Annotated in this window: 53 protein-coding genes and 1 pseudogene (2 of these 54 only partly in view); 17 read left to right on the top strand and 37 right to left on the bottom strand. The window is 75.4% G+C overall.

Features of this window, described 5'->3' with window-relative positions:
- From BLP29_RS21760 to BLP29_RS07840, 6 genes are all read right to left on the bottom strand, one after another.
- A protein-coding gene (locus tag BLP29_RS21760) for a toxin glutamine deamidase domain-containing protein (protein WP_092802091.1) crosses the window boundary here: on the bottom strand, nucleotides 1-3,069 show its beginning. 3,282 nt of this gene lie to the left of the window's left edge; 3,069 of the gene's 6,351 nt are visible here — the first part of the coding sequence; it begins with the start codon at nucleotides 3,067-3,069; the stop codon falls past the left edge of the window.
- Between the two features lie 41 nt (nucleotides 3,070-3,110).
- Nucleotides 3,111-3,320 carry a hypothetical protein gene (locus BLP29_RS20625; protein ID WP_133379081.1) on the bottom strand — a complete coding sequence of 70 codons (210 nt, stop codon included), beginning with the start codon at nucleotides 3,318-3,320 and terminating at the stop codon, nucleotides 3,111-3,113.
- A gap of 393 nt (nucleotides 3,321-3,713) precedes the next feature.
- A complete protein-coding gene (locus BLP29_RS07860; protein ID WP_092802089.1) occupies nucleotides 3,714-4,106 on the bottom strand; it encodes a hypothetical protein in 393 nt (130 codons plus the stop codon).
- A 1,212-nt stretch (nucleotides 4,107-5,318) separates the two neighbouring features.
- Nucleotides 5,319-5,747, bottom strand: a complete 429-nt coding sequence (locus tag BLP29_RS07850; RefSeq protein WP_092802087.1) for a hypothetical protein — start codon at nucleotides 5,745-5,747, stop codon at nucleotides 5,319-5,321.
- Between the two features lie 102 nt (nucleotides 5,748-5,849).
- A complete protein-coding gene (locus BLP29_RS07845) occupies nucleotides 5,850-6,281 on the bottom strand; it encodes a hypothetical protein (protein WP_092802086.1) in 432 nt (143 codons plus the stop codon).
- A gap of 984 nt (nucleotides 6,282-7,265) precedes the next feature.
- The gene (locus tag BLP29_RS07840; protein ID WP_092802085.1) at nucleotides 7,266-7,487 is read right to left on the bottom strand and encodes a hypothetical protein; all 222 of its coding nucleotides are present in this window, start codon (nucleotides 7,485-7,487) and stop codon (nucleotides 7,266-7,268) included.
- Nucleotides 7,488-7,614: 127 nt separating this feature from the next.
- Here BLP29_RS07840 and BLP29_RS20620 point away from each other — a divergent pair, with 127 nt between their 5' ends.
- A complete protein-coding gene (locus BLP29_RS20620; protein WP_133379079.1) occupies nucleotides 7,615-7,971 on the top strand; it encodes a hypothetical protein in 357 nt (118 codons plus the stop codon).
- 91 nt (nucleotides 7,972-8,062) lie between these two features.
- Nucleotides 8,063-8,644 (top strand): hypothetical protein, encoded by a 582-nt coding sequence (locus BLP29_RS07835; RefSeq protein ID WP_133379077.1) that lies wholly within the window; start codon nucleotides 8,063-8,065, stop codon nucleotides 8,642-8,644.
- 1,439 nt (nucleotides 8,645-10,083) lie between these two features.
- Here the strand turns inward: BLP29_RS07835 and BLP29_RS21995 are convergent.
- From BLP29_RS21995 to BLP29_RS20960, 3 genes and pseudogenes are all read right to left on the bottom strand, one after another.
- Nucleotides 10,084-10,509 (bottom strand): annotated as a pseudogene (locus BLP29_RS21995) (WXG100-like domain-containing protein); the annotation flags it as partial.
- 86 nt (nucleotides 10,510-10,595) lie between these two features.
- Nucleotides 10,596-10,979, bottom strand: a complete 384-nt coding sequence (locus BLP29_RS07830) for a hypothetical protein (protein WP_092802083.1) — start codon at nucleotides 10,977-10,979, stop codon at nucleotides 10,596-10,598.
- A 1-nt stretch (nucleotide 10,980) separates the two neighbouring features.
- Entirely contained in the window at nucleotides 10,981-11,379 is a 399-nt protein-coding gene (locus tag BLP29_RS20960) for a YbaB/EbfC family nucleoid-associated protein (RefSeq protein ID WP_165839323.1), read from the bottom strand.
- Nucleotides 11,380-11,499: 120 nt separating this feature from the next.
- Between BLP29_RS20960 and BLP29_RS07825 the strand changes: the two genes are divergently transcribed.
- Nucleotides 11,500-12,810 (top strand): S8 family serine peptidase, encoded by a 1,311-nt coding sequence (locus BLP29_RS07825; RefSeq protein WP_165839322.1) that lies wholly within the window; start codon nucleotides 11,500-11,502, stop codon nucleotides 12,808-12,810.
- A gap of 70 nt (nucleotides 12,811-12,880) precedes the next feature.
- Here BLP29_RS07825 and BLP29_RS07820 read toward each other — a convergent pair whose 3' ends face one another.
- The 4 genes from BLP29_RS07820 to eccD form a co-directional block, all read right to left on the bottom strand.
- The gene (locus BLP29_RS07820) at nucleotides 12,881-13,177 is read right to left on the bottom strand and encodes a WXG100 family type VII secretion target (protein WP_092802081.1); all 297 of its coding nucleotides are present in this window, start codon (nucleotides 13,175-13,177) and stop codon (nucleotides 12,881-12,883) included.
- A 25-nt stretch (nucleotides 13,178-13,202) separates the two neighbouring features.
- Nucleotides 13,203-13,538 (bottom strand): WXG100 family type VII secretion target, encoded by a 336-nt coding sequence (locus BLP29_RS07815; protein WP_092802080.1) that lies wholly within the window; start codon nucleotides 13,536-13,538, stop codon nucleotides 13,203-13,205.
- 141 nt (nucleotides 13,539-13,679) lie between these two features.
- A complete protein-coding gene (gene eccB, locus BLP29_RS07810; RefSeq protein WP_092802079.1) occupies nucleotides 13,680-15,107 on the bottom strand; it encodes a type VII secretion protein EccB in 1,428 nt (475 codons plus the stop codon).
- A 12-nt stretch (nucleotides 15,108-15,119) separates the two neighbouring features.
- Complete coding sequence (eccD, locus tag BLP29_RS07805; RefSeq protein WP_207798372.1) at nucleotides 15,120-16,508, bottom strand: type VII secretion integral membrane protein EccD; 1,389 nt, start codon at nucleotides 16,506-16,508, stop codon at nucleotides 15,120-15,122.
- A 153-nt stretch (nucleotides 16,509-16,661) separates the two neighbouring features.
- On the opposite strand from eccD, the gene eccCa reads away from it, so the two are divergent.
- From eccCa to BLP29_RS07780, 5 genes are all read left to right on the top strand, one after another.
- Complete coding sequence (gene eccCa / locus BLP29_RS07800; protein WP_092802077.1) at nucleotides 16,662-20,621, top strand: type VII secretion protein EccCa; 3,960 nt, start codon at nucleotides 16,662-16,664, stop codon at nucleotides 20,619-20,621.
- 110 nt (nucleotides 20,622-20,731) lie between these two features.
- A complete protein-coding gene (locus BLP29_RS07795; protein WP_092802076.1) occupies nucleotides 20,732-21,433 on the top strand; it encodes a hypothetical protein in 702 nt (233 codons plus the stop codon).
- Nucleotides 21,434-21,448: 15 nt separating this feature from the next.
- On the top strand, nucleotides 21,449-23,353 hold the full coding sequence (locus BLP29_RS21755) for a WXG100 family type VII secretion target (RefSeq protein WP_092802075.1): 1,905 nt from the start codon (nucleotides 21,449-21,451) through the stop codon (nucleotides 23,351-23,353).
- Nucleotides 23,350-25,113, top strand: coding sequence for a type VII secretion protein EccE (locus tag BLP29_RS07785; protein ID WP_133379075.1), 1,764 nt, complete (start codon nucleotides 23,350-23,352; stop codon nucleotides 25,111-25,113). Before BLP29_RS21755 ends, BLP29_RS07785 begins: the two co-directional genes overlap by 4 nt.
- A complete protein-coding gene (locus BLP29_RS07780) occupies nucleotides 25,110-25,811 on the top strand; it encodes a hypothetical protein (RefSeq protein WP_092802073.1) in 702 nt (233 codons plus the stop codon). The genes BLP29_RS07785 and BLP29_RS07780 overlap by 4 nt, the downstream gene beginning before the upstream one ends.
- A gap of 2 nt (nucleotides 25,812-25,813) precedes the next feature.
- Here BLP29_RS07780 and BLP29_RS07775 read toward each other — a convergent pair whose 3' ends face one another.
- Nucleotides 25,814-26,206: a hypothetical protein gene (locus BLP29_RS07775; RefSeq protein WP_092802072.1), complete on the bottom strand. Its 393-nt coding sequence runs from the start codon at nucleotides 26,204-26,206 to the stop codon at nucleotides 25,814-25,816.
- Nucleotides 26,203-27,117, bottom strand: a complete 915-nt coding sequence (locus BLP29_RS20615; protein ID WP_165839321.1) for an SseB family protein — start codon at nucleotides 27,115-27,117, stop codon at nucleotides 26,203-26,205. Before BLP29_RS20615 ends, BLP29_RS07775 begins: the two co-directional genes overlap by 4 nt.
- A gap of 69 nt (nucleotides 27,118-27,186) precedes the next feature.
- Between BLP29_RS20615 and BLP29_RS07760 the strand changes: the two genes are divergently transcribed.
- A complete protein-coding gene (locus tag BLP29_RS07760) occupies nucleotides 27,187-28,866 on the top strand; it encodes a right-handed parallel beta-helix repeat-containing protein (RefSeq protein ID WP_092802070.1) in 1,680 nt (559 codons plus the stop codon).
- A gap of 1 nt (nucleotide 28,867) precedes the next feature.
- On the opposite strand, the gene BLP29_RS07755 is transcribed toward BLP29_RS07760, so the two are convergent.
- The 5 genes from BLP29_RS07755 to BLP29_RS07735 all read right to left on the bottom strand — a co-directional run bounded on the left by BLP29_RS07755 (nucleotide 28,868) and on the right by BLP29_RS07735 (nucleotide 33,978).
- Nucleotides 28,868-29,545, bottom strand: coding sequence for a GNAT family N-acetyltransferase (locus tag BLP29_RS07755; RefSeq protein ID WP_207798371.1), 678 nt, complete (start codon nucleotides 29,543-29,545; stop codon nucleotides 28,868-28,870).
- The gene (locus BLP29_RS07750) at nucleotides 29,542-30,486 is read right to left on the bottom strand and encodes a MinD/ParA family ATP-binding protein (protein ID WP_165839320.1); all 945 of its coding nucleotides are present in this window, start codon (nucleotides 30,484-30,486) and stop codon (nucleotides 29,542-29,544) included. Before BLP29_RS07750 ends, BLP29_RS07755 begins: the two co-directional genes overlap by 4 nt.
- A gap of 83 nt (nucleotides 30,487-30,569) precedes the next feature.
- Nucleotides 30,570-32,153 (bottom strand): GMC family oxidoreductase, encoded by a 1,584-nt coding sequence (locus BLP29_RS07745; RefSeq protein ID WP_092802068.1) that lies wholly within the window; start codon nucleotides 32,151-32,153, stop codon nucleotides 30,570-30,572.
- Nucleotides 32,150-32,671, bottom strand: coding sequence for a hypothetical protein (locus BLP29_RS07740; RefSeq protein WP_092802067.1), 522 nt, complete (start codon nucleotides 32,669-32,671; stop codon nucleotides 32,150-32,152). The genes BLP29_RS07745 and BLP29_RS07740 overlap by 4 nt, the downstream gene beginning before the upstream one ends.
- Complete coding sequence (locus BLP29_RS07735) at nucleotides 32,668-33,978, bottom strand: class I adenylate-forming enzyme family protein (protein WP_092802066.1); 1,311 nt, start codon at nucleotides 33,976-33,978, stop codon at nucleotides 32,668-32,670. The genes BLP29_RS07740 and BLP29_RS07735 overlap by 4 nt, the downstream gene beginning before the upstream one ends.
- A gap of 274 nt (nucleotides 33,979-34,252) precedes the next feature.
- On the opposite strand from BLP29_RS07735, the gene BLP29_RS07730 reads away from it, so the two are divergent.
- On the top strand, nucleotides 34,253-34,696 hold the full coding sequence (locus BLP29_RS07730; protein WP_092802065.1) for a hypothetical protein: 444 nt from the start codon (nucleotides 34,253-34,255) through the stop codon (nucleotides 34,694-34,696).
- Nucleotides 34,697-34,700: 4 nt separating this feature from the next.
- On the opposite strand, the gene BLP29_RS07725 is transcribed toward BLP29_RS07730, so the two are convergent.
- The gene (locus BLP29_RS07725; RefSeq protein WP_092802064.1) at nucleotides 34,701-35,570 is read right to left on the bottom strand and encodes an MBL fold metallo-hydrolase; all 870 of its coding nucleotides are present in this window, start codon (nucleotides 35,568-35,570) and stop codon (nucleotides 34,701-34,703) included.
- Nucleotides 35,571-35,621: 51 nt separating this feature from the next.
- Here BLP29_RS07725 and BLP29_RS07720 point away from each other — a divergent pair, with 51 nt between their 5' ends.
- Together BLP29_RS07720 and BLP29_RS07715 are read left to right on the top strand one after the other, a co-directional pair.
- Nucleotides 35,622-36,131: a hypothetical protein gene (locus BLP29_RS07720; RefSeq protein WP_092802063.1), complete on the top strand. Its 510-nt coding sequence runs from the start codon at nucleotides 35,622-35,624 to the stop codon at nucleotides 36,129-36,131.
- A 94-nt stretch (nucleotides 36,132-36,225) separates the two neighbouring features.
- On the top strand, nucleotides 36,226-36,768 hold the full coding sequence (locus BLP29_RS07715) for a hypothetical protein (protein WP_092802062.1): 543 nt from the start codon (nucleotides 36,226-36,228) through the stop codon (nucleotides 36,766-36,768).
- A 52-nt stretch (nucleotides 36,769-36,820) separates the two neighbouring features.
- On the opposite strand, the gene BLP29_RS07710 is transcribed toward BLP29_RS07715, so the two are convergent.
- The 5 genes from BLP29_RS07710 to BLP29_RS07690 form a co-directional block, all read right to left on the bottom strand.
- Nucleotides 36,821-38,134 (bottom strand): peptidoglycan DD-metalloendopeptidase family protein, encoded by a 1,314-nt coding sequence (locus BLP29_RS07710; RefSeq protein WP_092802061.1) that lies wholly within the window; start codon nucleotides 38,132-38,134, stop codon nucleotides 36,821-36,823.
- Between the two features lie 177 nt (nucleotides 38,135-38,311).
- Nucleotides 38,312-39,091, bottom strand: a complete 780-nt coding sequence (locus BLP29_RS07705) for an ATP-binding cassette domain-containing protein (RefSeq protein WP_207798370.1) — start codon at nucleotides 39,089-39,091, stop codon at nucleotides 38,312-38,314.
- Nucleotides 39,088-40,116 (bottom strand): ABC transporter permease, encoded by a 1,029-nt coding sequence (locus BLP29_RS07700; protein ID WP_092802060.1) that lies wholly within the window; start codon nucleotides 40,114-40,116, stop codon nucleotides 39,088-39,090. The genes BLP29_RS07705 and BLP29_RS07700 overlap by 4 nt, the downstream gene beginning before the upstream one ends.
- Nucleotides 40,113-41,084, bottom strand: coding sequence for a substrate-binding domain-containing protein (locus BLP29_RS07695; RefSeq protein ID WP_092802059.1), 972 nt, complete (start codon nucleotides 41,082-41,084; stop codon nucleotides 40,113-40,115). Before BLP29_RS07695 ends, BLP29_RS07700 begins: the two co-directional genes overlap by 4 nt.
- A gap of 60 nt (nucleotides 41,085-41,144) precedes the next feature.
- Nucleotides 41,145-42,002, bottom strand: coding sequence for a GntR family transcriptional regulator (locus BLP29_RS07690; protein ID WP_207798368.1), 858 nt, complete (start codon nucleotides 42,000-42,002; stop codon nucleotides 41,145-41,147).
- Between the two features lie 70 nt (nucleotides 42,003-42,072).
- On the opposite strand from BLP29_RS07690, the gene BLP29_RS07685 reads away from it, so the two are divergent.
- Nucleotides 42,073-43,143, top strand: coding sequence for a Leu/Phe/Val dehydrogenase (locus BLP29_RS07685; RefSeq protein ID WP_207798367.1), 1,071 nt, complete (start codon nucleotides 42,073-42,075; stop codon nucleotides 43,141-43,143).
- Between the two features lie 200 nt (nucleotides 43,144-43,343).
- Complete coding sequence (locus BLP29_RS07680; protein WP_092802057.1) at nucleotides 43,344-43,559, top strand: DUF3073 domain-containing protein; 216 nt, start codon at nucleotides 43,344-43,346, stop codon at nucleotides 43,557-43,559.
- A 90-nt stretch (nucleotides 43,560-43,649) separates the two neighbouring features.
- Here BLP29_RS07680 and purM read toward each other — a convergent pair whose 3' ends face one another.
- From purM to BLP29_RS07655, 5 genes are read right to left on the bottom strand one after another with little or no spacing between them, the layout of a single operon-like run.
- On the bottom strand, nucleotides 43,650-44,705 hold the full coding sequence (gene purM / locus BLP29_RS07675) for a phosphoribosylformylglycinamidine cyclo-ligase (RefSeq protein ID WP_092802056.1): 1,056 nt from the start codon (nucleotides 44,703-44,705) through the stop codon (nucleotides 43,650-43,652).
- Nucleotides 44,702-46,282, bottom strand: a complete 1,581-nt coding sequence (gene purF / locus BLP29_RS07670; protein WP_092803107.1) for an amidophosphoribosyltransferase — start codon at nucleotides 46,280-46,282, stop codon at nucleotides 44,702-44,704. Before purF ends, purM begins: the two co-directional genes overlap by 4 nt.
- Nucleotides 46,283-46,339: 57 nt before the next feature.
- Entirely contained in the window at nucleotides 46,340-47,068 is a 729-nt protein-coding gene (locus tag BLP29_RS07665) for a DUF72 domain-containing protein (RefSeq protein WP_092802055.1), read from the bottom strand.
- 1 nt (nucleotide 47,069) lies between these two features.
- A complete protein-coding gene (locus BLP29_RS07660; protein WP_092802054.1) occupies nucleotides 47,070-47,678 on the bottom strand; it encodes an MBL fold metallo-hydrolase in 609 nt (202 codons plus the stop codon).
- A complete protein-coding gene (locus BLP29_RS07655) occupies nucleotides 47,675-48,766 on the bottom strand; it encodes an S-(hydroxymethyl)mycothiol dehydrogenase (RefSeq protein ID WP_092802053.1) in 1,092 nt (363 codons plus the stop codon). Before BLP29_RS07655 ends, BLP29_RS07660 begins: the two co-directional genes overlap by 4 nt.
- A 182-nt stretch (nucleotides 48,767-48,948) precedes the next feature.
- On the opposite strand from BLP29_RS07655, the gene BLP29_RS07650 reads away from it, so the two are divergent.
- Nucleotides 48,949-50,349: an OFA family MFS transporter gene (locus BLP29_RS07650; RefSeq protein WP_092802052.1), complete on the top strand. Its 1,401-nt coding sequence runs from the start codon at nucleotides 48,949-48,951 to the stop codon at nucleotides 50,347-50,349.
- Nucleotides 50,346-50,495 (top strand): MFS transporter small subunit, encoded by a 150-nt coding sequence (locus BLP29_RS20955; RefSeq protein WP_165839319.1) that lies wholly within the window; start codon nucleotides 50,346-50,348, stop codon nucleotides 50,493-50,495. Before BLP29_RS07650 ends, BLP29_RS20955 begins: the two co-directional genes overlap by 4 nt.
- Nucleotides 50,496-50,551: 56 nt before the next feature.
- On the opposite strand, the gene BLP29_RS07645 is transcribed toward BLP29_RS20955, so the two are convergent.
- The 4 genes from BLP29_RS07645 to purS are packed head-to-tail and all read right to left on the bottom strand — an operon-like array spanning nucleotide 50,552 to nucleotide 54,131.
- A complete protein-coding gene (locus tag BLP29_RS07645) occupies nucleotides 50,552-50,950 on the bottom strand; it encodes a sterol carrier family protein (protein ID WP_092802051.1) in 399 nt (132 codons plus the stop codon).
- Nucleotides 50,950-53,220, bottom strand: coding sequence for a phosphoribosylformylglycinamidine synthase subunit PurL (gene purL / locus BLP29_RS07640; protein WP_092802050.1), 2,271 nt, complete (start codon nucleotides 53,218-53,220; stop codon nucleotides 50,950-50,952). The genes BLP29_RS07645 and purL overlap by 1 nt, the downstream gene beginning before the upstream one ends.
- Nucleotides 53,217-53,888: a phosphoribosylformylglycinamidine synthase subunit PurQ gene (purQ, locus tag BLP29_RS07635; protein WP_092802049.1), complete on the bottom strand. Its 672-nt coding sequence runs from the start codon at nucleotides 53,886-53,888 to the stop codon at nucleotides 53,217-53,219. Before purQ ends, purL begins: the two co-directional genes overlap by 4 nt.
- Nucleotides 53,889-53,891: 3 nt before the next feature.
- Nucleotides 53,892-54,131 (bottom strand): phosphoribosylformylglycinamidine synthase subunit PurS, encoded by a 240-nt coding sequence (gene purS, locus BLP29_RS07630; RefSeq protein ID WP_092802047.1) that lies wholly within the window; start codon nucleotides 54,129-54,131, stop codon nucleotides 53,892-53,894.
- A gap of 114 nt (nucleotides 54,132-54,245) precedes the next feature.
- Here purS and BLP29_RS07625 point away from each other — a divergent pair, with 114 nt between their 5' ends.
- Entirely contained in the window at nucleotides 54,246-54,920 is a 675-nt protein-coding gene (locus tag BLP29_RS07625) for a PilZ domain-containing protein (RefSeq protein ID WP_092802045.1), read from the top strand.
- A 6-nt stretch (nucleotides 54,921-54,926) separates the two neighbouring features.
- Here BLP29_RS07625 and BLP29_RS07620 read toward each other — a convergent pair whose 3' ends face one another.
- Together BLP29_RS07620 and purB are read right to left on the bottom strand one after the other, a co-directional pair.
- Nucleotides 54,927-55,784, bottom strand: coding sequence for a phosphoribosylaminoimidazolesuccinocarboxamide synthase (locus BLP29_RS07620; protein WP_092802042.1), 858 nt, complete (start codon nucleotides 55,782-55,784; stop codon nucleotides 54,927-54,929).
- Nucleotides 55,781-56,456: the 3' portion of an adenylosuccinate lyase gene (gene purB, locus BLP29_RS07615; protein WP_092802039.1), read on the bottom strand. 632 nt of this gene lie beyond the right edge of the window; 676 of the gene's 1,308 nt are visible here — the last part of the coding sequence; its start codon lies beyond the right edge, outside the window; its stop codon occupies nucleotides 55,781-55,783. The genes BLP29_RS07620 and purB overlap by 4 nt, the downstream gene beginning before the upstream one ends.

Raw genomic sequence — 56,456 nt, 5'->3', positions numbered from 1 at the left:
GGCGGCGTGGGCCGCGGACTGGTCGGCGCGCGCCCGGCGCAGGGCGTCCTCGACGGCGCGGTCGTGCACGGCGACCGCGTCGGGCGGCAGACCCCGACGGACGTCGTCGGCGGCCCGCAGCAGCTCGGCGAGGCGGGCCAGCCGGCGGTCGGCGAGGGCGGCGGCGATCTGCCCGGCGACCCCGGCGACCGCCGAGAGCACCCCACCCGTGATGCGCGCGGTGTCCCCGGTGACGGCGCCGACGCCGATCGCCGTCGCGCCCGACGTGAGCGCGGCGAGCACCCCACCGAACCCCACCTTGACCGCGGCCGTCCCCGCCGTGGGCAGGCCGCTGGGCAGCATCCGGGGGTCGGCGACCAGGCCGAGCACGGCGACGGCGCGTCGGGCGTCGACCGGCAACCGGGCGACCAGGTCGTCGAAGTCCGGCGAGCCCCCGGTGCGGTCGCCGTCGGCGTAGCGCCCCTCGGCCAGGCCGAGCAGCGGGAGCAGCTCGGCGGCGACCCGGGCGGCCCGTCGTCGCTGCAACGGGTCCGGCGAGGTCGCCTGCTCGGCCAGGCGGACGAGGTCCTCGGACCGTGCGGCTGCCTCGGGGCTCAGCCCTGCCGGGTCACCAGCTCCTCGTGCACGTCCGCCGCCCGCACCTGCCCGTTCGACGGGACCGGCGCGACCGTCCCCCGGCGCACCAGGTACGCCGAGTCGCCCCGCTGACGGGGTCGGGGCGCCACCCACCACGCGTCCCGGAACGGACGCACCTCCCAGCGCGTCGGGTCCTGCTGCGCGGGATCGGTCCCCAGCCACCGGAGCACCTCGGTCAGCGCCTCCTGCGGGGAGCCGTCCGTCGGTTGCTGCTGCTCGGTCAAGCTCTGCTCCCGTCCACGGGCCGCCCGGTTCACGGACGGCCGCCTCCACCTGCCACACCTGCCGCCGGTAGCCCGGTGGCCAGGCCGACGTCTCCCCCGACTGGCCGTCGACCCACTGCACCCCCTCGCCGGTGACGACCGCGTTGAACCAGTGACCACCGTCCGGGCCGAGGTCGGCGTCGTGCCAGTCCACCCCGATGATCGCGACCGTGCCCACCGGGCGGTCCCGCAGGTCGGCCTCCAGGGCCGACCAGGCCTCGGTGGTGAAGGCGTCGTGATCGGCATCCGGTGCCGCCGTCAGCCGCTGCAGGGGCTGGCTGCCGGTCCAGGACCACACCTCGTCGACCTCGCCGGGAGGCACGCGGCCGTCGCCCAGCGCCGGCCGGATGCCCATGCCCTGGAGGATGTCGGCGACGGCCCGCGCGCAGTCACCGCAGTTGTTGGCCCAGGCCTGCACGGCGGCGGACGCCGGCGCGAGGGTGCGCAGCAGCGGGTTGACCAGCGGCAGCCAGTTCGCCAGCCCCACCAGCGGGTCGGCCGGGACTGCGCGGGCCAACGCCTCGGCGACGTCGGGGCCGGGTGAGAGGTAGCGGTCGGGCTCGACCTCGTCGCGCGGGACACCGGTCTCGACCCCGCCCGGACCCGGCCCGGGGTTCAGCCCTGCGGCAGCGTCGTCCCCAGCTCGCGGGCCAGCTCCTCGGCCCGCGTCCGGTCCACCCGTCGCACCTGGCCGGCGTCCTCCGCCCACTCCCGGGTCAGCGCCCGGTCCACGATCTCCGGCGCGTTGTCCCAGGTCGCCGTCCGCCTGTTCCACAGCACGGTCGCCGACGGGTCCGGCGGGACCACGTAGAGGCTCGTCAGCTCGGGCGGGGTCCCGCGGCGGACCTCCCAGTAGGTCGGGGCGTCGGGCACCGTCGGGTTCCCCTTCGATCAGCGAGGCGAGGTGGTCGCCGAGCGTGTCGGCCGCATCGGGAGCAGCCTCCTCCAGGACCTGCGCGGGGGTCAGCTCCCCTGGCCGGCCAGCTGCTCCCAGGCCTGCTCCAGGCTCTCGCGCGCCAGGTGCACCGGGCGGACCCGACCGCCGCGCACCATGATCACCGGCGCGCCCCGCCGCGGGGTCGGCCGCGTCACCAGCCAGGCGTCCCGGAACGGGTGCGCCTCCCACGTCCCCTCGGTCGCCTGGTCGTCGGTCCCCGTCCAGGCCAGCGTCGCCGCGACCGCCTGCTCCGGGGTGCCCGGCACCGCCGACCCCGGCTGCGTCGTCCCCGGTACCTCGTCCTGCGGCAAGGTCCACTCCCTCCCAGGCGGCACCGGGCCGCCGAACCATCGCTTCGCCCCGCCAGATGCCGTGCGGGTAGGACGGCGGCCACCCGGTCGCCGTCCCGTCCTGGCCGTCGACCCAGAGCAGCCCCTGGCTCGTCACGACCGCGTTGAACCAGTGCCCGCCGGCGTGCCCGCGGGGCAGTCCGGGCACGTGCCAGTCGACGCCGACGACCGCCACGGTGCCCACCGGGGCACCGCGCAGCCGGCCCTCCAGGTCGGCCCAGACGTCGGCGGTGAACGCGCTCGTGTCGTCGGCGACCGGCGAGCCGTCGGTGGGCGGCACCGGCGCGGGCGCGACCGCCTGCGCGGTCGGCGCCCCGCCGGTCCAAGCCCACATCTCGGCGTACTCGCCCCGCTGCGGGTCGCCCCAGGCCGGGCGCATGGCCAGCCCCTGGACGGCGTCGGCCACACGGCGGGCGCACTCGCCGCAGTTGTTGGCCCACTGCTCGGCCTCCGCCGTCCCCAGCGGGTGGTCGGCCAGGTGCGGGTTGACCGCGCCGACCCAGCCGGCGACGTCGCCACCGGCCACCCGGTGGGCGTCGCGCAGGGCGTCGGCCTCCGCGGTCCCCGGGTCGGTGTAGCGGGCCGGGTCCACGGCCGGTCGCGGCACGCCGGTCTCGTCCTGGCCCGGCTGCCAGGTGGGGGTCGTCGGCAGCTCGGTGGCGACGGGAGCGCCGTTCGGGCCCGCCCCGACCTGGACGTAGGGCACCGTGCCGGTGCGCATGCCGTCGGCGAGGGCCTCGGCCAGGTCGGCCTGCGCGGGGTCGGCGGCGAGGGCCTCGGCCACCTGGCGGAGCGCGGCGTCGACGTCCACCGGTTCGCCCGGGCCGACGACGGCCAACCGTGGCCCGCACCGGACGACGTCGTGCCCGGCGACGGTCGCCACCGGCTCGGGGACCGCGCCCAGCGCCTCGGCGACCGCGGAGGTCAGGTCGGGGTGCGCACCTGCTCGAGGTCCGTCACCGCCGACAGCGGCACCGTCGTGTTGAACACGCCCCGGTCCACCTCCGTCAGTCCCAGGTCGCGGGCCGTCCGGCTGCTGCCCAGGTGCCGCAGCACCAGCTGGTCGCCCTCCTGCGCCATCACCTGGAACGGCTCGTCCTGCCACCGACAGGTCGTCCGCAGGGTCGTGCGCACGACGTCCGCCCTCGGCACCTCCAGGCCCCACCCGCCCGTCGCTCGTGGGGCGAAGCCCTCCGACGGGCCCGGGGACAGCAGCAGCACCGTCCGCCCCCCGGGCCTGACCGTTCCTCGATGGGTCAGCCCGCGGTGCTCCCAGTACGTCCCGTCCGGCAGCTGCTGTGCGGTCATTCTCGGTCTCCAGGTGAGAGGGGGACGGCGGGGCGGTCGGCCCCTCCACACCACGGAGGACCCGTCCGGCAAGGTCTGCGTCAGCTCGCCCCTCCGTGTCCTCCGTCCCGACCAGCTGTTCGTCCGCGACCGAACGCCACGCCACGTCCAGGTCGTGGTCAGCTCGGGAACCCGAACCTCCTTCGTCCGCGGGTCCATCACCGTGGACGGAGGCGTTCGTCAGGCCTCCCTGCGGACCTGCCGCTGGTCCCCCACCTCGGACTCCGGCACTGTCGTCGTGAAGACCCCCGGTGCGACGCGGGTCCAGCCCGAGCTCTCCGCCTCCTTCTCGTCGTGCCCCAGGTAGCCCAGCTGGATCTTGCCGTGCCCGCGGCCGAGCACCTGGACCGTCTGGTCCCGCCACGTGGCCAGGGTCACCTGACGCCAGATCTGCACCTCGGCCATCGGCACCTCCCGTTCGAAGCCCCAGCCCGGTCGCTGCGGGGTGAACCCCTCCTCCGGGTCCGGCGACAGCAGCAGGGCCGTCGTCCGCGACCGGACCCCGCCCGGGTAGGTCCGTCCGCGCCAGTCCAGGTACACCCCGTCCGGCAGCGGTGTGGTCGGGTCCGGCATGGGTCCCTCCTGCGGGGTCGGGGCTCTCGCCCGTGCGTGGTGGAGCGGCGTCGCCGGTGGCTGCCCAGACAGCACCTTCGCGGCTGGGGAACCATGCCCCCTCGTCCGGCCGCGCCGGGTTGCGGACGAAGACGCCGAGCAGCGTCTCGCCGCCCTGCGGGTCCAGGGCCCAGAGCTCGGCACCGGTGGACAGGGGCGCGAACTCGGTGGCCTCGAACTCCGGCACGGGGGTGCTCTGGTTCTGGGTGAACCCCGTGCCGGTGAAGGGGATGCGGTAGTCGACCGTGCCAGACAGGCGAGGCCCGTACGGGACGTGCAGTTCGGCGACGTCCGCGGGGGCGTAGCGCAGCACCGCGACGGAGCCGTCCCCGGGCAGGTACGGGGGTCGGCCCTCCCGGCCGACGTAGTCCTTGTCGTCGTAGTCGAGCGCGAGGGCCGAGCGGAGCGCGTCGGGGGTCGCGTACGCCACGACGTCGGCGGCCCGAGCTGTGAACCCCTTGGTGGCCTCGGGCGAGAAGATGCTCGCTGCCTCCCCTACCGGGGTGTTGGTCAGGTAGTTGCGCAGCGACTCCGGGGTGACCGCACGTTGCAGCAGGTCACCCGCCTCCAGTCGGACGGCCTGGCGCTCGGCATGGATGGCGGCCACCTCGTCGTCCGTGATCGGGACGTCCTTCCGGCTGCCCGCTGCGGCCGTGAACTGCTCGACGGTCATGCCGCCGGGCAGTCGGCCGGCCAGGCCCGCCGACCACGGTGGGCCCAGGTCGAGGCTGGTCCTGGCCAGGCGGGGGGTGTAGCTCGTCCCGTCGGCCATCTCGACTGCGCCGTCCGGACCGACGTTGCGCGGTGGCGGCCAGCCGCCGTCGGGCCGTCCTCCCGTCGGCTGCTCCGCGGCGGTCAGGCCGTCGCGGAGCGACTCCGGGTCGGCGGGGGGCTGCTCGGTCGGTCCGCCCAGATCTCCTTCTGGTGCGCCTGGTCCGGTTCGGCCCCCATCCACGTCAGCCCGAACCGGCCCGGCTGCTTCGCGTACGTCACCCGGAACGGCTCGCCCCGCCACCGGCACGTCGTCTCCAGCACGAACACCTGCGCCTCGGCCCGTGGGACCACCACCAGGTGCGACGGCGTCGTCGAGGGCCCCGCCGGGTACGTCGTCCCCCGCCACTCCGCGTAGATCCCGTCCGGCAGCTCGATCATCACCCCGGTCCCCCGTCTCCGTCAGTCCGGCGGGGTCCCGCCCAGCGTCGTCCGTTCCTGTCGGACCTCGCTCACCTCGGCCGGCGTGCCCTCCGCCCACCACCCGTCCCAGGGGTTGCCCTGCAGGCCCAGCCGGTCGGCCTCGTGCCGGTCCTCCTTCTGGTGCTGCAGCTCCAGCAGACCGTCCGGCAGCCATCGGGTCACCAGGAACCGGGCGCTCCGCCACGTGCAGGTCGTCGTCAGCTCGAACGCCCAGACCTCGCTCGTCGGCACCCGCAGGGTCCACAGCGCCGGGTTGGTCGTCGGCTGCCACTCCGGGCCCGCCGGGCTCGGGGCGCGCAGCTCCGTCGTCGCCGGGTCGTCCGCCAGGACGTTGCCCTGGTACGTCGTCCCCCGCCAGAGCACGTGGTGGCCGCTCACCGGACCGGTCGGCAGCAACTCCGGAGGCATCGCTGTTCCTCCCGGTCGGGCCGTCCTGCTCACCTGCCCCAGGTCGGTCACCTCCGATCCCGAGACCATCGCCTGCCAGCCGAGGCTCTCCAGCCCGTTCGCTCAGGTCTCCTCGTGGTGCGGCGGCGCCGTCGGACCGACCGCTCGCCGGTGCTGCACCAGGTCGGTCACCTCGCTCCGCGGGGCCGCGACCGTCCAGACCCCCCGTTCCCGCTCGCGAAGACCCAACCGGGTCACCTGGTCCGGTTCGGTGCCCATCCACGTCAGCCCGAACCGGCCCGGCTGCTTCGCGTACGTCACCTGGAACGGCTCGCCCCGCCACCGGCACGTCGTCTCCAGCACGAACACCTGCGCCTCGGCCCGCGGGACCTCCGCCCGGAACTCCCCGTCCGGCGTCGGCCGGAACACCGGGTCCTCCTGCGTCGGGGCGTACACCACGACCAGGTCCGACGACGTCGTCGAGGGCCCCGCCGGGTACGTCCTCCCCCGCCACGTCGCGTACTGGCCGTCCGGCAGGTCCGGTGGCTGGGTCAACGGTCGCTCCTTCGTCGAGGACTGCACGGGCCGCCAGCCCCGCGTCGGTGAGGACCCACCGGCCGGAGCGGGCGGAGAAGGTCGCGAGGAGGTCGGCTGGACCGTCCCGCCGGATGGACAGCAGCTGCGCGCCGTCGGGGACCTGCGTCGGGCGCAGCACCGTCTCGGGGATCCACCGGTCCGGCGAGGCGGTGAAACCGTTGCCGGTGAACGGGTCGTCGCTGCCCGGTGGCGGATCTGGCCGCCAGCCGCCGAACCGCTCCCCGTAGGGCGTCTCGAGGGCACCGGGGTCGCCGAGCGGGAAGCGGAGGACCGGCAGGGTCTCGGCGTCCCGGTCGTACACCGGCCGTCCATCGGCGCCGTCGAAGGTGAGTGCCAGGCCGTCGTACACGGCAGCCGGGGTGTCGAGGTCGGCGACATCGCCGAACCGGGCGCTGAAGCCGGCCATCGTGGTGGCGTCGTAGAGGACGTCCCCTGCATCGTCCAGGACGACGCCGTTGGTCAGGTAGAGCTCGAACGCCTCTGGCTGCAGAGCGCGCTGCATGGGCACCCCGGGTGGGAACTCGACCGAGTCCCGGAGCGACTGCAACCGTTCGACGTCCGCCTGGTCCAGCGCACCGACCTCGGTGCGCCGGAGGGCGTCGAGCTCGGCCAGCTCGGGCCCGGGGACGCCGGCCGCGAGCTCGGCGTGGAACGACCTGGGCGGCCCGCCTCGGCCGTCGGCTCCGGTCGCGTTCGCCACCCCCGCACCCGTCCCGGGATGAACTCCGGGTCCTCCTGGGTCTCGGTGAACACCAGCAGGGTCGTCCGGTCGCCCGTGTCCGACCCGCGGTACTTCCTCCCCCGCCGGTCCACGTAGGTCCCGTCCGGCAGGTCGGTCATCGCTCGCCTCCCCTCGGGTGGCGGGGTCGGTGCTGGGTCCCTCGGTGTCGTCGGGGGTCAGCTCTGGATCCGGCCCCGTTCCGTCGAGGGTGCCGGTCCCGGTCAGGTGGCGATCGACGCCCGTTCCGGCCAGGTCCCCGTCGTCCCCTGCCGGTGGCGGAGCCAGCCGCCCACCCATCCGGCGCGGTCCGTCGTGCCCGTCGTCTCCCCGGTCGCCAGGCTGATCGTCAGCCGCTCGTCCATCGCCTGCGGGCTCGGCCCGTACCGGTAGACCACCTGCTGGTCGGTCAGCTGCTCCCGCTCCACGAACGTCGCCGTCGCCATCGGTCAAGCCCTCCGTCGTCTCGCCGGTGCGAGGAGTGCGCACCGAAGCCCAGTCGTGCACCTGCTGCGTGGCCTCGTGCGCGTCCCAGTAGGTCAGCCCGGGGTCGGCCCGCATGAGGGCGGACTCGTGCAGTTCGTGCTCGAGGAGCACCAGGTCGGCCGGGGTGTGCGTGCCGCGTCGCAGCCGGATCCACGCCTCGGCGATGTCGGGGTCGGCGTCGAAGCGGCCCCGGGTCGGACCGTCTCCCCACCGGTCGCCGAAGTCGTGCTCGTCGAACATCAGGTGCTGCTTGACCTGGGCGACGTCGGACTCGGTGAAGGTTCGGGAGCCATCCGCGCGCAGGGTGTCCGCCAGGCGGGCGGCGATGGCCGGGACGTCCGTGGTGTCGGACCGGAACGTGTCGTACTGGGCGTCGGCCCAGCCGAAGGAAGCTGCGTCGTCCACCGGTCGCACCGACGCGCCGGTGGCGACGGTCTGCGGTGAGCCGGGGTCAGCGGTGTGCTGGTCGGCAGGTGCGGCGTCGGTGGCCCGGGCACCCGGGTCGACGGGCCCGTCGACGGTCTCCCTCGCCCCGGTGTCGGTACCGGACGGTGGCGCGGCGCCGTCCTCGCTGCCCGTCGGGTTCACCCGCGACGCCGTCGTCGTGGACGACGAGCTGGCCGGGGACGGTGTGGTCGTCGGGGAGGGGGTCACCGACGAGGTGTCGGTGGCCGGCGCCGGGGTGTCGACCGCCGTCTCGACGTGCAGACCGGCCCGGCTCGCGGCGCGCTCCCGCAGGAAGGTCTCGACCTGGTCGCGGGAGAGCTGCTGCTCCGGGGCGAGGCCCTTGTTCAGCTTCTGGGTGAGGTCGTCGACGACCGCGTCCCGGTGCTCGACGGCCTGGCGCAAGGGATCGGACGCCGGGTCCGCGGCTGTCGTCGTGTCCGGCTGCCCCTCCGTCGCCGGCGAGGGGGACTGCTGCTCCGCCGGCGGGGCGGAATGGTCGGTCGGCCCGCCCTCGCGCGACGACTGCGACGGCGACTGCCCGGACTGCGAGGTCTGGGTGGACGAGGAGGTCGCACCCTGCTGGCCCGACGGGGTCGAGCTCTGCGACGACTGCGGGGAGGACGACTGCGGGGAGGACGACTGCGGAGACGTCGAGGTCGACCCCTGCTGACCCGTCGAGGAGCCCTGGGGGGAGGAGGACTGCGTCGTCTGGGACGGACCCGACGACGTAGACCCCTGCGAGGCAGACGGGGTCGACCCCTGCTGACCGGACGGCGCCCCCTGCGGGGAGGACGACTGCGGCGCCTGGGATGTCGACCCCTGGGGGGATGACGACTGCGGAGACGTCGAGGTCGACCCCTGCTGACCCGTCGAGGAGCCCTGGGGGGAGGAGGACTGCGTCGTCTGGGACGGACCCGACGACGTCGACCCCTGCTGACCTGACGACGCCCCCTGCGGGGAGGACGACTGCTGGGACGACGACTGCGGGGACGAGGACGTCGGCGAAGACGACGCAGACGTCGAGGGTGAGGACGAGGAGGAGGTCGCCGGGGTCGAGGCCGCACTGGACGGGGCGCCCGCACCGGCAGTCGCCGTTCTGCCCTGCTGCCCCCCGGACCCCTGCTGCGAGCCCGAGCCCTGTTGTGCGCCCGACCCCTGCTGGGACCCGCCCGCCTGCTGGCCCCCGGCCCCCGCCTGACCGGTCGCGCCGGCGGTCTGACCCGCCGCCCCGCCGGTCTGCCCGGTCGAGCCCGCCGCGCCGGTGGTCGACCCCGCGGCACCGGCGCTCGCCCCCGACGTCCCCCCGCTCTGGCCCCCGGTTCCGGGTGCGGTCGTCGTCGAGCCGCCCAGCTGGCCCTGTGCGAGGTCGCCTCGGGCGACGGCGTCGGCGCCCTGGTTCAGCATCGCGTTGCCCAGGGTCTGACCGGGCCGGGTGACGGCCGAGATGACGTCGATGCTGACCGGGCTCACGGTGCCGGCGCGACCGGCACCGCCGAGCGCGGCGCCGAGGTAGCTCTGCGCCGACGGCCAGGCCCATTGCCCGTTGACCAGGCCGTTGGTCAGCGTGCTGCTGACCGGCGAGGTGATCGCGTTGTTGGCGGCGGCGTTGAGCGCGTTGCCCGGCCAACGGCGGACGGCGTTGCCCAGGCCGGGCAGGTTGCCCACGGTGTCGCGGCCGACGCGGTTGAGCGGCAGGTTGCGGGTGGCCCGGCCGAGGATCGGCGCGATCGCCCCGGCACCGATCACCCCGCCCAGCGCGCCACCCACTGCCGAGGTGACCGTGTTGTTCCAGTTCCAGTCGGTGCGGGTGCCCTGCTGCATCTGGATGGCCTGCGAGATGGTGTCGATGAGGACCTCCTCGGCGACCTCCTCGAACACCTCCCGGCCCAGGTGCTGGACGACGTGGTTGCTGAGCGCACGGGAGACGACACCGCGGCCGACGGCGCCGGCCGCGGCGGTGGTGACCTCGCGGGCGGCGGCCTGGGTGATCGCCTTGGTGGCGAACCGGCGGCCCACGGCGGCGACGATCTTCTGGATGATCTGCCCGATCGCGGTGCGGGCCGTTGCTGCGATGGGGCCCAGCAGGCCGCCGGTCGCGCCGCCGGTGAAGAACATGCCGATGAGCGCGATGAACGCGGCGATCACCGCGACCCAGAAGGCCACGTTGATGGAGATCTTGCCGAACTGCGTCTCCATCGCGAAGTTGTCGGTCTGCTGCTGCATCGCCGACACGTTCTGCAGCAACGCGGCGAGGCCGGACTCGGGCGAGGCGATGAGCTGCTGCGCGACGTCCTCGAAGGCCAGCGCCGCCGGCGCGTCCCAGCCGGCACGCAGCGTCGTGGTGGCGTCGCTGAGCTCGCCCGCGGCGTCGCTGAGCTCCTGCGCGAGCGCGGCCCACTCGTCGCGGATCGCCCACACGGCCGTCTCGCTGCCCTCGGGCCAGCTCTGCCCGGAGACGACCATGGAGACCAGGTCGACGAACCAGTCGGGCTGGTCGCCCACCTCCCAGGCGGGCGTGACGTCGCCGGAGCTCATCTCACCCCCGGTTCAAGGTCGTCGGCAGGCGCCGGCGGTGGCGCACGTGAACTGTCCCACTGCGCCCGACGGCGCGGGGGTGGGGCTCAGGAGCCGCTGCCCGGCGTCCCGGCGCCGGAGACCTGCGCGTCGACCGGCAGCACCTCGGCGGCCTGGTCGGCGTCGGAGGCCAGCGAGTTGCCGATGGCGGTGCGCGCACCCTGGCCGCGCTCGTGCAGCTGCTGGGCGACCGCACGCACGCCGTCGCCCACGGCGCCCGCGTTGTGCACGTAGCCCGCGTCGCCGGAGGCGAAGTTCTGCCCCGCCTCGTCGCTGCCCCACGGCTGGCCGCCCTGCAGGCTCTGGATGGTGGCGAGCCGGTTGGTCACCGACTGGTTCAGCGCCCCCTCGGCGGCCTCCCAGGCCAGGATGCCGGCGCCGGCCTGCGCCGGGTCGATCGAGACGCTGTTGCCGCTGTTGGTCTCCGCCATCTCAGGCTCCTCGTGTCCGTCGGTGCATGTCGCCGATCACCTGGTCCAGGTCGCCGTCGAGGGTGGCCCGCATCTGCTCGGGCGGCACGACGGCGGAGAACGTGTCCACCACCTGGTCGCGGGCGGCGGCGGCCGCCTTCTGCACGGTGGCGGTGATCGTGTCGGCCAGCTCGCGCGAGTCGGGACGGCGGTAGATGCGCGGGTCGAGGTCGAGCCGCACCAGGTCACCCTGCGGGCCCACCGTCACCGTGACCAGCCCGTCGCGGGACTTCTCGGTCACCTGCACCGCCTTGGCCTTGGCCAGCAGGGCGGGGGCCTCGGCCACCATCGACTCGAAGCGCTGCTGCAGCTGCTCGGCGTAGACACGCAACGCCGTGACGTCGGACGCCGTCGGTTCCATGCGACCTCCTCGTCCAGCTGTGCGGCCCCGGCACCCCGCGGGGGACGTGGGTCGACGATACTGGCCCCGCCGGTTCCCGCACCCGCGGACCGGGTGCCGAGCAGCCCCGGGGAGGCGCACGTGGCGGGATCCCGCCTCCGGTCGGCCGCTGCGGCGCTGGCAGCCGGCGCGGTGGCGGCCGGGGTCCTGGTGGGTCCCGGGGCCGGCCGGGCCGTGGCCGTCGAGGTGTGCGACCAGGCGCTGCCCGAGTCCGCCGTCGTCCAGGACGTGCCCTGGCCGCAGCTGCGCTACGACCCACCCACCCAGGTGTGGCCGTTCGGCACCGGCGCCGGGGTCACCGTCGCCGTCGTGGACACCGGCGTCTCCGCCACCCACCCCCAGCTGCAGGGCCGGGTGCTGCCGGGCACCGACGTCGTCCGCTCCGGGCCCGCCGACGTCGACTGCACGACGCACGGCACGGCGCTGGCCAGCCTCGTCGCCGCCGGTGCGCAGACCGGGGTCGGGCTGCGGGGGCTGGCCCCCGACAGCACGATCCTGCCGGTCCAGGTCACCGACGACCCGGTCACCGACCCCGCCGCCGAACCCGTCGACCCGGCCCGGCTGGCGGCCGGCCTGGACGCCGCGGTCGCCGGCGGGGCGCAGGTGGTGCTGGTCGGCACCGTGCTCTACGGCGACGTGCCCGACGTCGCCGCCGCGGTGACCCGTGCCCTGGAGGCCGGGGTCGTCGTGGTGGCCCCCGTGGGCGACGGCCACGACGACCAGCGCGGCAACCGCCCCGACCCGGCGTCGCTGACCCCCTACCCCGCGGCCTACGACGGCGTCGTGGGCGTCGGCGCGGTCGACCGCAGCGGCCAGCGCAGCCGCGGGTCGCAGATCGGCGAGTACGTCGACGTGGTCGCCCCCGGCGGCGACCTCGTGGCCGCCGGCTCGACGGCGCAGGCGGTCCACAGCGGCACCGCCTTCGCCGCCGCGTTCGTGGCCGCCACCGCGGCCCTGCTCGTCGGCTCCCCCGAGGTCGGCCTGCCGTCCGGCCCCGCCCGGGGCCCGGCGGTCGAGGCCCAGCTGGTCGGGACGGCGACGCCGGCCGCCGGCGTGCTCGGGTACGGCGCCGGCGAGCTGTCGCCGTCGCGGGCGTTGACCGAGCCGTTGTCGGGCGGTGCGCCCGCCTCCCCGCAGGGCTACCGGCCCCCACCGGTCGACGAGGTGGCCGTGGCGCGCGCCGCGACCGAGCAGCGGGCCGACACCCTGGCCCTGCGCTGGGCCGCGGGGATGCTCGCGGCCGCCGCGCTGGTCGTGCTGGTGGCCGTGGCGCTGCCCCGGGCCCGACGACGGCGCTGGCGGGCCGGCGCGCCGGCCCCCGCCCGGCGGGTCGAGCGCGACCCCGAGTTCGTACCCGGGGACGCCCTGTTCCGCCCGCCGCCGCTGCCCTGAGCGACCCGGGACGGATGCACGACGGCCGCCCCTGCGGTGCAGGGGACGGCCGTCGTGCGTGCGGCGCGGCTCAGCCCGAGACGAGGCCCACGTTGGCCTGCTCGGTGGCCTGCGAGGTCTCCGCCGAGGAGTTCAACGCGGCCTGGAACGAGATCAGGGCCTCCTTGATCCGGTCGGCAGCGGTGTTCCACTGCTGCTGACGGGCCGAGTAGGCGACCTGCGCGTCACTGGTCCAGGTGCTCATCAGGGAGTTGACCTGGTTGTTCACCTCGCTGAGCGAGGTGTCGAGGCCGGAGGCGGCGCTGTTGACGAAGCCTGCGGCCTCGCTCTGGAGCGCCCAGCTGACCTGGTACTCGCCACCACTCATGTCTGCTCCTTCTCCTTGCGCTCGATCAGCGGACGAGGCCGCTGGTGATCCCGGTCGTGGTGCCCTCGACGTTGGTCATCAGGCTCTTCTGGTCGGCGTCACCCTGGGTGTAGTTGACCCCGGCCTGGCCGACCGACTGCGCGATCGCGCCGAGCGCGGCGTTCATGTTCGCGCTCTCGGTGGCCACCGTGGACTTCACCTGGGCGAAGGCGGCGGCGAACTGCCCGCGCGACTGGGACTCCAGGGTGGCCAGGTTGCTGTTCAGCGAGGTGAACAGCGAGGTGAGCTGCTGCGACGCCTCGGAGGCCGAGCGGGCGAAGGCCGCCATCTGCTCCGGACTGGCACCGGTTCCGTCTGCCATGTGTTCCTCATCCCTCCAGATCGGCCGGGTTGATCGACCGGTTCGGACCGTGGTGACGCCTGGGGCGCCTGTGAGCACGGCGAACGGTACTGGACGGGGCCGGACCGTGCGAGCCGTTGTCCACAGGCCCGCGGTGAGCACTCAGCCCGCGCCGGCGGCCAGCTGCGCGCTCAACGGTGAGCCGGCCGGCACCCGCGCGACCAGTGCGGCCGGCATCGGCACCGGGTCGACCCCGGCGTAGCCGAGGACCCCGGCGGTCGCCTCGTCCGGGACCCGGTAGGCCCGTCCCCGGTCGGTCACCAGGAACAGGAAGCCGTCGGTGGCGGAGTCCGAGCCCTGGGCGCGCACCAGCGCACCCCCGCCGGGCGGCACCACCACGGCGTCGGCCAGCACGGTGCCGTCGGCGGTGCGCTGCTCGCTCAGCGCGGCGGCCGAGGCGTCGACGTCGGCCCCCAGGGAGACCGCCGGGCGCTGGTCGACGCCGGCGAAGGCGGCGCACACCGTCTCGGTCGCCGACCGCACCGGCAGCGTCTCGGGCTGCTCGTCGGGCGGGTCGGTCGGCCCGCGCTCGGCCAGCGGCACCAGGGTGGCCGCGTTGGTCTGCGCCGGGCTGACCGGCAGGGCAGTGGGCGGGGCACCGCCGTAGGACAGCGCCGAGAGGGCCGGGTCCGCTAGCAGCAGGTCGGCCTGCACGCGCGAGATGCCGACCAGCCGGTCGACGTCGACCTGGTAGTACAGCTGGCCGCCGGACTCGGACTCCACCACCGCGACCTGGCCGGCCACCGCACCCGGCAGCGCCGAGGAGGGCTGACCCCGGCCGGCGACCGGCTCGGGGGCCAGCGGTTCACCCTCGGGCAGGCCCGACAACCACGCCGTGCCCACCTGCACCTGCACCTCGTCGCCGAGGGTGAGGCCCTGCAGAACCGCACCCTCGTCCGGCACGGGGTACTGCACGCCCTGCCACACGTAGTGCAGGGTGCCGCGCTCGACGTCGCGGGCCAGGAACCCGGCGTCGCCGGCCGCCCGGCCCCCGTCGGCCGTGCCGCCGACCACGAGCGCGGTGCGGGTGACCTGCTCGCCGCTGGCCAGCTCGACCGGCGCGGCGCACAACGTCCAGGGGGCGCCGACCAGCTGGTCCGGGTCCGGCACGGCGTCGGGGGCGTCGGCGATGCCCAGGGTCTGCCCGCGCGGGGCCCCGGCCAGCGAGGCGCGGGAGACCTCGACGACCTCGGCCGTACCGGCCAGCAGCGCGCCGGACACGAAGTTGGGCACCGGGTGCAGGTGGAAGACCCCGGCCTCGTCGGGCAGCCACACGAAGCGGGCGCCGGTCTCCTCCATGACGATGACCGCCTCGGTGTCCTTCCAGCGGTCGTTGCCACCCGGGGAGACCACCCCGATCACCCCCGCGACCGCGAGGGCCAGCACGGCGACCATGACGCTGCCGAACACCGCCCCGCCCATGCGCCGCAGCGGGCTCTGCGCCGGGTCGGTCTCGCGCAGCACCACCCCGGACACCACGCGCTTCACCAGGAACTGGTAGCTCTGGTAGAGGTCCCGCCTGCTCGCCACGTACGACCCCGGTCAGCCGTAGAGGCCGCGGAGGTAGCCGTACAGGCCCAGCACGGCGCAGGCCACCGGCACGACCGCCAGCACGAGGACGACGTCGAGCACGTCGGCGACCCGGCCGAGGTAGGGGCCCGGCGCCCGGTGCCGGAAGGCCAGCCCGGCGGCCAGCGCCGCCGCGGCCACGACCACCAGCACGGGGACGGCGCCGGCGACCACCCAGCCCGCGGGCAGCCCCGTCGCCGAGACGCCGAGCACGAAGGCCGGCACGAGCCCGCCGAGCAGCAGCGGCAGTCGGTGCCGGGCCGCCGGGAAGAACCGCGCCCGCAGGACCGACACCGCCGCGACCAGCGCGACCAGCCACAGGGCCGAGGTGCGGCCGCTGCCGACCAGCACCGGGGTCGCCAGCACCGCGGTCACCGCGCCGCCGCCGAGGATGCCGGTGAGCAGCTCGTCGGTGCGCCGCACCCGGGCGCGCACCCGGGCCCGCCCGATCGGCGGGGGGTCGGCCACGAGGTCCTCGGTGGTGGAGGGCAGCGCCGGCACCGGCAGCTTGCCCAACCGCAGCGACAGCAGGGGGGCCAGCGGGGTCAGCACCACGACCAGGACGACGAGGACGGCTGCGGCGTCGACGCCGTCGACCGCCTCGGCCCGGGCCAGCAGCGCCCCCACCGCACCCAGCACCCCGACGACGACCCCGCCGACCGGGTACTGCGTGCGCCCGGCGACGCCCACCACCCCGGCTGCGGCCACCAGGACCAGGGCGAGCGAGCCGCTCAGCACCTGGGCCCAGCCGAGGTCGGTGAGCGCCAGGTCGCCCAGGCCCACGACCGCCCCGCCGGTGGCCGCCGCGACCATGGCCACCACGGCCAGCGCCGTCCCGGCCTCGGCGTCCGAGGCCAGGCGGGCGAGCACGACACCACCGACCAGCGCCACGAGCGCCAGGCCGAGCACCACCAGACCGGCGACGGTGTGGTCGGGGCCGGTCACGGCCAGCCCGAGCGCGAGCAGCAGGGCGCCGCAGGCCACCCCGACGCCGGTGCGGCGGGTGGCGGCCGGGCCCCAGTCGGGGCTGGTGGCGCGGGCCGCGCCGGCGATGGCGTCGACGACGTCGTCGTAGTCCAGCTCGGGCCAGTCGTCCTGGCGGGGCACCAGGTGCAGCACCTCGCCGTCGCGCAGCTCCTGACCGGCCAGCGAGCGGGCAGGGTCGACCAGCTGTCCGTCGACCCGGCGCAGCACCCAGCCGCCGTGCTGCTGGCCGTCGTCGGCCAGGCCCTTGCCGGCGTTGCGCAGCAGGGCGGGCAGCAGCTCGGCCACCGGCACCGAGTCGGGCAGGGCGACGTCGACGCGGCGACGCGGCGCGGCCACCGTCACCCTGGCGAGCCCGCCGCCGAGGGACCGCGTCACCTGGCACCACCCATCCTGCGTCGGTCGGTGGCCGGTCCTGCGACCCCGGTCGCCCGGCCGGGCCATACGATACGGATCACTCTCGCGGCGGAGGGCCGCCCGGCCCGAGACCCGCGGACGCCGTCCCGCCCGGTCGCTGCCAGGAGGTCCCCAGTGAGCACGGTCGTGCTGCGCCGCCAGCCGCGTCGCGACGCCCCCGACCTGCCCAGCGGCGAGGTCGTGCTCGACCCGCCGCCGGAGATCCCCACCGAGGGCAAGAAGTGGGGCCAGGTCCTCATGATGCTGCCGATGCTGGCCGGCGCCGGGGCGATGGCGCTGCTGTTCACCCAGGGCCGCGGCGGGCCGCTGGGCTACGTGGCCGGCGGCCTGCTGGGCGTCTCGGCGCTGGGCATGGTGGCGATGGGCCTGGCGAACTCCGGCGGGCAGAGCAAGAAGCAGCTGGCCGAGGACCGCCGCGCCTACATGCGCCACCTGAGCCTGCAGCGGCGCAGCGTGCGGCGCACCGCCGAGGCCCAGCGCGAGGCGATGCTCTACCGGCACCCCGAGCCCGACCAGCTGTGGGTCACCGCGGCCAGCCACCGCCTCTGGGAGCGCCGCCGCGACCACGCCGACTTCGGGGTGGTGCGCATCGGGCGGGGTCCGCAGGCCCTGGCCACCCCGGTGGTGCCCCCGCAGACCCGCCCGCTCGACGAGCTCGAGCCGCTGTGCGCCAGCGCCCTGCGCCGGTTCGTGCTCACCTACTCCGTCGTCCCCGAGCTGCCCGTCGCGATGGCGGTCAACGGCTTCGGCCGGGTGCACGTGCTCGGCCCCGAGGAGCGCCGCCGCTCGCTGGCCCGCGCCGTGGTGGCCCAGCTCGCGGTGCACCACAGCCCCGACGACCTCCTGGTCGCCGTCGCCGCCGGCAACGACGAGCGGTCCTCGTGGGAGTGGACCAAGTGGTTGCCGCACGCCCAGCACCCCGAGCGCTCCGACGCCCTGGGCCGGCTGCGGCTGGTCACCCCCACGGTGCCCGCGCTCGAGGCGCTGCTCGACGACTTCCTCGCCGTCCGACCGCGCTTCGACCCCAGCGGCAGCGGGGCCCCGGTCGGCGGGCCGCACGTGGTCGTCGTCCTCGACGGGGGCGAGGCCACCGGCTCCAGCCACCTCATGACCGACGGCGGGGTCGAGGGGGTCACCGTCCTCGACCTCTCCACGCCCCCGCCGCGCCTGCTCGACCGCGGCACCCTCGTGCTGGAGATCGACGCCGACGGCGCGATCAGCAGCCGCACCACCGACGGCACCGCCGCCATCGGCCGGGCCGACGAGCTCGCCCCCGCGCTGGCCGAGTCGCTGGCCCGGCAGCTGGCGCCGTTCCGGCTCTCGGCGGGCAGCCGGGGCGGGGACGCCGCCCTGAACACCGCGACCGGCCTGGCCGACCTGCTCGACATCACCGACCCGTACAGCTACGACGTCGACCGCGGCTGGGCCCCCCGGCCCAACCGCGACCGGCTGCGGGTGCCCATCGGCGTCGGCCCCGACGGCGCCCCGGTCGAGCTGGACCTCAAGGAGTCCGCACAGGACGGCATGGGCCCGCACGGCCTGCTCGTCGGCGCGACCGGTGCCGGCAAGTCCGAGCTGCTGCGCACCCTGGTGCTCGCCCTGGCCGTCACGCACGACAGCGAGACGCTCAACTTCGTGCTCGTCGACTTCAAGGGCGGCGCGACCTTCACCAAGCTCGACCGCCTGCCGCACACCAGCGCCGTCATCACCAACCTGGCCGACGAGCTGCCGCTGGTCGACCGCATGGTCGACGCGATCAACGGCGAACTGCTGCGCCGGCAGGAACTGCTGCGCTCGGCGGGCAACTACAGCTCCCTGCGCGACTACGAGCGGGCCCGCACCTCCGGCGTCCCGCTGCCCCCGGTGCCCACGCTGCTGATCATCTGCGACGAGTTCAGCGAGCTGCTGAGCGCCAAGCCCGACTTCATCGACCTCTTCGTGCAGATCGGCCGGGTGGGGCGCTCGCTGGGCGTGCACCTGCTGCTGGCCAGCCAGCGCCTGGAGGAGGGGCGGCTGCGCGGGCTGGACACCCACCTGTCCTACCGCGTCGGGCTGCGCACCAACTCGGCGATGGAGAGCCGGGTGGTGCTCGCCTCCCCCGACGCCTTCGAGCTGCCGCGCGCCCCGGGCCACGGCTTCCTGAAGTTCGGCACCGACCCGCTCGAGCGCTTCCGCGCCGCCTACGTCAGCGGCACCTACAAGCGGCCCACCGAGCGCCGCGAGGTCGGGGTCACCACGGGCCCGGTCGTGCACACCTACGACACCCAGTACCTCGCCCCGCCCGTGCCGGCCGCCCCCGCCGAGGGTGAGCCCGAGCCCGCCGCGGAGGCCGAGTCGGTCGGCGAGAGCCTGCTCGACGTCCTGGTCGACCGCATGGAGGGCCGCGGCACCCCCGCCCACCAGGTGTGGCTGCCCCCGCTCGCCGAGCCGCCCTCGCTGGACCTGCTCCTGCCACCGCTCGTCGAGCACCCCGAACGGGGCTGCACGGTCGACGCGCCCGACCTGTGGGGCGCGCTGCGGGTCACCGTGGGCGTGGTCGACAAGCCCGCAGACCAGCGGCGGGACCCGCTGGTCCTGGACGTCTCCGGCGCCGGCGGCCACGTCGCGGTCGTCGGCGGGCCGCAGTCGGGCAAGAGCACGGCGCTGCGCAGCCTGGTGGCCTCGCTCGCGCTGACCCACACCCCGCGCGAGGTGCAGGTCTACTGCTTCGACTTCGGCGGCGGCACCCTGGCCGGCCTGCGCGACCTGCCGCACGTCGGCACCGTGTCCGCCCGCAGCGACGCCGACCAGGTGCGGCGCACCGTGGCCGAGCTGCAGGGCCTGCTGGGCCGCCGCGAGCTGGCCTTCGCCCGGCTCGGCGTCGACGGCATGGCCACCTACCGGCGCCGGCTGCGCTCGGGGCAGGTCACCGACGACCCGTACGGCGACGTGTTCCTGGTCGTCGACGGCTGGCTCACCGTGCGCAACGACTTCGAGGACATCGAGGCCGCCGTCACCGACCTGGCCACCCGCGGCCTGTCGTACGGCATCCACGTCGTCGTCGGCGCCGGGCGTTGGCTGGACCTCCGGCCGGCCATCAGGGACCTGTTCGGCACCCGCCTCGAGCTGCGCCTGGGCGACCCCGGCGACTCGCTGCTGGACCGCCGCACCGCGGTCAACGTGCCCGCCGAGACCCCCGGCCGCGGCATCACCCCGGACAAGCTGCACGTGCTCACCGCCCTGCCGCGCATCGACGGCGAGCAGGGCACCGAGGACCTCGCCGACGGCGTCGCCGGCCTGGTCGACGCGGTGCGCAGCCACTGGCAGGGGCCGGTGGCCCCCGGCGTCCGGCTGCTCCCGTCGCTGGTCGAGCACGGGCAGCTGCTGGCCGACCCCAACCAGGGCATCGCCATCGGCATCACCGAGAACGACCTGTCCACCGTGCACCTGGACATGCGCAGCGAGCCGCACCTGGTGGTGTTCGGCGACGCCGAGTGCGGCAAGAGCACGTTCCTGCGCTCGTTCGTCCGCCGGGTCACCGAGCAGTGGTCGCCCTACGACGTCCGGGTGCTCACGCTGGATTTCCGGCGCAGCCTGCTCGGCGCGGTCGGCGAGGAGCACAGCATCGGGTACGCCACCTCGGCCCCGATGGCCCGCGACATGGTGGCCGAGGTGGCCCAGGTGATGCAGAGCCGCCTGCCCGGCCCCGACGTCACCCCCGCCCAGCTGCGCGACCGCAGCTGGTGGGACGGGCCCGAGCTGTACCTCGTCGTCGACGACTACGACCTGGTGGCCGCCGCGAACCCGAACCCGCTGGCCCCGCTGCTGGAGTTCCTCGCGCAGGGTCGCGACATCGGCCTGCACGTCGTGCTGACCCGACGCAGCGGTGGCGCCAGCCGGGCCCTGTTCGAGCCGGTGCTGCTGCGGCTGCGCGAGCTCGCGACCCCCGGCATCGTCATGGACGGCGACAAGGCCGAGGGGGCGCTGGTGGGGGCGGTCAAGCCCATGCCGCAGCCCCCCGGCCGGGGCTGGCTGGTGACCCGCCGCCGGGGCACCGAGCTGGTGCAGCTGGCCTGGGCCGCACCCGACTCCTGAGCCCGCGCTCCCCGCCACGCCCTGCGGGGAACCGGCCCGGCCCGGTACTGTTCCGGGCGCGCGACGAGGACCTCTGGACCGATGACCTGGACGAGCACGCGGGAGAACCGATGAGCGACAGCACCTCCGCCCGGCCCGACAGCATCTCCGAGTTCGGCATGGCATCCATCGACCAGGTGCAGCTGCTCGGCAACGACTTCGGCAACAACTCCAACGGGATCGTGAGCGCCAACCCGGGGCGCAGCGGCGGGGGCATGGCAGCGAGCTTCCAGACCAACTACCAGGTCGTCGCGCAGAACCTGGGTTCGTTCATCACCGAGGCCGCCGACGGCCTCACCGCCCTCGGGTACGCCGGGGTCACCGTCGCGCAGAACTACCGCGACGGGGACGCCGACCAGCGCGGGGACATGGACGGCGTCGAGGCCGCCTTCACCCCGGGTCCGGGCCAGCCCTCCCTGCAGAGCGACCGCGCCGCCGCCCAGCAGTCGGGCGCGTCCGCCGGCGACCCGCAGGCCGCTCCGGGGTCCGCCGGATGGATCCCGCCGTCGGTGGTCGCCGCCCAGGAGGAGGAGTCGGAGGTCTGCGAGGCCCCCTCCGACGACAGCGCGTGGGCCCAGGTGGAGGAGCTCAACGACCAGCTGGGCACCAGCGAGTCGGAGTTCACGCCCTCGGACGACGAGGAGCACGCCGAGGAGGTCAACGAGCGGGCCGACGAGATCGAGCGCGAGAACGCCGGCGACTTCGGCGACGACGTCACCATCATGGCTCCGGGCGAGCCCGGGGCGACGTCCCCCTCGCCCGCCACCGCCTGACCCGGGGACAGCTGCGTGCCGGAGAACTTCGGGTACACCCCGTCGGACAGCCGGGAGCCCTACTCCCTGCCCCTGTCGTGCCCGGCCGGGGTCGACCTGTCCGTGCTCGACATCAAGATGCACTACCAGCACGTGGACATGGAGGACCCGGACGCCCTCGACCTCGCGGCGACCAGCTGGGCCAACCTGTCCACCGCTCTCGACCAGCGGGCCTCGGACCTGCGCACGGCCGGGCAGAAGCTGCAGCCCGACTGGGAGTCCGACGCCGCCACCGTCTTCTACGAGCGCATCGGCCAGACCACGTGGTCCCTCGACGAGTGGAGCACGGCCGCCGGCAACAACGGCTCCGCGATGACCGTGCTGGCCGACCGCGTGCGCGAGCTCAAGGCGCACATGAAGACCCTCTTCGAGGGCTACAAGTCCGCCGCGCTGGAGGCTCAGCGCGAGGACGAGGACGACCTCATCCCCGGTCTGGGCTGGGAGGACGTCTCCAACGACTGGTGGGGCAAGGACAAGAACGCGCAGGTCCTCCAGGAGTGGACGGCGCGCTCGCTCGCCGAGGTCATCCGCCCCCTCGACCAGGCCTACGCCGAGGCGCAGTCCGCGCTCAGCCAGGGCTCGAAGTTCGCCGGGCCGACGAACGCGGCCCGCCCCAGCGACGCAGCCTGGGCCGGCGCCATGGGCATGCCGGGCGCGACCCCGCCCGGGTCGGCGCCGGGCGCCCCCGGCGGAGCGCCCGCACCTGCTGCGCCGCCCGCACCGGCTGCCCCTCCGGCCCAGGTCGGGAGCGTGCTCACCGCGACCCCGGTGGCCCCGCCCCCGGTCGCCCCACCGCCCGTCGCCCCCCCGCCCGTCGCACCCGCCCTCGCCCCGCCGCCCGTGGCGCCGGTCGCCCCGCCGGTGCTGCTGCCGGGTGCCCGACCGGCGGCGCCCCCGGTGGCGCCCGTCGCCCCGACCGCGGCCCGCCCGGCGCCGGCTGCCCCGCCCGGTGCCGCTGCCGGCGGCGCCGCTGCGGCCGCAGCAGCCGCGGCCCGCGTCGCGCCCCCGCCCGGCATGCCCGCCGGGCTGGGCGGTCGAGCCGTGGCCCCGCCCCCGGGTGCGCCGGGCGCCCCCGGCGCCGGTCGGCCCGGCGGCGCCCCGGGCGCGCCGTCGAACCTGCAGGGACGCAACGCGCCCGCCGCACCGCCGGCCGGCCGCGGCGGCATGCCCGCCGCGCCGCAGCTCCCCGGTCGCGGCGCCGGCGCTCCCCCCGCCGCCGCCCGCCCGGGCTCCCCCGGCACCCCGGGTGCTCCCGGCGCGGCTCGTCCCGGTGCACCGGGGTCCCCGACGGCGGGACGTCCCGGTGCACCAGGTGCGCCAGGTGCACCCGGGAACCGGTCGTTCCCCGGCGCGCCGGCCCGTCCCGGCGCCGACAACCTGGCCGGTCGTACCGCACCCCGTGCCCCTGGTGGACCTGGTGGGCCCGGCACCCCCGGGCTGCCCGGGGGCCAGGGCCGTCCCGGCGGGCCCGCGGTGCCGAAGTCGCTGGGTGGTTCCCGGACCCCCGCAGCCCCCGGCCGGCCCGGCGCGGCGGCGGCCCCGCCCGTCCCGCCCGGCGGGCTCGGTGGGCGCGGCACCACGCCGCCCTCCGAGCGCACCGGCACCAGCACCGCCGCCGCCCGGGCCGCGGTGCGCGCCGGGCTGCAGGGCCGCCCCGTGGCCGGTGCTCCCCGGCCCGGCGCCGCTCCCGAGAGCGCGCCGCCGGCCGCCCGCCCCGCGGCGCGTCGGCGCGAGGAGGAGAAGAAGGTGCGGCGCCCCGAGCAGGTGGGTGACGCCGAGCTGTTCGACGTCGACCAGGCCGGGTCCGGGGTCATCGAGCGTCCCGAGGACCGGTCCGCGCCCCGCACGGCCGGTCCGGCCCTCGGCGGTGGCGGGCGGTGAGCCAGCCCATGGGCCGCCCGGCACCGGAGCCGTCCTCCGAGCCCACGTCGCAACCCTCCGCCGAGCCCGCGTCGCAGCCCACGTCCGGGCCCGCCGCCGGTCAGCAGCAGCCCGGCACGGCGCGACCGCCGTCCTGGGACACTCCTCTCCCGACGGGCGTCGTCACGGGCCGCACCGCGATCCCCGCCCACGCGCGGCCCGCTGCGCCGCCTGCGGCGCCCCCGCCCTCCGCAGCACGCCCGACCGCGCAGTCCACCGCCCCGGCGGCGCCCGCGGCACCCGCGGCACAGCCGGCCCCGGGTGCGCTGAGCCCGGCCGCCGCCTACGGCGGGACCCGGGCCCCGGCCCGCCCGGCCGCCTCGACGGCCACCCGGGAGGCGACCACCGGCACCGACACCGCCCGGGCCGAGGCGGCCTGGTCCGCGACCGCCCTGGCCGCCGGGGCCGGCGCCGGGCTCGCCCGACCGGCGGTGCTCGACGACCGCACCGCCGCCGACCGCGCCGCCGACGCCCGTGACGACGACGCCCGCGCGGCCACCGACCCCCAGCTCCGTCCGCCGATCGTGCACCCGGGCCGACCCACGACCCCGCGCCGGCCGTGGACGATCGCCGGCCTGCACGTGCTGCAGCTCGTGGCCCTCGAGGTGGCGGTCGTCGCCGTGCTGCTCGTGCACCGCGAGCCGTGGTGGGTGCTCGCCCCCGTGGCAGCCGGCGCCGCGTTGCTGACCGGGCTGACCCTGCTGCGCCGCGACGGCCGGTGGGCCTGGCAGGCCGTCGGCGCCCGACTGCGCCACCTGGTCGGGGCCCGCCGCTCCGCCGCCCCGGTGCCCGGTACCCCCGCCGACGAGGCCGCCGACGACGTCCTCGCCGCCCTGGCCGGGGGCGGGTGGGTCGACGCGGTCACCGTCGACGACGTCTCCGCCGCGCTGCTCGACCACCCCGGCGGGGTCGCGGTCGCCGTCGAGGCGATGCCCGCCACCGAGAGCCGGTTCGCACCCGGGGTGGTGCGCCTGCCGTCGCTGGCCGCGCTGCTGCCCGCCGGCGACGACGCCGACACCCGGCTGACCGCCCAGCTCGTCGTCCAGACCGTCCCCACCCCCGGTCGCGCCGACGCCGACGACCCGGTCGGGGTCTCGTGGCGCGAACTGACCGGCGGCCGCCCGGTCGTGCGGCGACGCTGCTGGATCGTGCTGCAGGTGCAGCGCACCCCCGAGCGGTCCGACGCCCTCGAGCTGCGCGCCACGCTGGTCAACGCGGTGCGCCGGGTGCAGCGCCAGGTCCGCAAGGCCGGCCTCCGCGGACACCTCCTCAGCCCCGAGGAGGCCCGCGCGGGCCTCCTCGCCCTCGCCGGCGCCCACCCGGACGCCGCGGGCCGCGTCGAGCTCGCCGCCGGCGGCGCCGGTGGCAGCCGCGAGCGCTGGCAGGGCTGGGTGTCCGCCGGGCGCCGGCACGTCGGGCTCCGGCTGGTGACCTGGCCCGACCTGGGTCCCGAGGGCCCCGGCCGGTCGTGGGTCACGGCGATCGGCGAGGCCTGCCCGGTCCCCTCCGTCGTGGCGGTCGCCGCCCGGCGCACCCCCGACGGCGACCTCGACGTCGAGGGCACCGTGCGCATCGTGCTCGGTGCCGACGAGCCCGAGGGGTCCGCGGTCGACGACGTCCGCGCCGCCGCCCGGGCGGTGGGCGCACGGCTGCGCCGGGCCGACGGCGAGCACCGGGTCACGGTGGCCAGCACCCTGGCGCTGGGCGGGTTCGTGCGATGACCGCCCTGCCCGCCACCGGCCCCGCCGTCCCCGGCCCGGCCCTCGCCCCGGCCCGCACCGACCCCGTCACCCTCGACGCCCTCGAGGTCGCGGCCGGCGGCGGCGGGGTGCTGCTGGGCCCGGACCCCACCGGCGAGCCCGTGCACCTCGACCTCTTCCGCCCCGAGCCGGTCTCGGTGGTGCTCGTCGCCCCCGTCGCGCTCGCCCTGGTGCTCGCGCTGCGCTCGCTGGCCGTGGGCGCCGAGGTCGTCGTCGAGACCTCGCGCCCGGCCGGCTGGGCCGCGGCGAGCTCGCTGGCGACGTCCCGGGCGGGGGCGTTCGTGGTCGCGGAGCGGGCCGGGGCCCAGCCCGCCGGCACCCTGGTGACCCCCCGGTTGCTGGTCGTCGACGGCGAGTCGGCCTCCGCCGACGCGCACCGGGTCGGCGCCTGGTCGGCCCAGGTGACCGTCGCCGAGACGGCGGGCAGCTGGAACACGGCAGGCCTGGGCTCGTCCGACGTCACCGTGGTGCAGGGCCTGCCCCTGGCCCAGGCCGCCGTCGTGGGACGCGCCCTCGGGCTCGCCGACGGCGAGGCCGTGCTGGCCGGCCGGGGGGACGACGTGGTGACCCTGGTGGGCCGCGGCGAGGTGCGGCACGTGCAGGTGCGCCCCACGTCGGTCGAGCGCTGGCTGCTCGGTTCGGCCGCCGAGCGCCGCTGACCTCACCCGTCGACGAGCACCTGCTCCTCGCGCCGTCCGCGCAGCTCCTCGGCCGGCACCCACCGGCGGTGCACCCCGCGGGCCACACGCTCGAAGCCGGCGGCCCGGGCCTCCAGGACCGAGCCGCCGGCGAACTCGACGAGCAGGTCGCCCGGGCGCTCGTCGACCACCAGCACGTCGTGCCCGCGCCAGGTGCCGAGCTGCCGCACCACCACGACGGCGTCGCAGGCCGCCGCCGGCACCTCGTGCACCCAGGGCCCGTCGTCGGTGAGCGGGGTGAAGTCCTCGAGCGGCCGGTCGGCCACCAGCCACACCCACAGCCCGTCGCCGCGCTGCTCCGGGGCGGCCCGCCACTCCTCGCCGCGCCACCGGGCCCGGTACCCCGCCGTCCTCACGGGGCCCCCTCCTGCTCGGCTGCGGCCGGGGGCTCGACCACCAGCACCCAGGTCTCGCGCAGCCCGTCCCACAACGCCCGGCGGCGTTCGGTGCCGTCGGGCTCGAGCTCGAACATCTGCGCGCCGTGCGGCAGCGGCAGCCCCTGGACGCGGTACTCGCGCACCACCGAGTCCGGCGACGCGAACCCGGTGCCGGTGAACGGGGGCTCCTCCACCACCCACCCGGCGACGGCGTCGCGGCGCTCGTCGTCGGTGCCGCCCAGCGGGGTGCGGTAGAGCTCGCGCCCCACGACCGCCCAGCGCAGGAGGGTGATCGAGCCCGTGACCGACAGCAGGTCGTCGGTCTCGTGGCCCCGCCCGACGGCGTCGACGACGGCGGTGGGGGCGCCCAGGTGCGCGGTGTCGCGGGCGTGGTGCACGTAGCCGGAGACCCGGCCCTCGTCGGCGGCCAGCCGGTCGGCGACCTCGACCGGGGACAGCACCTGCTGCACCACCGGCGGCAACCGGTCGGGCTCGGCCTGGGCGTCCTGCAGCAGAGTGGGGGCGGCCAGCCGGGCCACCGTGCCCGACTCGAGGAAGAAGGGGTGCTCGGACCCGGCGTCGACGGCCAGCCCCCACCGGGTGTCGGGCCAGCCCGCCGCGAGCTCGGTGAACGACACCGCCCGGCAGTGCGTCGCCTCGCCGCCGGTGAGCTCGCGCATGCGGTCGACCGAGGTGTAGGACAGCACCCAGGTGCGGCCGTCGGCCTCGGCCGCGGGCCAGGCGGCGGGCTCGTCGCCGGCGTGCGCGGCGGCCGTGATCGGCAGCGCCAGGTCGGCGGTGCGCAGCAGCGCCAGGCACCCGGCCGTGTCGCCGGCGGCGGCCGCGGACGCCAGCGCCACCCGGAAGGCGTCGTCGGGGCGGTCGCTCACCTCCGCGAGCCTAGGGCTGCGGGGGCCACTAGGGTCGAGCAGGGCCGACGACAGGAGCTGACCCCGACGATGAGCAGCACGCTGCAGGTGGATCCCGGCCGGCCGGGGGCCTACCCCACGCTGGCCGAGGCGCTGCTCGACGCGGCGCCGGGCGCCACGGTGGTGGTCGCCCCGGGCACCTACGACGAGGTCCTCGACGTCCGCGGGCGCGACCTGACCATCACCGCCGCGGACAGCACGGACGACGACGCGGTCGTGCGGGTCGGTGGCTCGTCCTACGAGCCGACGCTGCGCGTGCGCGGGTGCACCGTGACGGTGCGCGGGCTGACCCTGGTCGGCCGGCAGGCCCACGTCGTGGACGGCGAGGACTGCCGGCTCGTGCTCACCGACTGCACGGTCGAGGCCGGGTACGGCGCCGGCGTCCGGGTGACCGACCGCAGCACCCTGGAGATGACCGACTGCACCGTGACCGGCGCCCAGCAGGGCCTGGTGGCCGAGGACTCCGGCGGCACGCTGCAGCGGGTCACCGTCACCGAGAGCGCCGACGACGCGGTGGTGGTGCGCCTGGGCGCCGACCCGGTGCTGCGCGACTGCGTCGTGCGCGACGCCGGAGCCCGCGGCGTGTACGCCTACTCCTCGGCCCGCCCGGTGCTGGAGGGCTGCGAGGTCGAGGGCACCGGCGGGCCGGGGGTGTCGGTGGCCATGGGTGCCTCGGCGACGCTGCAGCGCTGCGCGGTGCGCCGCACCGGGGGCCCGGGCATCGAGTTCGCGGCGGGCACCTCGGGCCGGGTCGAGGCCTGCCGCACCGAGCGCACCGCCGAACCCGGGGTCTCGGTGGCCGAGGGTGCCGAGGTGGCGGTGGTGGAGGCCCCCGCCGCGGCGACCGTCGGCGTGGGCAGCTCGCCGAGCGCGAAGGGCGACCCCGAGCGGGTCGACGAGCTGCTGGCCGAGCTCGACGCCATGGTCGGGCTGGCCGGCGTCAAGGCCGAGGTCCGCTCGATCATCGACGAGATCCAGGTCAACGAGTGGCGGCGCGCCGCCGGTCTCGCCGTGGGCGGCGCGAGCCACCACCTGGTGTTCGCCGGCGCCCCGGGCACCGGCAAGACGACCGTGGGCCGCATCTACGGGCAGCTGCTGGCCGCGCTCGGTGCGCTGCCCGGCGGTCCGCTGAAGGAGGTCTCCCGGCGCGACCTCGTGGGTCAGTACATCGGCCACACCGCCGAGAAGACCGCCGCGGTGTTCGACGAGGCCGCCGGGGGCGTGGTGTTCCTCGACGAGGCCTACACGCTCACCCGGCAGGCGGGCGGGGGCGGCAACGACTTCGGCCAGGAGGCGGTCGACATGATCGTCAAGCTGATGGAGGACCGCCGCGACACCCTCGCCGTGATCGCCGCCGGGTACACCACCGAGATGGTCCAGTTCCTCGACGCCAACCCCGGCCTGGCCTCGCGCTTCGTCAAGACGGTCGAGTTCGAGAACTACGACCCCGAGGAGCTCACGCTGATCATCACGCGCATGATCACGTCCGGGGACTACCTGCTCGGCCCGCAGGCGGCGGCCATGCTCCGGCTGCACTTCGAGACCGTGCCGCGCGGGGCCGACTTCGGCAACGCCCGCGAGGCCCGCAAGCTGTTCGAGAAGCTGCGCAAGGTGCAGTCGCAGCGGCTCCGGCTGGCCGGCCGACAGCCCACGCTGGAGGAGCTGCAGACCCTCACGGTGGACGACGTCCGGGTGGCCGTCGCCGACTGAGTCAGGCCGGCGGCACCCGGTAGCCGCGGAACACGACTGCCCGGCGCTCGATGAAGCCCAGCCGCCGGTAGAGCGCGCGGGCCGCGGTGTTGCCCTCGACGACGTGCAGGAAGGCCTGCTCGCCCCGCGCGGCGATGCGCCGCACCAGGTCGTCGACCAGGACCCCGGCCAACCCCTGCCCGCGGACCTCCTCGGCGGCGCAGACCGCGCTGATCTCGGTCGCCCCGGCCGGCCGGAGCCGCTCGCCGGCCATCGCCACGAGCCGACCGCCGTGCCGGATGCCCAGGTAGGTGCCCAGCTCCCCGGTTCGGGGGAAGAACGGGCCGGGCCGGGTGCGGGTGGCCAGCTCGAGCATCTCGACGGCGTCGGCGGGGCACAGCTCCACCACCTGCGGGTCGGGGTCGCCCGAGGGCGGCGGCGCGACCAGCTGCCGGCCCTCGAGCTCGAACAGCGGCGTCCACGACGCGGGCGGGGTCGCCGGGGAGATGAACAGCTCGGCCACCGCTCCCGGGCCGAGCAGGGCGGCGAGGTCGGCCCAGTCCTGCGCGGTGGGGTCGGCCGGGACGGCGGAGAACACCGCCACGTCGGACGGGTAGGTCGCCGTCCGGCCGGCCCGGCGGGCCATGCCCGCGTGCGCGCCGGCCAGCGAGGAGCCGACCGGGTCGTCCAGCGCCGTCACGGCGTGGCGAGCGCGGCACCCAGGGCGGACGTGGCCAGCCGGACGGCGGCGGCGCGGGTGCGGGGCTCCAGGGCCTCCAGGCGCAGCTGGCTGCCGGTGGCCAGGTGGCGGTCGGCGGGCACGGTGAGGAAGTCCCCGGCCTGCCCGGCGAAGCGGTGCCGTGCCTCGGCGACGTCGACCGCGGCCCCGCCGGCGGGCACGTTGGTGACCGCCACGATGCTGCGGTCGGCGAGCGCCTCGTAGCCGCTGGCCCGCAGCCAGCGGAGCACGTTGTGCGCGGCCAGCAGGCCGTCGACGCTCGGCGAGGTGGCCAGCACGAGGCTGTGGCACCCGCTGACGACCCGGCGCATGAGCGGGGTCGCCAGCCCGGCGCCGCAGTCGGTGACCATGACCGCGAAGTGCCGGAAGACGGCGTTCATCGCCTGCACGTAGACGTCCTCGGTGAGCGCGGCGCTCTGCTCGGGGTCGCGCCCGCTGGGCAGCACCCAGGCGCCGTCGGCCGAGCGGGCCAGCGCGCCGGCCAGGACGTCGAAGCGGCCGGGGTCACCGGCCACGGCGAGCTCGTGCGCCGAGGCCTGCAGGGGGACGCCGGTGCGCAGCGCCAGCGACCCGAAGGTGGTGTCGGTGTCGAACAGCAGCACCGGGTCGGCGCGGTGCCGGGCGAGGGTGCTGGCCAGCAGCACCGACAGGGTGGTCTTGCCGACCCCGCCCTTGAGCGCGATGACCCCCACGCGCCGGGGCGAGGGCACCGGGGTGGCGAGGTACTGGGTCCAGGCGGCTAGGTCGGCCGGGCTCGGGGTGGGTTCGCCCTCGGTGATCCCGCGACCGAAGAGCCGGCGACGGGGCGCGGGTCGCGGCGCGTCGAGACCGGCGACCCCCGGGTCGAGGTGCGGTGCGGCGTGCTGGCCGGAGTACGGCAGTGGGGGGTACGGCGAGCTCACGGTGCCAGCAGCTCCTCGGACCTCATGCCGCACAAGATACGTCGGGGTGCCCCGCCCCGCCGGGCCCGACGCACCCGTCCGGGTCACCCCTCCGCGAGCACCTCGGCGGCCCGTTCGCCGACGGCCACGGCGGTGGCGGCCGGGCCCCGGGTGGGCACGGTGGGCAGCACCGAGGTGTCGGCCACCCGCAGCCCCTCGACGCCGCGCACGCGCAGCTGCTGGTCGACCACGGCGCCGGGGTCGTCGTCCGGTCCGCTGCGGGCGCTGCCCGAGAGGTGGATGGCCGTCGCCAGGTGCGCCCGGGTCCAGGCGTCGAGGGCTGCGTCGTCGGTGAGGACGTCGTCGGGCAGGCCGGTGCGGGCCGCCACCAGCGGGGCCATCGCCGGGGTCCGCAGCAGGTCGGCGGCCAGCCGCACCGCCTGGCGCATGCGCCGCCGGTCCTCGGCGGTGGCGAGGTAGCCGTACCGGATGCGGGGCTGCACCGACGGGTCGGCGCTGACCAGGTCGATGCGGCCGCGGCTCTCCTGCGCCTGCAGCGCGACGCCCAGGTAGAGGTCGTCGCGGGTGCGCGCCTGCTGCAAGGCACGGCGCAGCGAGGTGCCCCGCAGCGCCCGGGCGGTGGCCAGCGGCCGGCGCAGCACCTCGGCCAGACCGCTCAGGGCATGGCCCTCCGAGCGCGACAGCATGACCTTGCTGAACGGCTTGAGCCACGGCATGACCTCGAGGTGGTCGGCGGTGTTCAGGGCGGTGGTCAGCGGGAGCATGCCGCGCGGCATCGGGGTGCGGCGGGCCGGGGCGTAGGTGACGTAGAGGTCCGGGTGGTCGCTGGTGCCCGCGCCCACGCCCGGGACGTCGACCAGCACGTCGACGCCGGCCGCCCGCAGCCGGTCGGCGGGCCCGATGCCGCTGAGCATCAGCAGGTGCGGGGTGCCCACCGCACCGGCGGACAGCACCACCTCACCGGCCCGGTGCTCGGTGCCGTCGGCGCAGCGCACCCCCACCGCCCGGCCGTGCTCGACCAGCACGCGGACGACGGGGCTGTCGCCGCGCACCGTCAGGCCCGGCCGGTCGCGGCGCGGGGACAGGTAGGCCATCGCGGTGTTCACCCGGACGCCGCCGAGCACGTTGACCGGCACCGGGCCCACGCCGGGCGGGGCGTCGGCGTTCTTGTCCGGCTCGGCCGGGAAACCCAGCTGCAGGCAGGCCTCGGTGAACGCGTCGGCGATCGGGTGCGGGTCGGTGCTGCGGGTGACCGGGACCGGCCCGGTGGTGCCGTGCAGGGGGTCGGACTCGCTGCGCTCGAACGCCGCGCGCATCGCCTCCCAGGCCCAGACCGGGTTGCCGGCCGCGGCCCACCGGTCGCAGTCGGCGCGGGTGGCCCGGATCCAGTAGGTGCCGTTGAGCGCGCTGGACCCGCCGACGATGCGCCCCCGCGGCACCGGCCAGCACAGGCCCTCGACCAGCTCGCCGGTGAGGTCCCAGTTCGCCGGGTGCCCGGGCACGGCCGCCCCCATCGTGGCGGCGTCGCGGATCGTGGCCGGGAAGTCCTCGGGACGGCGGTGGTCGGCGCCGGCCTCCAGCAGCAGCACGGTGCGGCCGGCGTCCACGAGCCGCGCGGCCAGCGCGCACCCGGCCGACCCGGCGCCGACGACGAGGACGTCGGTCAACCCTCGCCCTCCCGGGACACCAGGACGTCGCCCTCGGCCACGTGGGCGGCGTCGTCGGGGTGCGGGTACAGCCCCAGCACCACGCCGTCGACGGTCTCGCGCCGGTGGAACTCCACCGACCTGACCCGCACCGTCGCCCCGGAGCCCACCACGGCCAGCACGGCGCCCGCCTCGACCACGCCCCGGCGCAGCGACCCGGACAGCACCGGGCCCCGACCCGTGATGCGGCCGGTGAACCCGACCTCGTAGTGCACCGGGCCGGGCGGTGGAACCGGACCGGGATCGGGCACGTCGGGCAGCGTGTCGGCGAGGCCGACCAGCACGGCGCCGGGCCGGACGACGTCGTCCAGCAGGAGGCGCCCCCCGTCGTCGGCGACCTGCCGCACGCGCACCCGGGCACCGGTGTGCACGACGACGAGCTCGTCGCCGACCGCCGGCGGGGCGCCGTCCAGCTCGCCCTGCACCCACTTCCCCCGCCCGGTCAGGACGAGCGACTCCCGGACGTCGAACCGGGTCACAGGCCCAGGACCCCCGGCAGGTCGAGCCGCCGCACCTTGCCGGTCGAGGTGCGCGGCAGCTCACCGAGGGCGTGCAGCGACTTCGGCCGCTTGGCCGGGGACAGCCGCTCGCGTGCCCAGGTGGCCAGCTCGTCGGGGGTCGCCGTCCCGACGTAGGCGGCGACCACGCGCTGACCCCAGTCGTCGTCGGGGACCCCGAAGACGGCGGACTCGACGACGTCGGGGTGGGCGTCGAGGGCGGCCTCGACCTCGGCCGGGTAGACGTTGACGCCGCCGGAGATGACGAGGTCCTCGCGGCGGCCGTCGAGCCACACGGTGCCGTCGTCGTCGACCCGGCCCAGGTCGCCGACGGTCACCCGGTCGCCGTCCCAGGCCTGCTCGGTCTTCTCGGGCGCCCGCCAGTACTCGAAGCGGGACCACGGCGGGACGGCGCACCACAGCTGACCGCGCTCGTCGGTGGTGAGGGTGCGACCGGGCCGGGCGCGGCCGACGCTGCCCGGGTGGGCCAGCCAGTCAGCGGTCGTGCAGACGGTGAACTGCACCTCGGTGGAGCCGTAGAACTCGTGCACCGCGCCGTCGCGCAGGGCCGCGATGACCGCGCGCTTGGTCGGCTCGGGGCAGGGCGCGCCGGCGTGGGCGAGCATGCGGAAGCCGGACCAGTCGACGTCCTCGCGCAGCAGGCGCTGCAGGTGGGTGGGCACGCAGAAGGTGGTGGTCGGGCGCATGTCGGTGATGACGCGGGCGGCGCGGGCGGCGTCGAAGGGGCCCGGCAGCAGCACCTCGCCGCCGGCCAGCAGGGTGTGCAGGGCGAACCGCAGCGGGGCCGAGTGGTGCAGCGGGGACAGCTGCAGGTGCCGGTCGGCGGGCCCCAGGCCCCAGAGCTCGATCTCCTCGGTGGCCAGCGCCCGGGCGTGCTGGTCGGTCAGGACGCCGGACCACACGCCCTTGCGCCGCCCGGTGGTGCCCGAGGTGTAGTGCATGGGCCGGGCCAGCGGGAAGGGGGCCAGGTCGGCGACCTCGTCCCCGATCAGCTGGGCGGGGTCGTCGCCGAGGTCGAGCGCCGGGTCCGCGTCGGCGACCAGGTCGGCCCGCTCGGCCGCCGGCAGCGCCGGGTCCAGGACGACCGGGACGACGCCGCTGCGCAGCGCCCCGAGGACGACGGCCAGCAGCGCCGGCGACGCCGCGGCCGACACCACGAGGCGGTCGCCGCGGCCGATCCCGCGGGCCGCCAGGGCACCGGCGACCCGCCGCTGGTCGGCCTCGCTGTCGGCGGCCCGGACCACGGGCACCTCGCTGTGCGCGCTCATGCCGGCAGCGTGGCACGGGTCACCGACGGTCGCCGCGCCGGCTCCAGCTGCTCCACGAGACGTCCCCGCCCAGCCGCGTGGTCACCGTGCCCGGGGTCGGCCCAGGCCGTCCAGCCCCCCGGTGGGTCGTGCCAGCGGGTACCGACGAGAACCGGAGCCTCGCTGCTGGCCAGGCGGGCGCGGGCGCCTCGGCGACCGGGAAGTCGGCGGCAGGGTCCACGGTGGAGCGGTCGGCAGGTCAACGACCGGGTCCGTGGTCCGTAGGGTCGCCGGCATGCGCCCGCGTCCCGGCCTGGCCGTGCTGCCCCTCGCCGCCGTCCTGGCGTTGGGCGCCTGCGGCGGGTCGACCGACGAGGGCTCGCCGACGGCCGACGACGACGTGCAGACCTTCTGCAGCGAGGTGCAGCAGGCCTCCACCGAGCTCGCCTCGCAGCTGGCCGGGGCCACCCCCGAGCAGCTCCCGACGCTCCTGCAGCAGGCCGGGGCCACGCTGGGCGAGCTCGACCCCCCGGCCGAGCTGGTCGACGACGTCGCCCAGGTCCGCGCCACCTACCAGCAGCTCGTCGACGCCGTGGCCGGCCTGGACCTCAGCACCCCCGAGGGCCAGCAGGCCTTCTCCGACGCGGCCGGCACCGTCGGGCTGGGTTCCACCCCGGCCGAGCTCGCGATCGACGACTGGACGACAGCCAACTGCGGCGGCGCGGCGCCCAGCAGCTGACCGGTCAGGCCACCCGCCAGCTGTCCCCCGCGCCCCGCACGACCTGCCCGGTCGCCGACAGCTTCGCCAGCGTCGCGCGGGTCGACTGCTCGGCCGCCGGCCACACCGCCCGCGGCACCTCGGCGTACACGTGCGCCACGAGCTCGGCGACGGTGCGCGGCCCCGGCAGCAGGGCGTCGACCAGCTGCCACTCGCGGTAGGTGCGGTGCGCGGCGTAGAACTCGAGCACCGCCCCGACGTCCTCGGTCAGCTCCGGACCGTGCCCGCAGTACAGCGCGGCAGGGCCCAGCCGGTGCACCCGGCGCAGGGAGTCCAGGTAGGCCAGGACGTCGCCCTCGGGGTGCGTGACCACCGACGTCCCCCGGCCCAGCACGTGGTCACCGACCAGCACGGAACCGGTCTCGGTGCGGAAGGCCAGGTGGTCACGGGTGTGGCCGGGCGTGGCGACGACGGTGAGGGCCGTCCCGGCGAGGGGGACCGTGTCGCCGTCCTCGAGCACGCGACCGCCCGGCCCGGCGACGTCCCCGCTGCCGGCGGCCACCGCCACCCCGAACCGCTCCGCCCACGGGCGCGCCGCCTCCGCGTGGTCACCGTGGTGGTGGGTCACCAGCACGGCGACCACCTCGGCGTCCCGCGCGGTGAGCACCTCGGTCACCGCGGCCAGGTGCGCCGGGTCGTCCGGCCCCGGGTCGACGACGACGACCTGCCCACTGCCCGGCGCGCCCACCACGTAGGTGTTCGTGCCGTCGAGGGTCATCGGCGACGGGTTGGGCGCGAGCACGCGGGTGACCAGGGGCTCGGGCTCGGCGGTGCGGGCCAGCTCGCCGGGTGCGGGCAACGACCAGCTGCGGCGGGGGTCGACCGGGGCGTCCACAGCCCCGACCGTAACCGGGCGGGTCCCCCCCGGCCCCGCTAGCGTGCCGGTATGCGCCTGCGACCCGCACTCGCCGCCCTGTCCGCCACCGCGCTGCTCGGGCTCGCCGCCTGCGGCGGCAGCTCCGACGACGACGCCACCCCCAGCGCCGGGGGTTCCTCTGCCGCGCAGACCAGCTCCAGCTCCGCCGAGGACGGCGGCGACACCGACGCCCAGGCCGCCTCCTTCTGCACCGAGAGCCAGACGACGCTCGACGGGTTCGACGACCAGCTCGACGCCGCCGGCCCCGAGGGCCTGGCCCCGATCCTGAGCCAGGTGGTCGACGCACTCGACGCGCTCGACGCCCCGGCCGCCGTCGCCGGTGACCTGCAGACCCTGCGCGACGCCTACGACCAGCTGGGCCAGGTCGCCTCGGCCAACGACCTCACCACACCCGAGGGCCAGCAGGCCTTCCAGGACGCCTACGCCGAGATCCAGCCCCAGGCGCAGCCCGCCGAGGACGCCGTCGAGGCGTGGACCGACGCCAACTGCCCCGACGACGACGCCGCACCCACCAGCTGAGCCCACCCCGGGGGGTGTCCGCGGCCGCGACCGGGACACCCCCGCGGGGGCCCGCGTCCGGGGCTGGACCCGAGCCGGTCCGTAACCTGCCCCCATGCGCCTGACCACCCCCCTGAAGTCCGTGCTGGCCGGCTGCGCCGCCCTCGCCCTGCTGACCGCCTGCGGCGGCGGCTCCGACGACACGTCGTCCAGCTCCAGCGGCAGCTCCAGCTCCGCCACCTCGACCAGCAGCAGCGCGGCCGAGACCTCGGCCGACCTGGACGCCGAGTCGGCCGCCTTCTGCGCCGACACCGTCTCCGCCTTCGACGAGCTCACGACGGCCTTCACCAACGCCGGCACCGACCCGACCACCCTGCCGGCCCTGGTCGCCCAGGCGTCCGAGCGCCTCAACGGGATCACGCCCCCGGACGAGATCAGCTCGCAGTGGACCGAGTTCACCAGCGCACTGAGCACCGCGTCCGCCGGCATCCAGGGCCTGGACCTGAGCACCCCCGAGGGCCAGCAGCAGTTCACTGCCGTGTTCTCCCAGCTGCAGACCAGCGGCGCCCAGGCGCAGACCGAGCTGCAGGACTACCTCACCACCACCTGCGGCATCGAGCCCGGCGCCACCGCCGGCCCCGCCTCGCCGACCAGCTGATCCCTGGACGCGCACGGGCCCGGCTCCCCCTGGGGAGCCGGGCCCGTCTGCGTCAGCAGCCGCGGATGGAGACCCCGCGCGCGGACATCCACGGCACCGGGTCGATCGCGCCGCTGTACATCGCCCCGTTGGGGTGCACCTCGAAGTGCAGGTGCGGGCCGGTGGACTGGCCCTCGTTGCCGACGTCGGCGATCTGCTCGCCGGCCGAGACCCGCTCGCCGGCCGACACGTAGTACCGGCTGACGTGGCCGTAGACGGTCACCGCGCCGTCGTCGCCGCGGATGTAGACGGCCTGGCCGAAGCCGGTGGCCGCGCCGGCCCGCTGGACGGTGCCCGACGTGGCCGCGTAGATCGGGGTGCCGATCGGCGCGGCGATGTCGACGCCGTTGTGGCTGGTGCCCCAGCGGGCGCCGAAGCAGCTGCTAGTCCGGCCCGCGGCCGGCAGCACGTAGCCACCGCCGCCACCGCCACCGCCGCCACCGCCACTACCGCCACCGCCACCGCCACCGACCGAGGACGGCGGCGGGGCCTGGCGGGCGGCGGCCGCAGCCGCGGCGGCGGCCGCGGCGGCCTGCTGCTGCGCACGGGCGGCGGCGGCCTCCTCGGCGGCCTTCTGGTCGACCCACGCCTGGTAGGCGTTGCGGGCGCCCTGCAGGGCGAGCAGCTGGATCTGCGCGGCCTGCAGCTGCGCGTCGTAGGTGGCCTTCTGCGCGCTCACCGTGGCGACGGCGGCCTGCTGCGCGGCGACCTGGGCGTCCGCGGTGCTCTTGGCGTCGGCGGCGACCTCCTCGGCAGCGGCCTGCTGGTCCACGGCCTGCCGGGCGGCGGAGTCGGCGTTGGCCTGGGCCAGCTGGGCGACCTCGAGGTCACCCAGCACGTCGAGCTGGTTGTCGGCCACCCACTCGAGCATCGCGGCCCGCTCGACGAGCTCGCCCGGGCCGCCGGAGTCCAGCAGCGCGACCGCGCTGGTGAGGGTGGCGCCGTTCATGTAGCTGTCCCGGGAGAACTCCGAGATGCGGCCCTGGGCCGAGGTCACCCGGTCGGTCGCGGCGGCCAGGTCGGCCGCGGTCTGCGCAGCTGCGGCCTGCGCGATGCCCAGCGCCTCCTGCGCGGCCTCGTAGGCGATGCCGGCCGACTCCGCCTGCACCGACGCCTGGTCCAGCTGGGCCTGCGCACCGGCGACGAGGCCGGCGATCCGGCCCACCTCGGCCGCGGCGGCGTCCTGGGCGGTCTGCGCCGCGGTCAGCTCGCCGTCGCTGGGGTTGCCCGGCGCCGGTGGGGCGGCCGAGGCCGGCCCGGCACCTAGCACGACGACGGCCACCGCGAAGGCAGCCACGAGGGTGGCACGCAGCGGGTGCTGCGACATGGAGCGCTCCCTGGGGAAGAGGGATGGCAGAACAGCCCGTGGACTGTCCCACCCGCCCCACGAGTCACATGCGCAACACGCCGGGGCAGCCTGGACCAGTCCGTCACGGACCTGGTGGGCCGTTCCGTCTGACGGTGCTCCATCGACACCGATCGGTCCGACCTTGAGCGGCTGTCCTCAGATCGGGTGGTCGCGCTCCAGTTCGTGCTCCAACGCGTCGAGCTCGGCACCCCCGGACATGAGCGTGACCAGCTCGTCGCGCGTCAGCTCCGCCTTGGGCCGGTCGGCGATGCTCTGCCCCCGGCGCAGCACCAGGAACCGGTCGCCCACCGGGTAGGCGTGGTGCGGGTTGTGGGTGATGAACACGACCCCGAGTCCCCGCTCGCGTGCCCGGGCGATGTAGCGCAGCACCACACCGGACTGCTTGACGCCCAGCGCCGCGGTGGGTTCGTCGAGGATCAGCACCCGGGCACCGAAGTGCACCGCACGGGCGATCGCCACGCACTGCCGTTCGCCGCCGGACAGCGTGCCGATGGGCTGGTCGACGTCGCGCAGGTCGATGCCCATGGCGGCCATCTCGTCGCGCGTCGTCCGCTTCATGAGGTCGACGTCCAGCATCCGGAGCGGCCCCCTGCGGGGCTCCGAGCCGAGGAAGAAGTTGCGCCAGACCGGCATGAGCGGCACGACCGCGAGGTCCTGGTAGACCGTCGCGATGCCCAGCGCGAGCGCGTCGCGCGGGCTGGACATGTGCTGCTCGACGCCGTCGACGCGGTAGCTGCCCTCGGAGTGCTGGTGCGCCCCGGACAGGATCTTGATGAAGGTGGACTTGCCGGCACCGTTGTCGCCCAGCACGCAGGTGACCTCGCCGGCCCGCACCGAGGTGGTGACCCCGCGCAGCGCCACGACCGAGCCGTAGGTCTTGCCCAGGTCGGTGACCTCGATCAGCGGGGCGCTCACCGCAGCCGCTCCGCCCGCACCCGCACGGCGTTGTTGACCAGCACCGCGGCCAGCAGCATCACGCCGAGGAAGGCGTAGAGCCAGTTGCTGTCCCAGCCGGCGTAGACCACGCCCTGCCGGGTCATGCCGTAGATCAGCGCGCCCAGCGCGGCGCCCACGGCCGAGCCGTAGCCGCCGGTGAGCAGGCACCCGCCGACGACGGCGCAGATGATGTAGATGAACTCGTCGCCCACGCCGGTGGAGCTCTGCACGGTCGAGCTCTGGAACAGGCTGATCATGCCGACCAGCCAGCCCGCGGCCGCCGTCGTCATGAACAGGCCGATCTTGGTGCGGGCCACCGGCACCCCCGTGGCCCGGGCACTGGCCTGCGCCCCGCCGACGGCGAACACCCAGTTGCCGGCCCGCGTGCGCAGCAGCACGAGGGTGGCCAGGGCGGTCACCGCCAGGAACCACAGCACGGACACCGAGATGCTCGCCCCGCCGATGGCGAGCGTGCCGCCGAAGACCGGCTTGACCGACTCGACGAACGGCACGTCGCTGAAGCCCTGGACGGCGACCTGCCCGTAGACGAGCTTGACCAGGGCCAGGTCGATGCCCTGGAGCACGAAGAACGTGCCCAGCGTGACGATGAAGCTGGGCAGGCCGGTGCGGACGACGAGCACGCCGTTGAGCGCACCGATGGCCAGCGCGACCACCAGGGCCAGGACGACGGCCACCCAGACGTTGAGGCCGTAGCCGGTGGTGGCGACGCCGACCAGCAGCCCGGTGGCCCCGGTCATGGCGCCGGCGGAGAGGTCGAACTCGCCGCCGATCATGAGCATCGCGACCGCCACCGCCATGATCCCGAAGCGGGAGGCGGAGTTCAGCCACGTGCCGATGCCCGAGGGCGTGAGGAACTGGTCGGCGACGACCGTGAAGAACAGCAGCACGGCCAGCGCCGCGACCGCTGCCCCGACCTCGGGACGCCGGAGGACCCGGGTGGTCGCCCGGGCGGGCGCCACCCGGGCCGGGGCAGCGGTGGTCACCGGGTGCCGTTGGCGGCGTACCGGGCGACGTCCGCGGCGTTCTCGGAGGTGACGAAGGCCGGGCCGGAGTTGACCGGCTGGCCGCCGCCGACGACGTTGCCGTTGGTCGCGTAGAGCTGCAGGAACGAGACCGGCAGGTAGCCCTGGAGGTAGGGCTGCTGGTCGACGGCGAAGGTGATGTCGCCGGCGGTGACGGCGTCGAGCACGTCGGAGGAGATGTCGAAGGTGTCGATCTGCGCCGAGGTGCCGGCGTCGGCCTGGGCGGAGACCGCGGCGACCGCGACCTGCCCCTGCAGCGCGAGCACGGTGGTCACGCTGGGGTCCGACTGCAGCTTGGACAGGATCGTGTCCTGCACCTGCGCGGTGTCGGTGCCGTCGACCTGCAGGTTCTCGACCTGGCCGGCGTAGGTGGACGCGACCGCCGAGCAGCGGTCCTCGAGGCCGATGTTGCCGGCCTCGTGGATGACGCACAGCACCTTGCCGGTCTGGCCCTCCTCGTTCAGCCGGGTGCCGACCGCCTCGCCGGCGGTGGTCTCGTCCTGGCCGACGTGGGTGATGGCGCCGAACTCGGCCGAGCGGCCCTGGCCGGAGTTGATGGTGATGACCGGGATGCCGGCGGCGACCGCGGCCTCGACGGAGTCGCGCAGCCCGTCGGGGTTGGCCATCGAGACGACGATGCCGTCGACGCCCTGGGAGACCGCGTTGTCGATGAGCTCGGCCTGCCGGGTCGGGTCGGGGTCGCTGTTGTAGTCGACCGTGACGCCCAGGTCCTCGCCGGCCTGGTCGGCGCCCGAGCGGACGACGTCCCAGAACGAGTCGCCGGGGGCGCCGTGGGTGATGACGGCGATGTCGAGGTCCGCGCCGGAGGCCCCCTCCGCGGAGGTGTCCTCCTGGCCGGTGCCGCTGCAACCGCTCAGGGCCAGGATGCCGGCCACGGCGAGCACGCCGGCCGATCGGGTGATGCGCATGGTTCGGTGTTCCTCCTGCAGAGCGGGCATGCCAAAGCACTGAGTATGTCTGGTCCGCGCTCAGGGGGTCAGCAGGCTCATCTCGAAGGAGTAGCGCTCGGCCACGTAGACGTGCTGCCCGTGCTCCACCGGCGTCCCGTGCCGGTCGTAGGACGTGCGCTCCATCGTCAGCAGGATGCCGCCGGGCTCGACGTCGAGCAGCGCGGACTCCTCGGGCGTGGCCGGGCGGGCGCCGATGACCTGGCGGGCGGTGCGCATCTCCAGACCCGCCGCACGGACCAGGGCGTACAGGCCGGTGCGCTCGAGCTCGGCGTCGTCGAGCTCGAGCAGACCGGCCCGGAACCAGTTGGTCAGCCGGGCGATCGGCGCGCCGCGCACGGCCCGCAACCGGACGACGGTCACCGCGTCGGTGCCCGCCGGGATGGCCAGCGCGCGGGCGGTGGCGGGGTCGGCCGGCCCCGTGGTGTGCGAGAGCACCTGGGTGGCCGGGTCCTCGTCGGCCCGGACCAGCTCGTCGTAGCTGCTGGTGGGCTCGGGCGGCGGCAGCCGCAGCGGGGTGCCCACCCGGGTGCCCGCGCCGCGCCGGCGGACGATGAGGCCCTTCTCGACCAGGTCGCGCATGGCCTGGCGCAGGGTGGGCCGCGAGAGCCCGAGCGAGTCGGCCAGCGCGACCTCGTTGTCCAGCCGGGTGCCCGGCGGCAGCTTGCCCGAGGCGATCCCCTGCTCCAGGTAGCGGGCGACCTGGCGGTACAGCGGCACCGGGCTGGTGCGGTCCAACCGGAGGCCGGCGACGAGGTCGGGCACCCGGTCGGACGCCCGGTCGGACGCCCGGTCGGACGGGTGGTCGGACGGGTGGTGGGACGCGTGGTGGGGCGCGTGGTCGGGCACCGGGTCGGACACGCGGTCGGTCTCCCGCACGTCGTCCTCCCTCGGTCGGCCCTGCTGAGCGCATCAGCTTGTCATGCCACCGGCTCGTAGGCTCTGCCGCGTGGACGTCTTCGGTTCCGGGCACGAGCAAGTGGTCTTCTGCAGCGACGAGGAGTCCGGCCTGCGCGCCGTGGTCGCGGTGTACTCCACCGCCCTCGGCCCGGCCCTGGGCGGCACCCGCTTCTTCCCCTACGCCACCGAGGCCGCGGCCGTCGCCGACGCGCTGGCCCTCTCGAAGGCGATGGCCTACAAGAACAGCCTGGCCGGGCTCGACCTCGGCGGCGGCAAGGGCGTCATCATCGGCGACCCGAAGCGGGACAAGACCGAGGCCCTGCTGCGCGCCTACGGGCGCTTCGTCGAGTCCCTCGGTGGCCGGTACCTGACCGCGTGCGACGTCGGCACGTACAACGCCGACCTCGACGTCGTGGCCCGCGAGACCCGCTTCGCGCACGGCCGGTCCGTGGCCCGCGGCGGCTGCGGGGACTCCTCGGTGCTCACCGCGTTCGGGGTCTTCCAGGGCATGCGGGCCGCCGCGCAGCACCGCTGGGGCACGCCCTCGCTGGCCGGGCGCACCGTCGCCGTCGCCGGGGTGGGCAAGGTCGGCTCGTGGCTGGTCGACTCCCTCGTCGAGGACGGCGCCTCCGTGGTGGTCACCGACGTCGACCCCGCGGCCGTCGAGCGGGTGACCGCGAAGCACGCGGCCGTCCGCGCCGTGGCCGACTCGGCCGAGCTCGTGCGCACGCCGCACGACGTCTACGCCCCCTGCGCACTCGGCGGTGCCCTGGACGACGAGACCGTCGCCGTCCTCCCCGCCCAGGTCGTGTGCGGCGGGGCCAACAACCAGCTCGTGCACGAGGGCACCGCCCAGCTGCTGGCCGACCGCGGCATCCTCTACGCCCCCGACTACCTGGTGAACGCCGGCGGGGTCATCCAGGTCGAGGACGAGCGGCACGGGTTCGACTTCGCCCGCGCGCAGGCCAACGCGGCGACCATCTTCGACGTCGCGCTGCGGGTGTTCGCCGCCGCCGACGCCGAGGGGGTCACCCCCGCCGTCGCCGCCGACCGGCTGGCCGAGGAGCGCATGCGCTCGGTGGGACGGCTGTCGACCATCCGGTTGCCCGCGACCCGCTGAACGCCCCGACGCGCTGAGACACCGGTCACCTCCAGGGCCTGTGACCTGCCCGTCCGGGGGACTCGTGGCGAGGTCGTGTGCCGAGGCCCGTTCCGTGACGTAAGCTCATCGGCGGACACAATCACTCAGTCGGGGTCGCCAGTCGGGCCGTCCAAGCCCAGCGCTGGACGGCCGCCACTCCGTTACGAGGGGGTCGAGCCATGGGGCGCGGCCGAGCGAAGGCCAAGCAGACACGCGTGGCCCGTGAGCTCAAGTACAGCTCACCTTCCACCGACCTGACTGCTCTGCAGCGGGAACTCGGTGGGCAGGCGTCGACCTACACCGCTCCGGCGGTCAAGGACGACGACGAGGACGACATCGCCTCGCGATGGATCGACGACGACGACGCGGACGACGGCTGGGTCGCCAGCCGCTGATCCGGGTCGTCGACCCACAGCACCACCGCACCAGACGCACCGCACGACGAGCACCGCCGCCCCCCGGGACGGCGGTGCTGTCGTGCTGCGTCAGCGGTACGAGCCGACCAGGTGGGCCGCGGCCGCCTCGGCGTCGTCCCGCTGCCCGACCGTGCCCGCGACCCAGGCCGGCACGCCGCGCTCGGTGAGCAGTGCGACCGTACGGTCGGCGGCCTCGGGGGCGACCGCGGCCACCATGCCGACGCCGCAGTTGAACGCCCGCTCGGACTCGGTGCGCGGCACGCCGTGCGACTCCAGCAGGTGCACCGCGGCCGGCAGGGCCCAGGTGCTGCGGTCGAGCTCGGCCACGAGGCCGTCGGGGACGACGCGCGCTGCGTTGCCCGCGAGCCCACCGCCGGTGATGTGCGCGAAGGCGTGCACCTGCTCGACGCCGAGCTCCGCGACGAGCGCCAGGCAGTCCAGGGCGTAGATGCGCGTGGGCTCGAGCAGGGTGGCGCCCAGCTCCCGGTCCAGCCCCGCCGGGGTGGAGAGCAGGTCCAGTCCGGCCTCGGCGACCACGCGGCGCACCAGGGAGTAGCCGTTGGAGTGGAAGCCCGAGGAGGCCATGGCCACCACGACGTCGCCTGCGCGCACCCGTTCGGGCCCGAGCACGGCATCGGCCTCGACGACGCCCACGGCGGTGGCGGCCAGGTCGTACTCGTCGGCGCCCATGAGGTCGCCGTGCTCGGCGGTCTCGCCGCCGACCAGCGAGGCCCCGGCCAGCCGGCACCCGGTGGCGATGCCGGTGACGATCGCGGCGATGCGTTCGGGCACGACCTTGCCGCAGGCCACGTAGTCCTGCAGGAACAGCGGCTCGGCCCCGCACGCGACCAGGTCGTCGACGCACATGGCGACCAGGTCGATGCCCACCGTGTCGTGCCGGTCGAGCTGGCGGGCCAGCGCGATCTTCGTGCCGACACCGTCGGTGGACGACGCCAGCAGCGGCTTGCGGTACTTCTGGGTGTCCAGCGCGAACAGCCCGGCGAAGCCGCCCAGGCCGCCGACCACCTCGGGCCGGTTGGTGGCCTCGACGGCGCCCTTCATCAGGGTGACGGCGCGCTCGCCGGCGTCGATGTCGACGCCGGACCCCGCATAGGTGTAGCTCATGGGCGGGTGAGGGCGTCGTCGGCGCCGCCGGCCACGCTGGGGCTGCCGGCCTGCCGACCGGTCCAGCCGCTGACCGCTCGGGCGGCCTCGCGGTCGACGTCGTCGATGACCGGCAGGGTGCGCTTGGTGATGCCCTCGAGCACGTGCTTGCCCAGCACCTCGGGCTCGCCCAGCGGGATCGGGTACTCGCCGGTGAAGCAGGCCGAGCACAGCCGGCTGGCCGGCTGCTCGGTGGCCGCGATCATGCCGGCCTCGCTGACGTAGCCCAGCGAGTCGGCGTTGATCGAGGCCCGCACGCCGTCGACGTCCAGACCGTTGGCCACCAGCTCGGCGCGGGAGGCGAAGTCGATGCCGTAGAAGCAGGGCCACTTCACCGGCGGCGAGGCGATGCGCACGTGCACCTCGACGGCGCCGGCCTCGCGCAGCATGCGCACGAGCGCGCGCTGGGTGTTGCCGCGCACGATCGAGTCGTCGACGACGACCAGCCGCTTGCCGCGGATGACGTCGCGCAGCGGGTTGAGCTTGAGCCGGATGCCCAGCTGCCGGATGGTCTGGCTGGGCTGGATGAAGGTGCGGCCCACGTAGGAGTTCTTGACCAGGCCCAGGCCGTAGGGGATGCCCGAGGCCTCGGCGTAGCCCACCGCGGCCGGGGTGCCCGACTCGGGCACGGGGATGACCAGGTCGGCCTCGACCGGGTGCTCCTTGGCCAGCCGGCGACCGATCTCGACCCGGGCGGCGTGCACCCCGCGGCCGGAGATCGTGGTGTCGGGCCGGGCCAGGTAGACGTACTCGAACACGCAGCCCTTGGGCTCGGCGGGGGCGAAGTGCTGGGAGCGCAGGCCGTCCTCGTCGATGGCGATGAGCTCGCCGGGCTCGACCTCGCGGACGTAGGAGGCGCCGACGATGTCCAGCGCGGCGGTCTCGCTGGCCACGACCCAGCCGCGCTCGAGCCGGCCGAGCACCAGCGGGCGCACGCCCTGGGCGTCGCGGGCGGCGTAGAGGGTGGTCTCGTCCATGAAGGTGAAGCTGAACGCGCCGCGCAGAGCGGGGAGCACCTGCATCGCGGCGGCCTCGATCGAGAGGTCCTGCTTGGCGGCGATGAGCGCGGTGACGATGTCGGAGTCGGTGGTCGCCGAGAAGGCCCCCGAGACGCCCTCGTCGGCCGCCCGGCTGGCCAGCTCGGCGGTGTTGACCAGGTTGCCGTTGTGGCACAGCGCGATGCCGCTGCCCCCGCCTGTGGTGCGGAACGTCGGCTGGGCGTTCTCCCAGGTCGAGGCGCCGGTGGTGGAGTACCGGGTGTGCCCGACGGCGAGGAAGCCGCGCAGGCTGGACAGCGTCGACTCGTCGAAGACCTGGCTGACCAGGCCGAGGTCCTTGTAGACCACGACGGACGCGCCGTCGGACACCGCGATGCCCGCTGCCTCCTGCCCGCGGTGCTGGAGGGCGTACAGGCCGAAGTAGGTGAGCTTCGCGACCTCCTCCCCCGGCGCCCAGACCCCGAAGACGCCGCACGCGTCCTGGGGTCCTGCGTCCTGGGGGTCGAGGTCGTGCGTCAGCCGTCCATCACCGCGAGGCACGGCGTCCAGGGTACCGGCGCCCGGCCCGGTGGCCATCCCCGTGGGGTGTCGGACGCCTCACCCGAGCAGCTCGCGCAGGCGGCGGGCGTTGCGGACGGCGTGCCCCTCGCCGTCGTTGTTGAAGTAGCCGAACACCTCGACGCCCCGCCACTCGCGGATGCGGTCGGCCCACCACTGCAGGTCGGCCTCGGAGTAGGACCCCGCGTAGAGGTGCTCGTGGTCGGGGCCGTGCCAGCGCACGTAGGCGAAGGGGGCGGTCACCCGCAGCACGCACGGGATGCCGGCCCCGCTGACCACGCAGTACGCGGCCCCGTGCCGGGCGAGCAGCTCGAACACGTCGTCGTGCTGCCAGGTGGGGTGCCGCAGCTCGACCGCGACCCGCAGCCACGGCGGCAGGTGGCCCAGGAACCAGGCCAGCCGGTCGTCATCGCGCTGGTGGTCCGGGCGCAGCTGCACCAGCAGGACCCCGCGGCGGTCGGCGAGCTCGTGCCACCCCGCGGACATGCGGTCGATCCAGGTCTCGGGGTCGTACAGCCGTTTGGCGTGGGTGAGGCCGCGGGCGGCCTTGACGCTCATCGCGAAGCCCGGGGGCAGGCGCTGCCGCCAGCCGGCGAACGTCGTGTCGCGCGGCCAGCGGTAGAACGAGGCGTTCAGCTCGACGGTGTTGAACTCGGCCACGTAGTGCGCGAGCCGGTCCCGGGACGGCGTCCCCGGTGGGTAGAGGACGCCGTCCCAGTGGTCGTAGCTCCACCCCGAGGTGCCGATGCGCGCCCGGGGTGCGTCCACCTCAGTGGATGTTGTCGACCTCGGCGGCGACGGTGGTGTCGTCGCCGTGCCCGGTCTTCACCACGGTGTCGCCGGGCAGCGTCAGCAGCCGCTCCTGGATGGAGTTCAGGATGGTCGGCTTGTCGCTGTAGGACCTGCCCGTGGCGCCGGGTCCGCCGCAGAACAGCGTGTCGCCGGTGAACACCGTGTCCAGCTCCGGGGCGTGCAGGCAGGTGCTGCCCGGCGAGTGGCCGGGGGTGTGCATGGCGACCAGCTGGGTGCCGGCGACGTCGAACGTCGTGCCCTCGACCAGGTCGTGGTCGGGCGCTGCGTCGGGGTGCACGACGTCCCACAGCATGCGGTCGGCCGGCGGGAACCAGATCGGCGCCCCCGTGGCCTCGCGCAGCGCCACCGCGGCGGTGATGTGGTCGTTGTGCCCGTGGGTCAGCACGATCGCGCCCAGCGTGCGCGGCCCGATGGCCTCGAGGATCGGCGCGGCGTCGTGCGGGGCGTCGATGACCAGCACGGTCTCCTCGTCGCCGACCAGCCACACGTTGTTGTCCACGTCGAAGTCCTGGCCGTCGAGGCTGAACACCCCGCTGACCACGGTCTTGTCGATGTAGACCGTCACTTGTCGAACACCACGACCGAGCGCAGCACGTCGCCGTGGTGCATCTTCTCGAACGCGGCCTCGACGTCGCCGATGCCGATGGTCTCGGACACGAAGGCGTCGAGGTCGAAGCGGCCCTGCAGGTAGAGGTCGATGAGCATGGGGAAGTCGCGGCTGGGCAGGCAGTCGCCGTACCAGGAGGACTTCAGCGCGCCGCCGCGGCCGAAGACGTCGATCAACGGCAGCGTGATCTCCATCGTCGGGTTCGGGACGCCGACCAGCACGACGGTGCCGGCGAGGTCACGGGCGTCGAAGGCCTGCTGGTACACCGCCGGGTGGCCGACCGCGTCGATGGCGACGTCGACGCCGAACCCGCCGGTGAGCTCCTTGATCGCGGCGACCGCGTCGGTGTCCTTGGAGTTCACCGTGTGGGTGGCACCCAGGCCCTTCGCCCACTCGAGCTTGCGGTCGTCGAGGTCGACGGCGATGACCTTGGCCGCGCCGGCCAGCTTCGCCCCCGCGATGGCCGCGTCGCCCACGCCGCCGCAGCCGAAGACCGCGACGGTGTCGCCACGGCCCACGCCGCCGGTGTTGATCGCGGCACCCACGCCGGCCATGACGCCGCAGCCCAGCAGGCCGGCGGCCTCGGGCTTGGCCGCCGGGTCGACCTTGGTGCACTGGCCGGAGTGGACGAGGGTCTTCTCGGCGAAGGCGCCGATGCCCAGGGCCGGGGACAGCTCGGTGCCGTCGGCCAGCGTCATCTTCTGGGTGGCGTTGTGGGTGTTGAAGCAGTACCAGGGCTTGCCCTTGGTGCAGGCCCGGCACTGCCCGCAGACCGCGCGCCAGTTGAGGATCACGTAGTCGCCGACGGCGACGTTGGTGACGCCCTCGCCGATCGCCGAGACCACGCCGGCGGCCTCGTGGCCCAGCAGGAACGGGAACTCGTCGTTGATCCCGCCCTCCCGGTAGTGCAGGTCGGTGTGGCAGACCCCGCAGGCCTGCACGTCGACGACCGCCTCACCCGGACCCGGGTCGGGGACGATGATCGTCTCGAGACTGACGGGGGCTCCCTTGCTGAGGGCGACGACGCCCTGCACCTCGTACGGCATGCAGCGGAGCTTATGGGTGGGGTCCGACGGCCGGCGCACGTGCTTCCGTGGAGCGGTAGGTGACGATTCCGTCTCGCTCACCCGGCGGGTGGTTGCACCTCGAACTACCGTCCCCGGGGCATGGCCCGCGTCACAGCGGGCACCCCAGCCATCCCGGGCACCGCCCCGGACAGGAGGACCTCGTGGCCGTTCCCGGCTTCCTGGCGCGCGACCGCATCGTCGCGAAGCCGGGCTTCAACCGGTGGCTGATCCCGCCGGCCGCCCTCGCCGTCCACCTCTGCATCGGCCAGGCCTACGCGACCAGCGTCTACAAGACCGCCCTGGTCGAGCACTTCGACGCCAGCCTCACCTCGATCGGCGTGGTCTTCTCCATCGCCATCGTGATGCTCGGGCTGTCGGCCGCCGTGTTCGGCACCTGGGTCGACCGCAACGGCCCGCGGGCGGCCATGTTCACCGCCGCCTGCTTCTGGTCGGTCGGCTTCCTGGTGGGCGCCGCGGGCATCGCGACGAACCAGCTGTGGCTGCTGTACCTGGGCTACGGCGTGCTGGGCGGCATCGGCCTGGGCATCGGCTACATCTCGCCGGTCTCCACGCTGATCAAGTGGTTCCCCGACCGCCCGGGCCTGGCCACCGGCATGGCGATCATGGGCTTCGGCGGCGGTGCGCTCATCGCCACCCCGCTCTCGCGGCAGCTGATGAGCTTCTACGACCCCGCCTACGACGGCACCGCGGCCACCACGCCCAGCGGCGGGGCGGTGGCCGGGCTGTTCGTCACCCTGGGCCTGGTCTACCTGGCCTACATGATGTTCGGGGCCTTCATCGTGCGGGTGCCGGCCGACGGCTGGCAGCCCGACGGCTTCGACCCCTCGACGATCAAGCAGAAGGCGCTGGTCACCACCGACAGCGTCTCGGCCGCCAACGCGATCAAGACCCCGCAGTTCTGGCTGCTGTGGGTGGTGCTCTTCTGCAACGTGACCGCCGGCATCGGCATCCTCGAGCAGGCCAGCCCGATGATCCAGGACTTCTTCCGCGAGGGCGACGCCTCCACGGTCGCGGCCGCGGCGGGAGCCGGGTTCGTCGGCCTGCTCTCGCTGTTCAACATGGCCGGCCGGTTCGTGTGGTCCTCGACCTCGGACAAGATCGGCCGCAAGCCCATCTACATGGTCTACCTCGGCGTCGGGCTGCTGCTGTACGTCGCGCTGGCCACCGTCGGCAGCTCGGCCACCTGGCTGTTCGTCGTCCTGGCCGCGGTGATCATCAGCTTCTACGGCGGTGGGTTCGCGACGATCCCGGCCTACCTGCGCGACCTGTTCGGCACCTACCAGGTGGGCGCCATCCACGGCCGGCTGCTCACCGCGTGGGCCGCCGCCGGCGTCGCCGGCCCGCTGATCGTCAACGGCGTGCTGGACACCCAGGGCACCCCCGGCGAGCTCGTGGCCGGCGACTACCGCATCGCGCTGTTCATCATGGTCGGCCTGCTCGCGATCGGGTTCGTCGCGAACCTGCTCGTCAAGCCGGTCGACAGCAAGTGGCACGAGAAGAAGACCGAGCCCGCCACCACCGAGAGGAGCGCCGTCCGATGAGCTCGTCGCAGCGCAGCGCAGGGCCCGAGCGCACCAGCACCCCGACCCTGCTGATCGTCATCGCCTGGCTGCTGGTCAGCATCCCGCTGGCCTACGGCCTGGTGCGCACCGTCATCACCGCCGCCCCGCTCTTCACCGGCGGCTGACCCGACCCGACCTCGACGCCCCGTCCACCAGCTCCGGTGGGCGGGGCGTCGGCGTCTCAGGCGGGCGGGCCCGAGCGGAAGGGACGCAGGGGAAGCACGGCGGCGAGGTCGGCGCGGTTGCCGCTGGCGGCCACCGTGCCGCCGGCCACCGCGTCGTCCCAGGTCAGCAGGCCGCAGACCAGCCTCAGCCAGGTGGCGGCGTCGGTCTCGACGACGTTGGGCGGGGTGCCGCGGGTGTGCCGCGGGCCCTCGATGCACTGGACGGCGACGAACGGGGGCACCCGCACCTCCACCGACCGGCCGGGCACCTGCTGGGCCAGCCACCGCGCGGTGGTCTTCACCGCCGCGCCGAGCACCGTGCGCGGCGGCCTCTCGGCCTCCTCGCGCAGCCAGGGCAGCACCGGGCCCAGCACCTCGCGGAGCTGCTCCGCCGGGATGGGCGCGGTGCCGGCCATCAGCTGGTGGGGACCGCCCCGGTGGGGACGGCGCCGACGGCGTCCTCGGGGTGGCCGAACAGATCGGGCAGCGTGCGGGTCCAGGTGGTGCGCAGCTCGGTCAGCGGCAGCTCGACCAGGCCCTCGACCACCAGGGCGTCGCCGCCCGTCGTGCCCAGCTCGGTCACCGGGACGCCGGCCGCCTCGGCCGCCGCCCGCACAGCAGCGGCATCGGTGGTGGTGACCACCGCGCGGGCCACCGACTCGGCGAACAGCGCCGCCGTGGGGTCGCCCTCGACGCGCACCGTCGCGCCGACGCCGTACCGCAGGGCCGACTCGGTCAGCGCCTGCGCCAGGCCGCCGTCGGACAGGTCGTGGGCGGAGGTGACCGCACCGTCGGCGGCGAGACCGGCCAGCAGCTCGGCCAGGGCGCGCTCGGCGTCGAGGTCGAGCTGCGGGGGCAGGCCGCCGAGGTGGCCGTGCACGACCGACGCCCAGGCCGATCCGCCGAACTCGGGCCGGGTGTCGCCGAGCAGCAGCAGGGTCTCCCCCGCCGCCCGCCAGCCACCGCCCACGCGGGTGCGCACGTCGGCGTGCACGCCCAGCACGCCGATCACCGGCGTGGGGTTGATCGGGACGTCGCCGGTCTGGTTGTAGAGGCTCACGTTGCCGCCGGTGACCGGCAGGCCCAGCGCGCGGCAGCCGTCGGCCAGGCCGCGCACGGCCTCGGCGAACTGCCACATGACCTCCGGCTCCTCGGGGGAGCCGAAGTTCAGGCAGTTGGTGACCGCCAGCGGCACGGCGCCGGAGACGGCGACGTTGCGGTAGGCCTCGGCCAGGTTCAGCTGCGCGCCGGTGTAGGGGTCCAGCCGGGCGAAGCGGGCGTTGCCGTCGAGCGCGAGGGCGATGCCGCGGTTGCTGGTCTCGTCGATGCGCACCAGGCCGGCGTCCTCGGGCTGGGCGAGCACGGTGTTGCCCTGCACGTACCGGTCGTACTGCTCGGTGACCCACGACTTGTCGCAGCCGTCGGGGCTGCCGACGACGGCCAGCCAGTCGGCGCGCAGGTCGGTGGACTCGACGGGCGGCAGGTCGGCCTGGAGCGCGTCGAGATCGGCCGGGCGGGAGTAGGGGCGCTCGTAGACCGGGCCGTCGTGCGCGACGGTGCGCGGCGGGACATCGACGATGCGCTCGCCGTGCCAGTCGATGAGCAGCCGGTCGCCGTCGGTGACCTCACCGATGACGGTGGCCAGCACGTCCCACTTCGCGCAGACCGCGAGGAACTCCTCGACCTTCGCGGGCTCGACGATCGCGCACATGCGCTCCTGCGACTCGCTCATCAGGATCTCGGCCGCGGTGAGCGTGGAGTCGCGCAGCGGCACGGTCTCCAGGTCGATGCGCATGCCGCCCGAGCCCGCGGCGGCCAGCTCGCTGGTGGCGCAGGAGAGCCCGGCGCCGCCGAGGTCCTGGATGCCGGTGACCAGGTCGGCGGCGAAGATCTCCAGGCACGCCTCGATGAGCAGCTTCTCGGTGAAAGGGTCGCCCACCTGCACCGAGGGCCGCTTGGCCGGGCCGTCGGCGTCGAAGGTCTCGCTGGCCAGCACCGAGACCCCGCCGATGCCGTCGCCGCCGGTGCGGGCGCCGAACAGCACGACCTTGTTGCCCACGCCCTCGGCCTTGGCCAGCCGGACGTCGGAGTGCTTCATGACACCGACGCACAGCGCGTTGACCAGCGGGTTGCCCAGGTAGCAGTCGTCGAACAGGATCTCGCCGCCGATGTTGGGCAGGCCCAGGCAGTTGCCGTAGCCGCCCACGCCGGCCACGACGCCGGGCAGCACCCGGGCGGTGTCGGGGGCGTCGGCCCGACCGAAGCGCAGCGAGTCCATGACGGCGACCGGGCGCGCGCCCATGGTGAGGATGTCGCGCACGATGCCGCCGACGCCGGTGGCCGCACCCTGGTAGGGCTCGACGTAGCTGGGGTGGTTGTGCGACTCGACCTTGAAGGTCACCGCGTAGCCGTCACCCACGTCGACCACGCCGGCGTTCTCGCCCATGCCGACCAGCAGCGCCTCGCTCTTCGGCAGGTCGCCGAAGGTGCGCAGGTGCACCTTGGAGGACTTGTACGAGCAGTGCTCGCTCCACATCACCGAGTACATGGCCAGCTCGGCGGTGGTGGGGCGGCGGCCGAGGATCTCGCGGATCCGGGCGTACTCCTCCGCGCGCAGGCCCAGCTCGCGCCAGGGCTGCTCCTCGTCGGGGGTCTCCCCGGCGCGGGTCACGGTGTCGACGGTCATGCGGAGAGCGCTCCCTGGAGGACCGAGGTGAAGAAGCCGAGGCCGTCGACCGAGGGCCCGGTGAGCTCCTCGACGGCGTGCTCGGGGTGCGGCATGAGCCCGACGACCCGGCCGTCGGCGCTGGTCACGCCGGCGATGTCGCGCGAGCTGCCGTTGGGGTTGCCACCGGCGTACCGGACGACGACGCGGCCCTCGCCCTCGATGCGGTCGAGGTCGGCGTCGGCGGCGACGTAGCGGCCCTCGCCGTTCTTCACCGGGACGGTGATGGTCTGGCCCTGCGCGTAGGACGACGTCCACGCGGTGTCGGCGCGCTCGACGCGCAGCGCCTGGTCGCGGTTGCGGAAGTGCAGGTGGCTGTTGCGGGTGAGCGCCCCGGGCAGCAGCCCGGCCTCGCAGAGCACCTGGAAGCCGTTGCAGATGCCCAGCACCGGCATGCCGGCGTGCGCCCGGTCGACCACGGCCCGCATGAGCGGCTGGCGGGCGGCGATGGCGCCGGCCCGCAGGTAGTCGCCGTAGGAGAACCCGCCGGGCAGGACGACGGCGTCGACCGCGGGCAGCTCGGCGTCGGCGTGCCACAGCGGCACGACCTCACCACCGGCCAGCCGGACGGCGCGGGCGGCGTCGACGTCGTCGAGCGAGCCCGGGAAGGTGACGACCCCGATGCGCACGGGTCAGTCCCCCGACAGGTGCAGCTCGACGTCCTCGATGACCGGGTTGGCCAGCAGGTTCTCGGCGATCTCGCGCAGCTCGGCCTCGTCGGGGGTCCCCTCGACGTCGAGCACGAAGTGCTTGCCCTGACGGACGCCGGTCACCCCCCGGTGGCCCAGGCGACCGAGGGCGCCGAGCACGGCCTGCCCCTGGGGGTCGGAGATCTCTGGCTTCAGGACGACGTCGACGACCACGCGCGGCACGGCGCAAGGGTACCGGTCACCGGGTTCGGCATTTCGAGTCGAGTGCGGGCCGCACCTGCCGATACCCCGGACCGGGACGGCCCGACCACGGGCCGGGGCGCAGGGAGGGCAGCCGTGTTCGCGACCGAGTCCGACGACGACCGGCCCTCCGCAGGGGACCGCGTCGAGGTGGTCGGCATCGGCGGCGCTCCCCAGGCCACCACCACGGTCGACCTCAGCCGGCCCTCCGAGCTCGTGCTCGGTGTGGGTGTGGACGCCCGCGGCCGCAAGGTGCGGCTGGGGCTGGGCAGCATGGTGCTGGTCTGGTGGGTCTCCCCCGGCGGCGCCATCCGCTACCGGCCGCACGTCGTGGCCGACGTCCGGGGCGGCGGCTTCCCGACCTGGGTGCTGCAGCCGGCCGGTGCCGCCTCCGAGGGCGACCGACGGGCCAGCCCCCGGGTGGCGATGGCCGTCCCGGTCGGCCTGGTGACCCCGGTCGGCATGCTGCTCGGCGAGACCACCGACGTCAGCGAGGGTGGGCTGCGGGCGATGTTCGGCGCCGCCCCGACGGCCGGTCACGGCGACGTCGTCCTGCCCTTCCCGGAAGCGGGCGACACGGTGGTGCTGGCCCTGGTGCTGGGCGGGAGCCGGGTCGAGCTGAGCAGCCGCGCCCGCCAGGCCAAGCGGGTGCCCGACGGCCGCCGACTGCTGCGCGCGTCGTTCGAGGAGGTCCCCGACGAGGTGCGACTGCGGCTGCGGTCGACCACCTCGCAGGAGATCGGCCGACAGCTCGTCACCGGACGGCGCTGAGCGCCGTCAGAACGAGGTGCCGGTGAGGGCCTCGTAGGCGGCGACGTAGCGCTCGCGGGTGGCCGCGACGACGTCGGCGGGCAGCTCGGGCGGCGGGGACTGCCGGTCCCAGCCCGAGGACGTCAGCCAGTCGCGCACGAACTGCTTGTCGTAGGAGGGCTGCACCGCGCCCGGCGCCCAGGTGGCCGCGGGCCAGAAACGCGACGAGTCGGGGGTGAGCACCTCGTCGGCCAGCACCAGGGCACCGCCGTCGACCCCGAACTCGAACTTGGTGTCGGCCAGCACGATGCCCGCCCCGGCCGCGACCTCGTGGCCGCGGCGGTACAGCGCCAGGGTGAGCTCGCGCAGCTGCTCGGCCCGCTCGGGGCCCACCAGCTCGACGGTGCGGGCGAAGGAGATGGCCTCGTCGTGCTCGCCCACCTCGGCCTTGGTCGACGGGGTGAACACGGGCTCGGGCAGCCGCGACCCCTCCTCGAGCCCGGCGGGCAGCTCGACGTCCACGATCGCGCCCGTGCGGCGGTACTCGACGGTGCCCGAGCCCGAGAGGTAGCCGCGGGCCACGCACTCGACCGGGGCCATCTCCAGCCGGCGCACGAGCATGCCGCGGCCGGCCGCGGCGGCGGGGACCTCCGTGGCGCTCAGGAGATGGTGGGTGGCCCCGTGCGCGGCCAGGACGTCGGCCAGCTGCTCGAACCACCAGACCGACAGCCGGGTCAGCACCGCGCCCTTGTCCGGGATCGGGGTGGGCAGCACGTGGTCGTAGGCCGAGATGCGGTCCGACGCCACGAGCAACAACTGGTCCTGGCCCGCGTCGTAGACCTCCCGCACCTTGCCGCGGGCGACCAGCGGGAGGTCGATGGTCACGACAGCGCCGCGAGCCGCTCGAACAGCGGGTCGAGGTTGGCCACGTAGCGCTCGGGCCGGCAGATCTCGTCGAGCTTGCCCTCGTCGAGCGCCACGCCGTCGGCCTCGGCGCGGGCCCGCAGCGTCTCGCGGAACGGGGTGCCGGTCTGCCAGGTCTGCATCGCCGCACCCTGCACCAGGGCGTAGGACTGCTCGCGCCCCATGCCGCCCTCGACCAGCTCGAGCAGCACGGCCGAGGTGTAGATCAGCCCGCCGGTGGAGTCGAGGTTGGCCCGCATGCGGGCCGCGTCGACGACCAGGTTCTCGACCAGGCCGGCGGTGAGGTCGAGCAGGTAGTCCAGCGTGATCGCGGCGTCGGGCAGGAAGACGCGCTCGGTCGAGGAGTGCGAGATGTCGCGCTCGTGCCAGAGCGGGATGCCCTCCATCACCGGCACGATCGCCGCGCGCACCACGCGGGCGAGGCCGGCGATGCGCTCGGAGCGGATCGGGTTCTTCTTGTGCGGCATCGCGCTCGAGCCCTTCTGGCCCGACCCGAACGCCTCGGACAGCTCGCGCACCTCGGTGCGCTGGCCGTGCCGCACCTCCAGCGCGATCGCCTCGCAGACCGTCGCGAGGATCGCCAGCGACGAGACCCACTCGCTGATGCCGTCGCGCAGCACCACCTGGGTGGAG

This window comes from Klenkia marina, assembly GCF_900101025.1.
Lineage (GTDB): Bacteria > Actinomycetota > Actinomycetes > Mycobacteriales > Geodermatophilaceae > Klenkia > Klenkia marina.
The sequence above is the reverse complement of the archived record's forward strand: the minus strand, read 5'-3'. Positions and strand labels throughout refer to the sequence as shown.

Excerpts from the sequence above, each read along its gene's own strand:
- BLP29_RS07735 (WP_092802066.1), bottom strand. The coding sequence starts at position 33,978 with ATGAGCGCGCACAGCGAGGTGCCCGTGGTCCGGGCCGCCGACAGCGAG.
- BLP29_RS07795 (WP_092802076.1), top strand. The coding sequence starts at position 20,732 with ATGAGCGACAGCACCTCCGCCCGGCCCGACAGCATCTCCGAGTTCGGC.
- BLP29_RS20955 (WP_165839319.1), top strand. The coding sequence starts at position 50,346 with ATGAGCTCGTCGCAGCGCAGCGCAGGGCCCGAGCGCACCAGCACCCCG.
- BLP29_RS07730 (WP_092802065.1), top strand. The coding sequence starts at position 34,253 with ATGCGCCCGCGTCCCGGCCTGGCCGTGCTGCCCCTCGCCGCCGTCCTG.
- BLP29_RS07820 (WP_092802081.1), bottom strand. The coding sequence starts at position 13,177 with ATGAGTGGTGGCGAGTACCAGGTCAGCTGGGCGCTCCAGAGCGAGGCC.
- purM (WP_092802056.1), bottom strand. The coding sequence starts at position 44,705 with ATGAGCTACACCTATGCGGGGTCCGGCGTCGACATCGACGCCGGCGAG.
- BLP29_RS07760 (WP_092802070.1), top strand. The coding sequence starts at position 27,187 with ATGAGCAGCACGCTGCAGGTGGATCCCGGCCGGCCGGGGGCCTACCCC.
- BLP29_RS07830 (WP_092802083.1), bottom strand. The coding sequence starts at position 10,979 with ATGGCGGAGACCAACAGCGGCAACAGCGTCTCGATCGACCCGGCGCAG.
- BLP29_RS07710 (WP_092802061.1), bottom strand. The coding sequence starts at position 38,134 with ATGTCGCAGCACCCGCTGCGTGCCACCCTCGTGGCTGCCTTCGCGGTG.
- BLP29_RS07645 (WP_092802051.1), bottom strand. The coding sequence starts at position 50,950 with ATGGCCGGCACCGCGCCCATCCCGGCGGAGCAGCTCCGCGAGGTGCTG.
- BLP29_RS07655 (WP_092802053.1), bottom strand. The coding sequence starts at position 48,766 with ATGCCGTACGAGGTGCAGGGCGTCGTCGCCCTCAGCAAGGGAGCCCCC.
- BLP29_RS07680 (WP_092802057.1), top strand. The coding sequence starts at position 43,344 with ATGGGGCGCGGCCGAGCGAAGGCCAAGCAGACACGCGTGGCCCGTGAG.
- BLP29_RS07780 (WP_092802073.1), top strand. The coding sequence starts at position 25,110 with ATGACCGCCCTGCCCGCCACCGGCCCCGCCGTCCCCGGCCCGGCCCTC.
- BLP29_RS07860 (WP_092802089.1), bottom strand. The coding sequence starts at position 4,106 with ATGCCGGACCCGACCACACCGCTGCCGGACGGGGTGTACCTGGACTGG.
- BLP29_RS07850 (WP_092802087.1), bottom strand. The coding sequence starts at position 5,747 with ATGCCTCCGGAGTTGCTGCCGACCGGTCCGGTGAGCGGCCACCACGTG.
- BLP29_RS07715 (WP_092802062.1), top strand. The coding sequence starts at position 36,226 with ATGCGCCTGACCACCCCCCTGAAGTCCGTGCTGGCCGGCTGCGCCGCC.
- BLP29_RS07840 (WP_092802085.1), bottom strand. The coding sequence starts at position 7,487 with ATGGCGACGGCGACGTTCGTGGAGCGGGAGCAGCTGACCGACCAGCAG.
- purL (WP_092802050.1), bottom strand. The coding sequence starts at position 53,220 with ATGACCGTCGACACCGTGACCCGCGCCGGGGAGACCCCCGACGAGGAG.
- BLP29_RS07720 (WP_092802063.1), top strand. The coding sequence starts at position 35,622 with ATGCGCCTGCGACCCGCACTCGCCGCCCTGTCCGCCACCGCGCTGCTC.
- BLP29_RS20960 (WP_165839323.1), bottom strand. The coding sequence starts at position 11,379 with ATGGAACCGACGGCGTCCGACGTCACGGCGTTGCGTGTCTACGCCGAG.
- BLP29_RS07695 (WP_092802059.1), bottom strand. The coding sequence starts at position 41,084 with ATGCGCATCACCCGATCGGCCGGCGTGCTCGCCGTGGCCGGCATCCTG.
- BLP29_RS07815 (WP_092802080.1), bottom strand. The coding sequence starts at position 13,538 with ATGGCAGACGGAACCGGTGCCAGTCCGGAGCAGATGGCGGCCTTCGCC.